Origin of the sequence: Rufibacter psychrotolerans (genome assembly GCF_016924645.1) — a bacterium.
Taxonomy (GTDB): domain Bacteria; phylum Bacteroidota; class Bacteroidia; order Cytophagales; family Hymenobacteraceae; genus Nibribacter; species Nibribacter psychrotolerans.
Genome location: NZ_JAFFJV010000002.1, coordinates 1 through 57,671, shown reverse-complemented (window position 1 = coordinate 57,671; position 57,671 = coordinate 1). Strand labels below are relative to the sequence as shown.

Below are 57,671 nucleotides of genomic sequence, written 5' to 3'. Positions count from 1 at the left end.
CGTTTGGGCAGGGAAGCGTGGCCATGTGGGCCGTGATTGCCGTTGGGCTGTTCAACTCCATCATGTTCCCCACCATCTTTGACCTGGCCATCAAGGGCCTGGGCGTGCATACCAGCCAGGGGTCGTCGCTCCTGGTCATGGCCATTGTGGGCGGGGCCGTGGTGCCGCCGCTGCAGGGCCTGCTGGCCGATGTGACCGGCAACGTGCAGCTGTCGTTCCTGGTGCCCCTGCTGTGCTACGTCTACATCATGTACTACGGTTTTGCGGGGTACCGGGTAAGGGCGGCCAGACCGCTGCGGAAGGATTCTTTTTAGGCCAGATTCCGGAAAACCTCCTTGAAACGCCTTTCCAAGGGTAGCCTTGGAGAGGCGTTATTTTTTTGCCGGCCCGCCTGGGCAGGAATTCATTTGCTTTGGCTATCTTCATCCGGACCTTAATGGACCGTTTTACCAGCGAGGGCGGTGGGCATGGAACCAGAACAGATTCAGAAATTTGACCTCATAGAGGAGCTACTGGCGTTTTTGCCGCGGCAGGAACGAACCCTGGTGGCGCAATTGCGCCAGATGGTGCTGGAATGTTTGCCCCAGTGCACCGAGAAGCTCTCCTACAACGTGCCTTTCTACGCGGGGCACACGCGGATCTGCTTTATCTGGCCCGCCTCCATTCCCTGGGGGAACGTGCCGCCCAAAGGGGTGCAGTTGGGCTTTTGCAACGGAAACCTGCTGCAGGACGGGGCCAATTACCTGGAGAAAGGTCAGCGCAAGCAGGTGTTCACCAAAACCTTCTTTCGCATGGAAGACCTGGAGTTTGATCACATCAAAGCGCTGCTTTATGAGGCGGGCGAAGTGGATGACCGGTTGTTTGCCCAAAAAAGGGAGAGAGCCCGGCTGCGCCGTAAAGCCTAAGCGGTACCTTTGGTTTTGGGCCTATATTCTTTGAAACTGCCCAGAAACAACCTTTATTCTCTTTAACAGATGCGCCTATGAACCGGGTAGACAGGCTTTTCGGGATTCTGACCCTGCTGCAGTCTAAAAAGTACGTGACCGCAGAGAAGATTGCCGAGGCATTTGCCATTAGCGTGCGCACCGTGTACCGCGATATCAAGGCGCTGGGCGAACAGGGCGTACCGGTGGGCTTTGAGCCGCACAAGGGCTATTTTGTGGTGCAGGGCTATTTCCTGCCGCCGGTCTCGTTCACCTCTGAGGAAGCCAACGCGCTGCTCCTGATGGAGGCCATGGTGTTCGGGTTCACCGATAAGTCCATCCACACGCACTACGCCTCGGCGCTGAACAAGGTGAAAGCCGTGCTGCGCACCACCCAGAAAGAACAACTGGATTTCCTGCACCACCACATCAAACTGCAGTTGCCCGCCTGCCTCAACAATGACTATGAGTACCTGGCGGTTATTCAGCAGGCTATTTCCAACAAGTGCATCCTGGAAATTGGGTACAAAAACAACAAGGCGGAAGTGAGCAAGCGGCGGGTAGAACCCATTGGGCTGATTTTCTACGCGTTCAGCTGGCACCTCATCGGGTGGTGCCACCACCGGCAAGACTACCGCGACTTCAGGGTCTCCCGCATCCTCACCCTCAAAAACACCGAGCTCCCCTTCCTCAAGCCCGACCACATGCCCGTAAGCGAGTACATGAAGCAGTTGCCAGTGGCGTATTAATGAAAACCTGCCCTATAAAACTGTTTTAAGGGCTTTTTTCAGAAACTAGGGCTAAAGCTCCAGGCACCCTTTTCAGCAATCAGGGCCGAAGCCCTCATCGCCCTCGTTGGTGTTATCACTTGCTCGCAATTCGCTTTACCTGCGTGAGCGTAAGTGTTACATCGCCCTTGTTGGTGTTATCACCAACAAGCTAAACGCCGGTTTTCCTGCAACTGGCAGGTGAACTCAGGTCCGTTCCCTTGGCCTGTCCCCTGACAGGCCAACCCGAGGGGGGCTGGTCTCCAATTCGCCATTTCGGTCAGTCAGGGGACAGACCGAGGAAGAAGCGATATGTTTCTGGCCTGTTTTCCTCAAAACACCCGAAAAGCAGAGTGGTTGAGCGACTTTTCGCCCCTAAGGTCAAGGGCTGAAAATTTTTTCTGATTTTTAAAAGTAGACTGCCATAGGGCTGTCAGTGGGGGGTGATTCCTTTGTAGCATCACTTAACCACTAACGCTATGTCAGAGATTCAAACCACCACCATCATCCTGGATTTACTCGCCAAAGAACTGGAGCAGGAAGCCGTGACCACCCGCAAAATGCTGTCCCGCATCCCTACGGATAAGTTTGATTGGCAACCCCATGAGAGAAGCATGACCATGCGCCAGCTGGCCACGCACATCGCTGAGCTGCCGTCTTGGGTGGGCATGACCCTGACCACCAGTGAACTTGATTTTGCGGTGAACCCGTACCAACCCGAAGTGCTGAACACCACCCAGGAAGTCCTGGACTACTTTGAACGGATGCTGGAAGACGCCAGAAAGCACTTCGCCGAAGGCGCTGATGACCAACTGGACGAAATGTGGACGCTGCGGAACGGCGACACCATATACGTGACCAGCTCTAAGTACGACGTGTTGCGCATGACCCTGAGCCAGATCATTCACCACCGGGCGCAACTGGGCGTGTTCCTGCGGTTGCTCAACATCCCCATTCCCGGCAGCTACGGCCCCAGCGCCGACGAAGCCTAGCCTTGGATAGCCGGAGGCGCCGGGCTTGTGCTTCATGTGCTTTTTCTAGAACATAAAGGCCTTGTTTCAGGGCTTTTTTGCGGGAAATAGGGCTAAAACAGGACCGGTCCTTTTCCATACCCAGACAAAAAAAGCGCCTGCTGAAGCTCAGCAGGCGCTTTCCTGTTTATGGTTCAACCCGGGTTACTGGCGGCTGATCTTGAAGGTGTGGGTCTGGGTGGGCGTTACCAGGCGCACGTAGAAGAACTTGCCGCCTAGGGTAGCGGTCTCCAGGCTGAAGCTGTAGGTCTGGCTGGCCTCGGCGGGGCCTTCGTACACCTGGGCTACTTTCTGGCCGTACAGGTCATACAGTTCCAAGCTTACTTTCTGCTCAGGAGTCGGCAGGGTGAAAGCCACGGTAAGCTGGTCCGCAAACGGGTTAGGGAAGGCCGTAAGCACCGGCGCAACCGCTGCACTGGCGCTGGCAAGACCTGGGGCGCAGGTACCCAGCGAACCTCCGTTGGCCAGCTGGGCAGCCACTGCAGCCGGAGCCACGCATACCTGGGTAGCAGGGTTGCTGGAACTGCCGGTGGCATGGCAAACCAGCACCTTGTCGCCTTTGTTGCCGCAGCGCACGTCTATCACCGCTACCGTTACCTGCGCCGTTTCCACGCAGCCAAACTCATTGACAGCCGAAACGGTGAAGGTGTAGGTGCCGGCCGCTGTTGGCGTGAACACCGCGGTGCCGTTTTCAGAGGCCTGCAAGCCGGGGGCCGGGGCCCAGGTAAAGGTGGTGTTTCCTGGCGCCGAGGTGCTGTTGGTAGGCGTAAGGATCAGGCTTTGGGCCCCGTAGCCTAACGCGATGGTGTTCTCAGGCAAACCGGTGTAGGTCTGGTCTGCCCTGCTTACCCCAATGGCCGGGGCCGGAATGGCGCCCAGAATGGTCACAGTAGCCGTCACCGAGGCTTCGTTGCCGGCCGCGTCCAGGGCGGTGAAGGTAACGGTGTTCTCGCCCAGGTCAGCGCAGGTGAAGGTGCTCTGCGAGAGGGCAAAGCTCGCCAGGTCAAGGGCGCAGTTGTCATACGAGCCATCGTTCAGGTCAGACGCCGCCACGGTTACCGTTCCGCCGCGCAGGGTACGGGTAATGTTCTTCACCGCCAATACCGGGGCGGTTGTGTCCAGGGCGTTGAGGGTAACGGTTCTCTCGGTGGTATTGCCGGCCTCATCTTTGGCGGTAACGGTGACCACGTGTTTCTGGCCGTGTCCGGAGGCCAGGATAGCACCAGCCTCGGGCGACTGCGTGAAGGTTACCGGTCCGCAGGCATCGGTGCCGGTTAGGCCGGTGATAAAGTCAGGCACCACCACCTCGCAGCTGGTTTGCAGCGAGACATTCTGGGCAACCGCCAGCAGGAAGGCCGGGGCGGTTACGTCCTGCTTCTGCACCAGGAACGAGCAGGAAGCGCTTTTGCCGGAGGCATCGGTAGCGGTGATGGTAAGGGTGAATTCACCGGTTCCGGTAACCACCGTGCCCGCGGCCGGACTCTGGGTGATGGTGAGGGCCTCGCCGCTGGAAACATCATCGGTCACCGTGACCAGGCTGCGGTAATCCGGCACCTGGGCCTGGCAGGATGCTGTAAGGGCCAGGGTTTGGTTGCCAACGCAGGCCAGCATCGGCGCGGTGTAGTCGGTTACGTTAGACGGGGCGCTTTCATTGTGCAGCCGGTCTACGGCCGTAACGGTGTAGAAGTAGGTTTTTGCCGGATCAGGAACCTGGTCGGTGAAAGAGTTGGTGGCGGTGGTGGTAATGGCGAGCAGGTGGTCGGTGTTGGTGATGTCTATCACCGGGCTTTCTGAGCGGTACACCACATAGCGGGTCACTTTGTCCAGCTCAGAGGCGGTCTCGGGGGCTTTGCTCCAGGTGAGGGACACCGTACCGGCCTCCTCTTTGGTGGCCACTAAGCCTGCCGGGGCGGCCGGCGGGGTGTTGTCGCGCCAGGGCATGCTGGGCTGCAGGGCGGGCTTGGCGTAGAAGTTGGTGCGCAGCGAGTCTCTGAACCCCAGTTTGGTAGTGCTGCGCAAGCTGTTGGTGTTGTAAATGGCCTGCCCCAGCACGTTGGGCAGCGAGCGGTTCAGCCGCACCTGGTTGGGAATCTGCGAAGGATTGGCCCAACTGGTGCCCATGGCCGGGTCATTCACTTTGTAACCAGCCAAGCCGATGTAGATATGGCGTCCGTAGGCGTTGTTGTTCCACCAGGGCACAATCACGCTGTAATTGGCGCCGCCCTGGCCAATGAACCAGTACACCTGGGGAGCCAGGTAATCTACCCAGCCTTCCTGCAGCCACTTGCGCGAGTCGGCGTACAGCGACACGTAGTGCTGCAGGCCGCTGGTATTGGTACCCAAGGCCGGATTAGTGCTGTTGCGGTAAATGCCCGATGGCGAGACCCCAAACTTCACCCAGGGCTTGAGGTGGTTGATGGTGTCGTTCACGCGCTTGATCAGCAGGTTCACGTTGTCGCGGCGCCAGTCGGCCCGGTCAGTGAAGCCGCGCGAGTGGGCGTTGAAAGTGGCGTCATCGTTGAAGACCGCGTTGGGGTAGAAGTAGTCGTCAAAGTGGATGCCGTCTACGTCATAACGCTGCACAATGTCGGCAATCACGGTCATGATGTGGTTGCGGACCTGCGGTAAGCCGGGGTCCAGCGTGCGCAGGTTGCCCGAGGCAATCAGCCACTCAGGATGCTGCCGGGCCACGTGGTTTTGGGCAAAGGTGGGAAGCTGGTTTACGTTGGCGATGGCCCGGTACGGATTGATCCAGGCGTGCAGCTCCATGCCCCGCTTGCGGCACTCCTCCAGGGCGAACTGCAGCGGGTCCCAGCCCGGGTTGCGGCCCTGTACGCCGGTCAGGTCAGAGGAAATAGGCTCAAGTGCACTTTGGTACAGGGCATCGCTCTGGCTCCTTACCTGCAGGAAGATGGCGTTGATGCCGGTGGCCTGGTGGTGGTTGAGGATGGAGATCAGGGCAGCCTGCTGCTGGGCCGGAGTCTGGTTGCGGTTGGGCCAGTCTATGCTGGCGTACGTGGCAATCCAGGCACCCCTGAACTCCCGCTTGGGAGCCTGGGCCAGGAGGGCAAAGGGAATGCAAAGAAGGAGAAGTAAGCTACGTAAGTTTTTTCTCATAGGGGGTACGTTAGAGGTGAACAAGAAAGCTTTAACTGTTTGAATATTAAATATTTTGATGAACTATCGCAAGCTTTTGTAAAAATATAAAGTTAACTGATTACCTAGTCCAATGGAAAGTCGAAAGGTTAACGGGTACTAAGGTGCCTACCACGACAGGTGTAGAAAAGCAGAGGATACCTGTTTTAAGCCTGTTTCAGGAAAAAGTGGTTGAAAACACCCGGGCAGGCAGAGCTTTGGACCAAACGTGGCAAGGACCGCCATCCGCCAGGTGCACACAAGATCAGAAGACGATTCTCAGGAGCACCTCATAGAGTGAACCCCGCTTATAGAATGCGAGAAGGTTCTACGGGGCCATTTCAGGGCTTGTATGGCCAAGTGGTGCCAAGGCCCGGAGAAGTGGAGTAAGCGCCGGGAAAAAGCGGCAGAAGCTTGCCGCAAAGATCAAGGCAACCGTGAAAGGGTACAGGGGTTTCTGGCCCTTCTCAGGCAAAACGGCCCTAAAACCGCGGGTTGCTCTGTGTTGAGTAAGTGGTGAGATGCCCCCAGGCCGCAGCGCCACCCTTAGAGAACATCCGGCAAGAGCCTGTGTAGCGATCAAACTTCGGTAGTATTGAGCAGTTACGCAATCCTGATCAGGCGCAGGTAGTCCAGCAGGGCGCGGTTTACCTCGCCGTTCATGTTTTCGTTGGCCGGTTCCAGGGCCAGCGTCAGTTCATGCTGGCCTTGCTCCAACTGTACCGGCACCGCGTTGGTGAACCCCCAGTCAGACCACTCGTTTGCCCCGCGCTGCGGAAACACAATGGCGCCCAGGAAACGACTGCCTAGCCTGAGGGTACGGAGGGCGCACTTGTTCCCGGTGTTGATGGGCCCTTCGCCGTTGGCATACCTGAAGTCTATGGCGTACACGCCAGACTCAGGCACGGCTACCTTGAACGTGAGCACAGGGTTCGCGCTCTTGCTGATCTCCACAAACCCGTGCGCAGGATTCTCTTCGGCAGGGAGGCTGGCCCCGGCTGCGGAGTGCCTGACCGAAACTACTTGCTGCCAGGGAGCGGGCGCCACTTCAAAGGGTTCTGAGGCGAAGGACTCCCATCCGTTTGCGTCCACGGCAATCACCTGGTACTCGGCAAAGCCAGGGGCCTGCACCCTGAGTTCTGTTTTGGGGGTGTTTTCCAATTTCTGGCCGTTTTTCAGCACCCAGTACTGCCGGGCGCCTTCCACCGGTTCCCAGGTCAGAACCCCGTTGGCGTAGGTGACCGTGGGGGCCGCCGGGGCGAACGCCACCGGTACCCGGTGCACCTTGCTTTCTGCCAAGGAGGTATTGGCCAACCTGATTTTCACGGTATGGTGCCCGGCAAGGGTAGCTGGTATCTCGGCGCTGGGCAAGGGCTGGTTGTCTAGCGTGATGGATTGGATCTGGTCGCCGTAGCCTTCCAGTTCAATGTCCAGCACCGCGTTGCGGTACCGGAAGTTGGTGAGGTGGTGCTTGCCGCCGAAGGCCTGCGGCACTACGGGTGTAAACACCAAACCTGTGGGTTGAAAGTCCATCCCGAAAATCACCTTGTAGGTCATGGCCAGGGTCCCGGACAGGCTCCAGAGCATGTTGCTGGAGTTGATCTGGGTGCCGGCAGGATCGCCGCTGGTGGCCACCATGTTTTCCTTGTTGGTTAAAAACAAGGCCGCGGGCCGGTAAATGGCGCTCATGCTCTCCACCAGGGCGACCTCGTTCCGGGCCTTGGCGGCTGCCAGCGACCAGTAGGCCTGCACAAAGGGCCAGATGCCGTTGTTGTGGTAGGGCGGAATGGCGGGAATCTGCGGATAGATACAAGGAATGCCGAACGGGGTCACGGGCGTGTTGGCCACAACCTGCTTTTGTTGTTCCAGATCGGCTACGCCGAACAGCACGCACAGGGCCTCGCCCAGCGCCTCGGCCTTGGGCGAAAGGCTCAGGTGGTGGCGGCCGTACAGGTATTGGCCGTAGTAGCCTTTGTCTTCCTGCCACAGGTGGTGGTTGATGCCCTGCTTTACCTGTTCGGCAATGGCCGTGTATTTGGCGGCGGTTTGCTCGTGGTGCAGCAGCGTAGCCATCTCTGCCAGGACCTGGCAGGCCCGGTAAAACACCGCGTTGGTGCCCAGGCTTTCCGAGGCGTAGATGTCGGCGGGTTGCATCCAGGCGGGATAGGTCTGTTCCCGCCAATCCAGGAAGGAAGACTCGCCCCGGAAAAGGCCGGTGTTGGGGTCGTACACGTTCTGCAGGTCGTCTTCCAGGGTGTTTCTGATGATCTGGTAAGCTTCCTTGAGCCACGCCTGGTCGCCGGTCACCTTGTACAGCTCCCAGGCGGCCACGGCCCACACGGTGCGGTCTGAGGAAACCGGGTAGGCCCCGCCCGTGCCGGTGTCCTGCACAATGCGGCCGTTCTTCACCTTGCGCAGGAGGCTGTTGCGGGAGACCTGGGGCTGCAACGCCGCCATTGACAGGAGGATGCTGTAGCTGATGTCGCGGGTCCAGACGCCGGCCCACTCTTTTCCGGTTCTAAAAGTGCCGTCCGGCTCCACCGCATTTCTCATTTCCTCAAGTGAAAGGGTATACAGGGCCTCCACCAGGGGATACTCTGAGCGGTACTGCGGGAAAGCGGCGGTATCCTTGCTCAGTTGCCAGGTAGAGGCGCCGTCAGCTTCGGCCTGAGGTGGGGCTAGCGCCAGATCCAGGGGGGCACTGTCTTGCGCCAGGCCCGGAAAATCGCGGACCATGCTCTGGTAGTTAGAGGTTATTTCTATGGCAGACAAGGCTTTCGCCTCAAACGGGCCCTGCACTACCCGGTCTGGGTAGAGGGCGTACTGGCCGGATTGGTAGAGGGGGGCATTATGTGTCACAGACATGGGGGTTGCGGTTGAACGACGCTCCCTGACCCTGGCTGCCGCCGAAAGCCGGAAGGGGAGGACTACACTTAGCTTTAAAGGTGGGTTGCGCGCTCCGAGGCTGCGGCAGTACGCCTGCCCCAAACCTTATGCGTGGGTTTACGCCAAAGCTGCCAGCCGGTTCCTTCGGGTCCCAAATACGCCAAGGCGGGAGGAGCGCAACAGACCTTATAGCCGAAAAGAGACAGGAAGGTTGTGGGTAGGATGAGGAGGAAAGTTAAATAGAAAAGCCTATCCAATTCGACAGGCTTTTCAAGGGCAGGTAAGGAAAGCGGGTTAGGCCGGCACCGGTTGGAAGAATGGCTCTGGAGACCGGCCACTGGTGCCCCTTTGGTAAGAGCGCCAGGCTAGGGTCTTTCAACTTCTGGTGCCGCTGTTGGCACAGGGGCAGGGCCGTAGTATTTTCTCCGGAACCAATACGCCAGGTTTACCAAGGCAATCAAGGCCGGAACTTCTATGAGCGGGCCTACCACGCCGGCAAACGCCTGCCCTGAGTTAAGCCCAAACACCCCAATGGCTACCGCAATGGCCAGTTCAAAATTGTTGCCCGTAGCCGTAAACGCCACCGAGGCATTCTGCGCGTAATTGGCGCCTAAGGCCTTGCCCAGGTAAATACTGGCCACAAACATCACCACAAAGTAAATGACCAGCGGCACAGCAATGCGTAGTACATCCAGCGGAATCTGCACCATCAGGTTTCCTTTCAGACTGAACATCACCATGATGGTGAACAGTAACGAGATGAGCGTGATGGGGCTAATGGCCGGGAGAAACGTTTGCGTGTACCAGACATCGCCTTTTATTCTGCGCAGGATGAACCTTGACATAAAGCCCAGCAGGAACGGCACGCCCAGGTAAATGAGCACGCTCTGGGCAATGGTGCCCATGCTGATGTTGACCACCTTGCCCTCCAGCCCAAACCACGGGGGCAGCACCGTGATGAAAATAAACGCAAACACGCTGTAGAACAGCACCTGGAAGATGCTGTTGAACGCAACCAGCCCGGCGGCGTACTCGCGGTCTCCTTCGGCCAGTTCGTTCCAGACCAGCACCATGGCAATGCAGCGGGCCAGCCCAATCAGGATAATGCCCACCATGTACTCGGGGTACTCCCGCAGAAAGATAATGGCCAGCAAAAACATAAGGACGGGGCCAATGATCCAGTTGAGCACCAGGGAAAGGGTAATCACCTTCACGTTCCCGAAAACCCGACCAAGCTGCTCGTATTTTACTTTCGCCAGGGGCGGGTACATCATCAAAATTAACCCAAGGGCAATGGGCACGTTCACGGTGCCGCTTTGAAAGGAATTGATGAAGGCCTCGGTACCGGGAAAAAGATAGCCCAGCAGCACTCCCGCTCCCATGGCCACGAAAATCCACACGGTAAGAAACCGGTCCAGCGTGGACAGCCTCTTTCGTTTTTCTATAGTACATTGACTCATTTGGGTACTAAGGTTTAACGGCCCAGGAACTTACCCCGGCCGTTTGTTGAGCGAAAACCTGTTTCTGGCCTGTTTCAAGTAAAACAGGCCAGAAACAGAACAAAGGGGAATTTGAAACTTCCGGAGGCAAAGCAACCCAGGCCTCTACTTTCCCAGGTGCTCGGCCACGAACCGCTGGCTGAACTGCCTGATCTGGTCCCGCACCTGCTGAAAAGCGGCCGTGATTTCTTCCTCCGTGCCAACAGCTTTGGCCGGGTCCGGGAAGTTGTGGTGGATGCGCGCCGCGTTGGTTGGGAAGAAGGGGCAGTTCTCCTGGGCATGGTCACACACAGTAATCACGTAATCAAACGCAATGCCACGGTACTCCTCCACGTGGTTAGAGGTATGGCCGGAAATGTCAATCCCGTCTGCCGCCATGGTTGCTACGGCCCTGGGGTTCACCCCGTGGGTTTCAATGCCAGCGCTGTAGACGTTGGCTTTTCCATTGGCGAAGTGGCGTAAGTAACCCTCGGCCAGTTGGCTGCGGCAAGAGTTTCCGGTGCAGAGAACGAGTATGTTTTTCATGGGGTAGGGGCGGTTGGAGTAGAAAGCGTAAGATTAAGTGGAATGAAGGTAACGTAACAACTTATGTATTGATGGTTGAATGAAATAAAAGTTTTTTCCTGTCAGCTTGCGGTTATGTTCTTGCTAAGAGCATCTTCAATGGAGGACCTTGATCTGAAATCTGTTAAACCTGCATTGATAGTTGATTTTATTTCCCTTGGTGCCCTAGGAAAAGGCGTTTGGCTAGGGCTTATTAGAACCAGGCTCAGAATGAGATAAGGATGGAGCAAAGATAGCTCTCTGCTGTTTACGGGGAAGAAGCATGTGTTCTGAGAATTCTATAATTAAATGCCTTTCTTTTTAACTGCTTGCTATGTAAATAAATTTACTTAGTTTGCCTCTTTGATGATTTGTTTTTAATAAGTGTTAATAAGATTGGTTTGAAAGATAAAATTAAGGAGTTGGCCGAAAGTATCTATCTAGAGGTAGTAGGCCATCGCCGTTTTCTGCATGCTCATCCTGAGCTTTCCTTTCAAGAATACAATACCGCTAGGTACATCAAAGATGCTTTGAGTGCATTAGGAGTGGAATGGGTTGCCATGGCCAATACAGGTGTAGTGGCTATTCTCAAAGGAGAAAGACCCTCCAGCCGGGTCATAGCTCTTCGGGCAGATATGGATGCCCTTCCTATCCAGGAGGCCAACAACCACCTCTATAAATCAAAGGTTGAAGGGGTGATGCATGCCTGCGGGCATGATGCCCACACTGCTTCCCTTCTAGGGGTAGCAAAGATTCTGCTGGAGCTTAGGCAAGAGTTTGGGGGCACCGTTAAGTTAATTTTTCAGCCAGCAGAAGAAAAGCTTCCTGGGGGAGCGCACCAAATGATAAAGGAAGGGGCCCTTGACAGTCCTAGGCCGCAGGTGGTTTTAGGTCAGCATGTAATGCCATCCCTCCCGGCGGGGTATGTAGGCGTGCGCCCTGGAATGTTCATGGCCTCCAATGATGAACTTTACCTGACCATTAAGGGAAAAGGAGGCCATGGGGCACAGCCACACCAAAATACGGATCCGGTGGTGATCGCATCGCATATTGTTCTGGCTTTACAGCAAATTGTAAGTAGGGTGGCTAACCCAAAATTCCCAACGGTGCTTACTATTGGGAAAATAATTGCAAATGGAGCCCCTAACATCACTCCAGACGAGGTGCACATGGAAGGTACTTTCCGGACAATGGATGAGGGGTGGCGTAGAGAAGCTCTGGAGCGGCTGAAGAAGATGGCTGAAGGGATAGCGGAAAGCCTGGGGGCTACCTGCGAATCCAAAGTGGTGGATGGCTACCCATTTTTGGTCAATGAGGAAAAACTTACGGCGTCATTTCGGGATATAGCTGAAGAATATCTAGGAGAAGAGAGAGTAGTAGAAACGGATATTTGGATGGCGGCAGAAGATTTTGCCTACTTCTCCCATGCTTCCGATGCCTGCTTTTACCTTTTAGGGGTGGGAAACCAACAGAGGGGGATCACTTCCTCCCTGCATACGCCCACTTTTGATCTGGATGAAGATGCCCTAAAGGTGAGTACTGGGTTGATGGCATATGCAGCGTACAAGCTTTTGGGAAACGGATAAGCATGGAACTCTGACAGATAAGCGAGAAAGCCCCTGGTTCACCAGGGGCTTTCTCGCATTAGGGGGCACTGATTTGGTTCTGCCGACGAGGATTCTATTCGGAGCGCACTTGCTGTATCATTGAATCTCCTTGTTCTGGTTTTGCTATGTAATTGGCGGTACTTTTCTCGGTATAGCGTGCTAAGGTGCTGGAGAAGAAAAGGGAAGGTGTGAGAAGCCCCCTTTTGCTGCGCCTGATGGTTAATGCATTCGCTGTAACAGGAAGGCGAAAAAAATAAAATTTATAGATTTTATGATATACGCTACCGTTTATTAAATAAATTAATATATTTAGGCAATAAAGGTATTTGTATTAGTAATAAGCGCTTGTTTATACACTTTCCAAACTATACTGGTCAAACATTATGAAAAAAAAGTTACTCTTCCTCTCTCTCTGTTTAAGTAGTCTGTTTGCTGCGGCACAGCCTTCGGTCTCCAATGGTACCGTGGCTTTTACTCCTGGCAACTTGGTGATATACCGTTTTGGAGATGAATCCACCAACAAAGCCGGTCTGTTGCCCGCCTTTATTGATGAATTCACCCCTTCAGGGGAGTTAGTAAGATCAATTCCCCTTCCTACTGTCCCCAATGGAGATAATCGCCGGTTCATGGGAGGATTGATGGGGCAGTTGAGAGGAGACCTGATCAGCTTATCTGCGGATGGCCGTTACCTGACAGTTATTGGGTTGGATGGGCCGCGTAATGGCACTGCTTATGCCAGCTATCCAAAAGTAATCGCCCGAATTTCTGGCAATGGTGAGGTGAATACCTCTACGTCTATTCCTACCGTAAGTATCGGGAACACAGGGCGGAACGTAGTCACTAAAGATGGTACCGGCTTCTATACTACAGGTGGTGCAGGTCAGGTGAGATATGTTCCGTTCGGCTTTAATGCAGGCGTGGCAGACGCTAACTTGGCCACCCCTCCTTTGGTAGGAGGAACAAATTCTGGCTTCGCCTTAAGCATCTTCAACGACAAGTTGTACTTTGCTGAGCATACTTCCGGAGCTTCCAGCAACCTGGCCGGGGTAATTGGAACCTTGGGCACAGAACTGCCCACTCCCACAGAGGACATGAACCCGGTAGCCGCATTTAATGCCCTGCCCTTGCCTAACCTAACCATGCCTAACCAGTTCGTTCTGTTAGACCGTGATGGTGACAAGGCTCCTGACTTGCTGTACGTGATTGAGATCCCCGCAGCCAACACGAATAGTGTCATTCGTAAGTATAGCTATGAAGGTGTGGATGGTGTTTTCGCTTGGCAGGATTTAGGTTCATTTTCTCACGCAAAGCTAAAGGATGGAAAAGGCATAACTGCCAGATTGTCTGGTCAAGACGCGCAGATCTTCGTAAATACTGCCCCTGCTGCCGGAAAGCCGACGATTGTCAGAATCAATGACCCTATCTACTCCATGATGGCGAATGATGCTTATACCGTGCATAATGAAGGAGATGATCCTGTTGACTTTAATACCTCAAGGCTGGTGAAGACAATATTGTATGCGTCTCTTCAATATAAATTCAACGAGGCTACAGATGGAAGTACAGTTAACTTCCGGGGAATTGCCCTTGCCCCAACCCCGTTCAGTTTGACTAGCGCTTCCAAAGAGACTGAGAAGAGCTCCTTCTCGGTTTACCTGCCTGAAAATAACCGTATGCAGCTTTCTGTACCATCAGAGGTTGCTAGCAATAATGCGCTTGTGCTGGTAAGAGACATGACGGGACGTGTATTGTTCCAGCAAGAGGTGAAATTAGCCAAAGGCGAGAACCTGCTCCAACTTCGTCCTTTCCACCTTATCAATGGGGTGTACATTGTGTCAGTAGTGACTGGTAAAGAGGTGCGTAGCCTTAAGATTGCCAAATAGCCACATTGCAAAAAAAAGATATTCTACTCATTGAAAATCCCAGGTGCAGTGCCTGGGATTTTTTTTTGTCTGGGTGGTTTGCTTCAGGAAGAATGCACACCCGCTGGATAGGCAAAGAATCGCGTATCTAAATATGGTTTTTATGAAACTAAAGCAACGATGTTTAAATGGAATATTAATTAAGCTTTAAATTTGAAAAACATATATTAAGTTTTTTGTAGTTTATAAATATAATTATTATTTTCATCCAAAATAAATAAGAGATGAAAGCAAGATTGATTCTTCTGCTGCTTTGTTGCATATCCCTGCTGACCCAGGCGGCAGTAAGCCCTAAACCAGCGGTTTTCTTTGTGGGTAGCCCGGAGAATGACTTGTATGTGCTGCTGGTGCAAGAAGGGATACCGGTGCAGAAGGTGTCTTCTCCCTTAAAGGCAATCGGGGCGGCGAAGAAGGGCGACGCGATATTTATTGTAGCGGATGGTTATCCTGCTTCAAAAACACATATAGAAACGGCTCTGTTGCAAAAAGCAAAAAAGAAGGGGGTGCGGATCTATATAGAATATGCGGCCGAAATACCAGGAGTGTCTATTGCTAGCGAGCCGCTCCATGCGGAATTGGAACGAGGCGTAGTTACTTCAGAAGTATTCGGCCAAGGGTTGAAACCCTTAAGCATTCTGGGCATGAATGATAGCTACGTGTTGCCTGCCAAGGTAGATAACCCCTTGCTGATTCTGGCCAAAGTAGTAGGGCTGGACAAAGCCGAATATGGGATTGATGATGTAGAAAAGCATCCGCTGTTGTTCCAGAAAGAGAATCTATGGGTGGCCACCACCAAACTTACCAACTTTGCCACGGGCCGCTATGGACCCAACGCCGCCTGGAAAGCTGTTTGGAGTCATATTTATGGCCAAATGACGGGGCAGCCCTCATTCAAGTTCACCCAGTGGCCGTCTTATGTGACGCCTATGTACTCCAGAACAGAGGCGCTTCCCGCTAATGCCAAGGTGAAGAGCGTGGAGAAAGGCGTTGACTGGTTCTACAACGCCCGCTTCTACATCCACCCCAGTTGGAAAGACATGTGGCTCAAGTACCAGGGTGACGGCGAGAAGCCCTTCGGCCCCGCCGTAGACCAGAAGCTGCCCAACGGGGACGGTACCTTGGGGCTGTTGGAGGGACATGCCTCCAAAATTTACCACAATGGTTCCCAACAGTACCGCTACTGGATCAGGGCAGACGTGCAGGGCGAAGCAGGCTTTGCCTTGGCAGCTGCCAGCAAATTGACCGGCTCGCCTAAATACAATGACCGGGCCACCAAAATCATTGACTATGTATTTAATAACTCCAATCTGCGCGCTGAAAGCCGAAACGATGTAAAGAGCCCCACCTATGGACTAATCGGCTGGGCAGTGACCCACCCCGGTGTGTATTACGGTGATGACAATGCCCGCGCCTTGCTGGGTATGCTGGGTGCCTCGGCCTACATGGGCACCAATAAGTGGGACAAGGAAATTGTAGAGGCCATCATGGCCAACTTCAGAACCACCGGCAGTCTGGGTTTCAGGGGGGAGCGGCAAGAAGAAGCCGATTTACAGAAACTGGGCTGGAAACACTACTGGGAACGGGACATCACGCACTATGCCCCGCACTTTGAGTCCTGGACCTGGGCCACTTACCTCTGGCTGTACAACCAGACTGGCTACAAGCCGCTTCTGGAGAAAACCAAGAACGGGATAAGAATGATGATGCAAGCTTACCCAGACAAATGGGTTTGGACCAACGGCATTCAGCAGGAACGCGCCCGCATGATTTTGCCGCTGGCCTGGCTGGTGCGCATAGAAGACACCCCGGAGCACCGCCAGTGGCTTGATCTCATGGTAGGCAAGATTCTGGAAAACCAGGTGGAGAGCGGCGCCATTCGGGAAGAGTTAGGAGCCGGTGACAAGGGCCGCTTTGGGCGTACCAAAACCAACGCCGAGTACGGTCTGCACGAGGCACCCCTCATCTATGAGAACGGTGACCCTATCGCTGACATGCTCTATACCAGCAATTTTGCATTCTTCGCCCTGAACGAGGCGGCCCACGCCACGGGGAATCCCAAATACAAGCAGGCGGTGGGTAAGCTCTCAGATTTCCTTACCAGAATCCAGGTGAAAAGTGACAAGCACAAAGACCTGGACGGTGCCTGGTTCAGGGGCTTTGAGTATGACCGCTGGGAGTACTGGGCCTCTAACGCAGACGCTGGCTGGGGGGCCTGGAACACCTTGACGGGTTGGACCCAAAGCTGGATTGTGGCCACCCAGGTATTAACCGCCCAGCAGCAGAGTTTCTGGGATTTGACCAAGAATTCCGGCGTGAAGCAGCACATGAAATCCACCACGGCGCTCATGTTTGAGCAGAAAGAATAACTACCTGTTTTTTTAAGAACTGCCCGCTATGCCGGGTTTGTTTTGGGCCTCAATTTTAGAAATGGGCCCCAAAACAGGAATCTTATTGCCTTTGAAATTCCCCTTGAACAAAAGAACACTTAGCATTAGATAGATGGAATTAGAAAAATTACGCAGTTACGCCAATCTGTACAAAGACAACCTGCTGGAAGATGTGGTGCCTTTCTGGATGAAGAACTCCCCAGACCCGGAGTTTGGGGGCTATTTCACCTGCCTTGACAGAGAAGGAAATGTGTATGATACAGATAAGTTTGTGTGGTTGCAGTGCCGGCAGGTTTGGTGTTTCTCCATGCTGTACAACCGGGTGGAGAGGCGCCAGGAGTGGCTGGACCTTGCCATACAGGGCGCCGAGTTCTTGAAAGCCTACGGCCGGGACAGTGAGGGCAACTGGTACTTCTCCCTCAGCCGCGAAGGCAAGCCCCTGGTGCAACCATACAACATCTTTTCAGACTGTTTCGCCACCATGGGTTTTGGCCAGTTGTACCAGGCCACCGGCAACAAGGAGTACGGAGAGATAGCCGTGGCTACCTTCCATAACATCCTACGCCGCCAAGATAACCCCAAAGGGAAATATGACAAGCTCTTTCCCGGCACACGGCCCATGCAAAGCTTCTCCTTGCCCATGATTCTGTCCAACTTGGTCATGGAGGTGCAGCATCTGCTCAAGCCCGAACTGGTGGAGGAGACCATTCAGAATGCCATCCATGCCGTGATGGATATTTTTTACCAGCCAGATCTGGGATTGATTCTGGAGAATGTTGACCCAGATGGTAACTTCGTGGATTCCTTTGAGGGAAGAATCACCAATCCGGGACACGGCCTGGAGTCCATGTGGTTCATCATGGACCTGGCCAAACGTTCCTCAGACCAGGCGCTTATCCAGAAAACCATTGACATCTCCTTGCAAACCCTGGAGTACAGTTGGGACCAGGAACACGGCGGTATCTTCTATTTCCTAGATGTGAAAGGCAACCCGCCGCAACAGCTGGAGTGGGATCAAAAGCTCTGGTGGGTACACGTGGAGACCATGATTACCCTGCTCAAGGGCTACCTGTACACCGGCGATCAGCGGTGCTGGGACTGGTACGAGAAAGTGCACGCCTACACCTGGGCCCATTTCCCAGACCCAGAACACGGCGAATGGTTTGGCTATCTCAACCGTGAGGGCAAGCCGCTGCTGACCCTCAAAGGCGGTAAATGGAAAGGCTGTTTCCATGTGCCGCGCGGCTTGTTCCAGTGCTGGAAAACGCTGGAGGCCATTGTAGAAAAGAAAAAAGTAGAAGCCTTACAAGAAGCATAGTTTATGGCCGTTTTACCCGCCCAACCCATTGCCGTAGAAGAAGAACTGCCCGGCACCAAGAGGTCTACCTATACCTCGGCGCTGGTCTCGCTGGCGGTGCTCTATTTCATGATGGGGTTCATCACTTGCCTCAATGACACGCTGGTGCCTTTCTTCAAGCAGGGTTTCACGCTCACGTATTCACAGTCGTCATTGGTGCAGTTCTATTTCTTCCTGACCTATGGCATCATGTCCATTCCGGCGGGCAAGGTGGTGGAGCTGGTAGGCTATAAAAAAGGCATGGTGCTGGGCTTTTCAGTGGCGGCCTTTGGGGCTTTGCTGTTCTTCCCGGCGGCGGTCATGCACCAATATTATGTGTTTCTGGCCGCGCTGTTTGTGGTGGCCATTGGCATAGTGCTGTTGCAGGTGGCGGCTAACCCGTACATCACGGCGTTGGGTCCGGCCAAGACAGCTTCTTCCCGGTTGACCTTGATCCAGGGCGTGGGTTCCATTGGGACCACAGTGGCTCCACTGTTTGGCGCGCATTTCATCTTGTCACGGCTGCAGGACGCCGGTGCCTCCAGTGATGCTGTCAAGTACCCATACATGGGCATTGCGCTGCTGTTGATTGTAATTGCCTTGGTAGTGTCACGCCTCAAGCTGCCGTCCATTAAAACCGCACAGCAGGCCATTGCCCCAGAAACCGGGAACGTCGGTATTTTCTCGTTCCGCAACCTCAAGTTTGGGGTGTGGGCCCTGTTTTTCTACGTAGGCGCCGAGGTGGCCATAGGCACGTTCCTGACCAATTACATTGCCGATACCTTAGCCGTAGCCGAGGAGCAAGCCAATACCTACGTGGCCTTTTACTGGGGCAGCATGTTGGTAGGCCGTCTGCTGGGGTCAGTGGTGTTGAAAACTGTTAGAGCTAATACCGTGCTGACCATTAGTTCCTTGGCGGCCATTGTGCTGATCCTGGTGTCGGTGCTGTCTTCGGGTAACCTGGCTGTCTGGACCATGATTGCCGTGGGCTTGTGCAACTCCATCATGTTCGCCATCATCTTCTCGCTTTCCGTGGAAGGCCTTGGTAAGTACACCACCAAGGCTTCTGGCATTTTGTCTACGGCCATTGCGGGCGGGGCCATCATCTCCTACTCGCAGGGCGTTTTGATTGACCATTATTCCTGGCTGATTTCCTTTATGCTGCCGCTGGTGTGCTACGTGTACATTCTGTTCTACGGCGTGAACGGTTACCGCGCCCGCAAAAGTGTGGTGTAGCCGGGAAGTGCCGATTTGTTTGTGACGATGACTCCCCCGCGGGAGGAAAAAATATACTATGAAACGCAGAAATTTTATTGGGCTCCTGAGCCTTAGCGGCGGTGCGCTGGCCACGGCTTCTTTGACTGGGTTACCCACCTCGGCCCTGGCCGAAGTAAAGAAAGTGACCCAACCCAACGGTAACCAGCAACTGACCGCCGATGTGGTCATTGCTGGGGCGGGCCTGGGTGGTTTTGCGGCGGCCATGGCCTCTTTGCGCAACGGCCAGACCGTTATCTTGACGGAGGAAACCGATTGGATAGGCGGACAACTCACCAGCCAGGGCGTACCACCCGATGAGCACGAATGGATTGAAACTCACGGCGGCACCAAACTGTACCGTGATTTCAGAACTGCCGTGCGTGAGTATTACAAGCGCACCTACCCCTTGACCGGCGAGGCCCGCAAACGCCCCCTGTTAAACCCCGGTGATGGCGTGGTGTCTAAATTATGCCATGAACCCCGTGTGGCCCTAGCCGTGATGAACGAGATGCTGGCTCCTTACCTGAGTGCCGGCAAACTGGCGCTGCTGCTGGAGCACCGTGTGACCGCCGCAGACGTAACCGGTTCAAAGGTAAACGCCCTTACTGCCAAAGATCTGCGCTCCGGTAAAACTAAAACGCTGGTAGCCCCCTACTTTGTAGACGCCACGGAGTTGGGTGACTTGTTGCCCCTTACCGGCACCGAGTTTGTCACCGGTACAGAGAGCAAGAAAGATACCAATGAACTGCATGCCCCCGCCAAAGGCAACCCCAAAGGGAACCAAGCCTTTACCGCCTGCTTTGCCATGGACTACGTGCCCGGCGGCAACCACGTGATTGAAAAACCGCGCGACTATGATTTCTGGATGAACCACGTGCCGGAATTAACTCCGTCTTGGCCCGGTAAATTGTTGGCATTGCATTACTCCAGCCCCTACACCCTGCAGCCAAAGGCCTTGGGCTTTCACCCAGAGAGCACTCCCACCGGTGATTTGCTGAACCTGATGAAATACCGCCGCATTATCAGCAAAGACAATTTTGCGCCTGGCGCTTATGCCGGTGACATCACTATTGTGAACTGGCCGCAGAATGACTACATGCTGGGTGATTTGGTAGGTGCTTCAGAAGAGGAATTCAACAAGCACGTTGACGGTGCCAAGCAATTGAGCCTTTCTTTGCTGTACTGGCTGCAGACTGAGGCCCCACGCCCAGACGGTGGCAAAGGATGGCCCGGACTGCGCCTGCGCAAAGACATCATGGGTACCGAGGATGGCCTGGCCAAATACCCGTACGTACGCGAAAGCCGCAGAATCAAAGCTGTCTTCACAGTGCTGGAGGAGCATGTAGGCGAGGAGCAGAGAGCCAAAGTGGCTAAGAAAGGAGAGCGTGGCCAGGCGGCCTATTTCTATGACAGCGTGGGGGTGGGCTATTACCGCATTGACCTTCACCCAACCTCAGATAAAGTCAACTACGTGGACTTTGGTTCGCTGCGGTTCCAGATTCCATTGGGCGCGCTGTTGCCGGTGCGGATGGATAACCTGTTGCCGGCCAACAAGAACATAGGTACCACGCACATTACCAACGGCTGCTACCGCCTGCACCCCGTGGAATGGAACATAGGCGAGTCAGTGGGTATGCTGGTGAAGTTTGCCTCGGCCAAAAACGTGAAACCCCGCGCCGTGCGCGAAAACAAAGCGCTGCTGGCAGAATTCCAGACTTTTATTAAGTCGCAGGGTATTGAAACGGAGTGGCCTAAGGAAGCATAGGAAGCTATGAATGGTCAAGGCCGATAGCACTTTGCCGGAGCAGTTGGCGCTTACTCTTCCAGCCTCTCCCAAAACAGCTGTTTTCCCTGCCCTTTGTTCATTAAAGAATCTTCCTCTAGGGAAAGGTTGGGTAACCAAAGACAGGTGGCAAACAGTCAATTTGCCTTGACTGAAAGTTTTTGTGCGACCATTCCTGAGGCCTTCTTTGAAGGGGAGCGGGCAATGTCAAGACAAGTGTAGCAACAGACAACAATAGCAATGAAAGAAAGGGAGAATGACACCAAGATAGTTGACTCTGCATAAGGAATCAGCTTAAGGTATCTTCTCCCAGACTCTCCCAAGCAGGCGCAGTCATATTCTTTGCAAGGCATAAGAGGGCCGAATGGTTTTGATGTTCATGACGTCCAAAGACATTTGGCCCATTATCCAACCCATGCGTTCCGGCAAGACAACCTGCACTTGTCCGTTTTAGGGCTCCATTCTTAAAATGAGGTCGAAAACAGACGAGGCACTAGAACTGCAATCCCTCTGCCCAGGCAGAAAAGCTAGAAAATCTTAACACACTTTATGAAATTAAGTACGGGCTGCTTCCTTTTATTCGCTTTTTTCCTGGTTGGGTGCGGGGCCGGAAACAATGCGGTTGCGCCAAAACATTATCCGGTGGAGACTACCCTAGAGTTGGACTCCACCATTCTGGGCGTGAGCGTGGTGGCCGAGGGCCTGAACGTGCCTTGGGATATTGTTTGGGGTTCAGACGGCCACCTGTGGGTAACCGAGCAGAGCGGCACCGTGAGCCGTATCAACGTGACCACCGGGGAGAAGAAGGTGCTCCTAAACATTAAAGAGGTATGGCGCAAGCGTACTTCGGGCCTGCTGGGCATGGCCCTGCACCCAGACCTGGAGCAGCACCCATACGTCTTCGTCAACTACACCACCAAAGTGGGGCCGGACAGTGTGATTGTCTCCAGGTTGGTGCGCTACACCTTCCAGAAAGACACGCTCGCCAATGCCAAGTTGCTTTTGCAGATAGACGGCGGTACCTCACACAACGGCTCAAGGATGGCCTTCACGCCCGACGGCAAGCTACTCTGGGCCACCGGCGATGTGCAGAAGAAAGGCTACGCGCAGGATTCCACGGTGTTGAACGGGAAGATCCTGCGGCTGAACATAGACGGCTCCATCCCCAAGGACAATCCCATTCCTAACAGCTACGTGGTGGCCTGGGGCTTCCGGAACATGCAGGGGCTGGCCGTTGCTCCCTCTGGCATGGTCTATACCTCAGAGCACGGCGAGGCCCTGGAAGACGAGGTGAACATCATCAAGCCGCTGCAAAATTACGGCTGGCCTGAGATTGAGGGCCGGCATGATACCCCAGTGGAGAAAGCCATCGCGGCCCGGCACCAGCGCACCCAGCCGCTCCGGTCCTGGACGCCCACCATCGCCCCGGCGGGGATAGACTTCTATGCCTCAGATTCTATTCCAGAGTGGACCAACTCCATTTTACTAAGCACGCTCAAGGGCAAGAGCCTGCGGGTACTGACCCTGAGCCATGACGGTACTATTGTGACCTCAGAGGAAGTTCACCTAGAAAACCAGTACGGCAGGCTGCGCGACATCTGCGTCTCACCCACCGGCGACATCTACGTCTCCACCAGCAACCGTGACTGGAACCCCTCGCCGGGTTTCCCGGTGGAAAGGGATGACCGCATCCTGCGCATCGGCAAAATCAAGACAGAGAAACGCCCCATTGGCTATGTGCGCAAACCGAAGCCCCAGCAACAGGATGCGGTGAGCGGCTCAGCCTTGTTTACGCAGCATTGCGCGGCATGCCACAAAGAAGACGGGCAGGGCGTGCCGGGCACGTTCCCACCCTTGCAGGGCGCCGAGCAGGTGACCGGCGACAAGAATCAGTTGGCTAAGATTATCCTGAAGGGGCTCTCTGGCCCTATCACGGTGAAAGGCCAGCGATATGACCAAGCCATGCCTTCCTTCGGTTTCCTGACAGACGCCGAGATTGCCAGCATTGCCACCTACGTGCGAAGCAGCTGGGGGAACGGAGCATCAGGGATAAGTGAGAATGAAATCAAATCCAACCGATAAAGATGAGCGCACCAGTTATTGAACCAACGCAAATCAAAAAGGAGACTACCCTCAAAAGGTGGCTGTATTCCTTGGGGCCAGGCATTATCACGGCCGCGCTGGTCTTTGGGCCCAGCAAAATGACCATCACCTCCAAGATGGGAGCAGATTACGGCTACTCCCTTATGTGGGTGGTGGCCGTGGCTATTTTCTTCATGGTTATTTTCACCAACATGGGCGCCCGCATAGGCACTGCCAGCAAGGTCTCGTTGCTGGCCTTGATACGGCAGCAGTGGGGCGGAGCGGTAGCCATAATTATTGGCGTGGGGGTCTTTCTGGTGACTACCTCGTTCCAGGCAGGTAACTCTATTGGCGTAGGCATTGCCATTGCTGAGGCCACTGGCACCAAGCCCGCGCTGTGGGTGATTGTGTTCAACGTGGTGGGAATAGGGCTCCTGTTTTTCAGGTCTTTCTACAAAATCCTGGAGAAACTGATGATTGCCCTGGTGGCCATCATGCTGTTCTCTTTTGTGACCACGCTGTTCATGGCTGACCCAGATGTGGCAGGGGTGGCAAAAGGCTTTGTGCCTTCTTTGCCAGATGGTTCCATTGGTTTAGTCATTGCTTTCACGGCGTCGTGCTTTTCTATAGTAGGAGCTTTTTACCAAGCCTATCTGGTGCAGGAACGCAGGAAATTACAGCCCGCAGATGCCGCCCCAGAGACTTACTCCAACAACAGTTCCGTGACCGGAATTCTGATTCTGGGCATTATGAGCGCCGTGGTGTTAATCTGCGCGGCGGCCGTCTTAAACCCGCAGGGCTTGAAAGTGACCAGCGCCTCAGAGATGGCGAAGGCCCTGGAGCCGCTCTTCGGTAATTATGCCTCTTCGCTGTTTCTGATTGGCTTGTTTGGGGCTTCTTTCTCCTCTTTGGTGGGCAATGCCTCCGTAGGCGGCACCCTGCTGGGCGATGCCCTGGGTTTTGGCAGCAACCTGAGCAACAACGTCGTGAAATACCTGATTGCCTTGGTCATGGTGGCTGGGGCCGTGATTGCCATCCTGTTTGGCAAGTTGCCGCTAGAGCTGATTGTCTTCGCACAGAGCGTTACCATCTTCCTGGTGCCATTCATTGGCGTGGCCATGTATTTCATTGCCAACAAAGCCTCTGTGATGGGCAACCTGAAGAATAACCTGGTCTCCAAGATTTTCGGGGCGCTGGGGCTTTTGCTGATTATAGGGTTGGCCATCAGCAACGCCATAGAACTATTTGGCTAGGCGGTTCCCGTTTTGGGCCTCGTTTCCAGAAAAGAGGCCCAAAAACAGGGCCAGAATTTAAAAGCATCTGAACACCCTTTACATAACATTCAGGAATGAAAGACTTACAAACCTTGGAGCAGGAACTGCTGAAACCCTCCCCTGACCTGCTGCAGGACATTGCAAAAATCAAGGGCGACATCATGCTGCTGGGCATTGGCGGCAAGATGGGCCCCAGCATGGGCAAACTGGCCAAGCAGGCCGTGGAGGCCGCCGGGCTTAACAAGAGAATCATAGGCGTTTCCAGGTTCTCAGACAAAAGCACCCGTGATGAAATTGAATCCTATGGCATTGAGACCATTGCCGCTGATTTATTGAACGAGACCGATTTGCAGAACCTGCCCGATGCGGAGAACATCCTCTACCTGGCCGGCAACAAGTTTGGGACCACGGGCAAAGAGGCTTTCACCTGGGCCATGAACGCGTACCTGCCAGGCCGAGTGGCCGAGCGCTACCGCGAGTCTAACATAGTGGCCTTCTCCACGGGCAACGTGTATCCGTTTGTGCCGGTCACCTCGGGCGGCCTGTCCGAGGAGTATCCGGCTGCGCCGGTAGGGGAGTACGGGCAGTCCTGCCTGGGTCGGGAGCGTATTTTCCAGTACTTCTCCCAGAAGAACAACACGCCTACCCTTATCTACCGCCTGAATTACGCCGTTGATTTCCGCTACGGTGTGCTGCTGGAGATTGCCAAAGCCGTGAACGAAGGCCGCGAGATTGACTTAAGAACCGGCAACGTGAACGTGATCTGGCAGGGCGACGCGAATGAAATCGCAATCCGTTCGCTGCTGCACTGTGAGTCACCGGCCAAGCTGTTAAACGTGACTGGCCCAGAGACCTTGTCAGTTCAGTGGGTGGCGGAGCAGTTCGGTAACATGTTCGGGAAGGAGCCCAGGTTCATCCATGAAGTGCAACCCACCGCGTTGCTCAGCAACGCCTCAGAGGCCCACCGCCTGTTCGGCTACCCCAAGGTGACCATCCGGGAGATATTGGACATCACCGCGCTCTGGATACAGGAAGGCGGCGACACCTTTGGCAAAGCAACCCATTTTCAGGAAAGAGAAGGCAAATTCTAATGAAACAACTACCTAACAACCTCCAAGAGTTTCTGCACCAGGGCACCGTTATTCCTGCGCACCCATTAGCTTTAAACGCCGACCGTGCCTTAGACGAACACATGCAGCGCCAGCTCACCCGCTACTATATGGCCAGTGGAGCCGGAGGCGTGGCTGTGGGCGTTCACTCTACTCAATTTGAAATACGTGACCCGGAGGTGAACTTGTATGAGACCGTGCTGCGGCTGGCCGCCGAGGAGGTGGCCAAGGCCGGCCTGGACCGCCCGTTCATCAAAGTGGCCGGAATCTGCGGGCCCACCGCCCAGGCAGAGAACGAAGCCCGGATTGCCCTGAAGCACGGCTACGACATTGGCTTGCTGAGCATGGGCGGCCTGCAGGGTTGGACCGAGGCGCAGATCCTGGACCGCGTGCGGGCCGTGGCCCAAATCATGCCGGTGTTCGGGTTTTACCTGCAACCCTCAGTGGGCGGGCGCATCTTCAGCTACGATTTCTGGTTACAGTTCGCCGAGATAGAGAACGTGATGGCTATTAAGGTCGCCTCGTTCAACCGCTACCAGACCCTGGACGTGATGCGGGCCGTGTGCCACTCCTCTCGCCGGGACCAGATTGCCATGTACACCGGTAACGACGACAACATCATCCCAGACCTGATGACCACCTACCGCTTCAGCATCAACGGACAGACAGTGGAGAAGGAGTTTGTGGGCGGCCTGCTTGGCCACTGGGCCGTCTGGACCCAGAAAGCGGTGGAGCTATTGGAGGAAATAAAGGAATACCGCCTGAATAAAACCGGTGAGGGAGCTGATGCTCTTTTGACCAAAGGCATTGAGGTGACCGATGTGAACGCCGCCCTCTTTGACCCGGCGCACGCCTTCCATGGCTGTATCCCGGGCATCCACGAGGTGCTGCGCCGTCAGGGCCTGCTGGAAGGCCGTTGGTGCCTCAATCCGCAGGAAGAATTATCTGAGGGGCAGATGGAGGAGATTGACCGCGTCTATCAAATGTATCCGCACCTGAACGACGATGCGTTTGTAAATGAGTTCTTGGCCACCGAAAATGCCCTAAGCCTATGATGCGTTCTCTGAAACCAAGTTTCCTGCTGCTCCTGTTTCTGGCCTGTTTTTCTAAAATCAGTGCCCAAACGGCCAGCGGTAAATTCACTAATTTAGGCCCACAGGTGTTCGCTTCCCTGATTCAGGGAAGTGTCTTTGCCGAAGATGCCGCCGGGAACAGTTACGCCTATACCGTAGTGAGAGGTAGGCCGGCGCACCTGATTGGATTTCGCCTGCACCCCACCAAGCAAGTGCTGGACGTGGAACTGGAAGGCACAGATGGCTCTTGGGATGTGGAAGTTTCCACAGATGGCGTTGTTTATATAGCGGCGGCTAACGGAGTTCTCTTCAAACACATGCCCGGCACCGATTCTGTAACCAGTCTGGGGAAGGTACTGCCCGGCGAGAAAGTAATCTGGGATTTAGTGGCGGGTAAAGACGGTGAAATCTTCGGGGGGACCTACCCCGGTGCACGGGTTTTCCGCTACCATCCCAAAGATGGTTTCAAAGACGTGGGTCAGGGGGCGTTGGTGAAAGACGAGAATTATGTCAGAAGCGTTACCTACCACAAAGCCACCGGCAAGATTTACGCCGGCATTGCCTCGCATTCTGCCTTGGTGGAGCTTGACCCTAAAACCGGAGCCAAGAAGCAGTTGTTAGCCGACAAAGACCGTGACCAGGAAGCCATTTACCACATCAACCTGGTGAACGGCCTCAAAGGTGGCGACCGCGTGTTCGGTTGGCTCACCGGACCTACAGAGCGGGTAACGGCCATCTACAACATCAAGACCAAAAAGTTTGAGGAGTACATGCCTACCCTTGATGTCAAATCGGTGATCAAGGCACCCAAAGGCTCTCATGTATATTATACTGCCGGAGGTAAACTTTTTGTGTTGGATTACGCTGCCAAGAAGCCGCAGCCCAAAGAATTGGCTCACCTGGGCGGCGAAACCAAAACCATCCGCTGGGGCAAAGACGGCCAACTCTATCTGCTTACGGGCAGCAAGCATTTCCATGTCTACAATCCTAAAACCGGAAAGCATATTACTGAAAAGTTGGAGGTGCCCGGGCAGCCCATTGATATCCAATCCATTGGAGTTGGGCCAGATGGGCTCATTTGGACCGGCGGTTATCTGGCAGGCGGGCACGCGACTTACAACCCAGAAACGGGAGAGAACGTGCAGTACCCCGGCCTGGACCAAACCGAAGGCATGGCCAACTTAGGCTCCAGCATCTACTTCGGTATTTACGCCAAAGCCCGGCTCTACGCCCATGACACCAAAAAGCCTTGGGATACAAAGCAAGGGAACCCAAAATTCCTGGGCCAGATAAAAGGCCAGGACCGTCCGTTTGCTGTGCTGGGGCTGGAGAAACAGAACAAGGTGTTGTTCGGCACCGTGCCGGGCTACGGCATTCTGGGTGGCGCGCTGGTAGACTATGACGTAGCCGCTGACAAGCTGGAAACTTTTGAGGGGCTTATTCCAGATCAATCCATCATCAGCCTGGTGCAGGCCGGAGAAGTTGTGCTAGGCGGAACCTCCATTTATGGCGGTCTGGGTGGCGTGCCTACCCAAAAAGAAGCCAAGATCTTTGGCTGGGACCCAGTGCAGAAAAAGAAAGTATTTGAGTTGATTCCGGTGCCGGGCGCCATGTCCGTGACCGGTCTGGCTCAAGTGCCGGGTGGAAACATCTGGGGCTTTGCTGACGGAGACTTGATTGTGTTTGACCCTACCAAGCGGGAAGTTGTTTCCAAGCATAAGTTCTTCACCATGAACAGCAATCCCACGCACATCTGGCGGAACGCGTTTCTGCAGGTGCACCCCAACGGGCTGGTGTACGTGGCGGTGAATGGCAAGCTTTACAGCGTTGACCCGGCCAACATGAAGGTCACTACCATTGAAGATAACGTTAGCTTGCTAGCCATGGACCAGAAAGGCAGGCTTTACTTCCGGCGGATGCTAGATTTATGGCGCTATGATCCAGCAACTGTGGTAGAATAGTTGCAAAAGCACGGTTTAGTAACTTTTCTGTTTTCAGCCTGCTTTTCTTAAAGTGGGCCGAAAACAGAAATCCCTTTGCTTGGAGCCCACCTGCGCTTCTCTTTACCAGAGTTCTGAGGAGGCCGAAACGCCCCCATTTCTTACCTCCAATTGAATAAATCCTTTTAGATGAAAAAGTTACTTTACAGCCTAGGTATAGCTTTTCTCTTGGTTTCCTGCAAGACAACGTCGGTGCAGGAGACTGCGCAGAAGGCCGCGCCTAAAATGGGCACGTTCACCAACCACGGCGTGCAGCTGACCTCGGCCAATCTGCAGGCTAGTTCCTTTGTGCAGGCTCCGGACGGAACCGAATTCGCTTACTCCATCGTGCGCGGCAAACCAGGCCATTTGACCGGCTACAACATGCAAACCAAGCAGGTGGTGGTAGACCTGGAAATAAAGACCGCCGAGGGCGCAATTGACATGGTGCCTTCCACAGACAATTGGCTCTATATTGGTGCGTCTAACGGGCATTTGTACCGCACCCGCCCCGGTAGCCAGGAAATGGAAGACTTGGGCGTGGCCCTTCCGGGCACCGCCGAGGTACTGAACCTGACGCCCGGCAAGGACGGCGAAATCTTCGGGGGAACCTACCCTACCGGCAAGATTTTCCGCTATCATCCCAAAGACGGTTTCACCGACGTGGCCGGACAGATTGTGGCAGGGGAGAGCTATGTGCGCAGCATGGCGTATCAGCATTCCACGGGCAAGTTGTACGCCGGTGTGGGCTCCCATGCGCATTTAATAGAGGTGGACCCCAAGGCGGGCACCAAGAAAGAGCTGCTGCCAGAAAAGTATTTCGGGCGGGAGTTTGTGTATTACCTAGGCATCGCCGAAGGCGTAGCGGGCGGTGACAGAATGCTGGGCTGGGTGACCGATGCCAAAGACCGCGAGACGCTGGTGTATAACCTGAGAACGGACAAGATTGAGCAGGTAATCCCGTCGCTGGATGCCAACACGCTTATTAAATCCAACACCACAGATGACGTGTACTATACAGCCAGCAACACGCTTTACCGGCACAACCTCACCAAAGTAGGGGAGAAACCCGTGGCCATCGCGCCCTGCGCCGAAGCCAAGCACATGCGCTGGGCCAAAGACGGCAAGCTGCACGTGATCAACCGCTACGGCGAAATCAAGAAATACGACCCCAGGACCGGTGACATCACCACGGAGAAAATTGAAGTGGCACCGCAGCCCTACGGCATCCAAACCCTGATTACCGGCCCCGACGGCCGTATCTGGTCCAGTGGATTTTTGCTGGGCGGAAACGCCGCCTTTGACCCCAAGACGCAGAAGTCTACCAGGTACCAGGGCATGGGCCAAGCCGAGGGCATGCTTGCGTTTGGCAACAACATCTATTTCGGGATCTACCCCAAGGCCAGAATCTACCACTATGACGCCGCCAAACCCTGGAACGCCAGCAAAGACAATCCGCGGCTCATTGGCAATGTGGAGGAACAGGACCGCCCCTTCGCCGCCACTGGCCTGGCAGATAAGAACAAGTTGTACTTCGGGACTATTCCTGGGTACGGCAAGTTGGGCGGTGCGCTGATTGAGTATGACGTAGCCACAGATAAACTACAGCCCTTTGCCAACGTGGTGCCGGACCAGGCCGTGGCCAGTTTGGTGTATCACAACGGATTGGTGTGGGGCGGAACCACCATCTTTGGAGGGCTTGGTGCAAAACCCACCCAAAAAGAAGGGAAAGTTTTTGCCTGGGACCCAGTGAAGAAGGAAAAAATAGCTGAATTCTCGCCGGTGCCCGGTACCCTGGCCATTACGTGCCTGGTTAACGGTCTGGATGGGAAAATCTGGGGATTCGCCGATGGTATCATCTTCGCCTTTGATCCTAAGACTCAAAAGGTGGAGAAAACCAAAAAACTGTTTCAAATCAGTGAGAATCCCACCCACATTTGGCGCCTGGGTTTTCTGGAGTTCCATCCATCGGGCCAGGTTTATGGTGCCGCGAACGGTGAATTCTTCCGCCTGGATCCTGCCACTATGGAGATTACCGTGCTTAAAAAAGGGGTGGGGCTGTTAGCCATGGACAAGAACGGTGTTCTCTATACCAGAGACTCCGAAAATCTGTGGAGTTATAGGCCATAACCTTACGGTAGCTTAATCTTCTGACATGCTCCCTGTTTTCAGCCTCTTTTTCCAAATCGGGCTGAAAACAGGGAGTTTTTTATTGCCTGGTTTTTAAGGGAAGCTCCTCCTCTTTGTCAAGCAGCAGTTCAATGGCAGTTGTACGGACAAAACAAGCCCTTTATGTCTATTTCTAAATAGGTAGGATTAGTAGTACATATTAATGTGATAACTGATAAAAACAGCTTACAAACTCCATGAGAACTTGGGATGCATGAGTTAATAATATTTTAAAATATATTTAACTAACTACCTCATTTATTAAATCGTTTTATTAAATTCATGGCAAATATTAAAATAAATTGCTTTGTTATGAAGAAGTACCATCTGCTGCTGCTATACGGTCTGCTTTCTCTAGGTAGCATCTCTTGTAAAGAAGATTCCTTAAAAGAGGAAGAAGAAAAAGAGGAGATAAGGGAGGGAATCTTTACTAACGTAGGCGCCCAACTGACGGCTACTACCCTTCAAGCGAGCGATTTTGTTCAAGATGCCAATGGAAATGAGTTTGCTTATACTGTTGTATCAGGCAAGCCGGGGCACTTGGTTGGCTATGACATGAAAGCCAGAAGAGTGGTGGCCGATCTAGAACTGGTAGGTGCTAATGGTTCTACGGCCATGACGGCTTCAACGGATCATTGGTTATACATTGGCGGCAATAATGCGCATCTATACCGCACAAGGCCTGGGAGTCAAACGGTAGAAGATTTGGGTTTGGTCCTCTCTGGCCAGACAACTATTTCTGATCTGGTGGCGGGTAAAGACGGGGAAGTGTTTGGCGGTACTTACCCTGGGGGGAAAGTGTTTCGTTACCATCCCTCAACCGGCTTCACAGATGTGGCCAATGGAGCAGTTGTTTCTGGGGAGAGTTATGCCCGTAGTTTGGTATACCATGCACCAACAAACAAACTGTTGATTGGAGTAGGAGCGCATGCCCGTTTGGTGGAGCTAAACTTGGCCACAAAAGCAAAGAAGCAGATCCTGCCTTCCCAGTACTTTGACCAGGAGTTTGTCTATTACATGGGGTTGGCCGCCGGCTACGCTGATGGCGACAGGTTGTTAGCATGGGTGACCAGCCCTAACCAGCGCAAGACTTTGGTATATAACTTAAGCACCGGGCTGGTAGAGCAAACGTTGGAGACAATAGACGCTCAATCGGTTGTGAAATCGCCTACAACCAACCTTACCTATTACACGGCCAATAATAAGCTATACTCCCATGATTTAAGCAAGCCTGGGCAAGCTCCAACTTTCATTGCTGATTGTTATGAAGCTAAAGACATGCGATGGGGCAAAGATGGCACGCTGCACATCTTGACAAAGTATTCTCAGGTGAGGTGGTATAATCCTGCATCAGGCAATATCACAACAGTAAAATTTGAAGTGCCTCCCCAGCCATATGACATCCAAACTATTGTAACCGGTCCAGATGGACGCATCTGGTCTAGCGGTTATCTAGCGGGGGGGAATGCTGCCTATGACCCCACCAACGATAAGGTGACCCAATACAGTGGGTTGGGTCAGGCTGAGGGGATGACTGTGCAAGGGGATAACATCTATTTTGGGATCTATTCTGGTGCGCAGTTCTATGTTTATGATACTAAACGCCCCTGGAACTCCAACAGTGGCAACCCAAAATCGCTTGGTAGGATAGAGGGTCAAGACCGGCCCTTTGCCGGAGTGAGTGTGGAGGGTGCCGGAAAACTCTATTTTGGTACGGTACCTGGTTACGGTAAGTTAGGAGGTGCCTTGGTGGAATATACCGCGAATACTAATCAATTAAAAAGCTATGTAGATGTTGTAAACAACCAATCAATAATCAGCTTAGTGAATGTAGGCGGGCTGGTAATTGGAGGGACTACCATATCAGGAGGGTTGGGGGTTAGCCCAGTGGCAGGAGAGGCAAAGCTGTTTGGTTGGGATGCGAGTGCCAACATCAAGACATTTGAGGCCGTGCCGGTGCCAGGTGCCTGGGCCATTACCGCCCTGGTAAATGGGCCCGACGGTAATATTTGGGGAATGGCAGATGGTACGCTGTTTGTGTTTGACCCGGTTCAAAAGAAAGTAGTAACTACACACAAGTACTACAACATTGCCGGAACGCCCACCCATATCTGGCGCAATGCCTTCCTGGTTTTTCATCCTAGTGGGTATTTATACGCCACATTTAATGGGAACTTTTACAGGATAGACCCCAAAACCATGAAGGAGACCTTGCTAAAATCTGGGGTTGGGTTACTGGCCATGGACAAACAAGGTCGTCTGTATACCCGGGACGAGCATGTGCTCTGGAGATACCGTCCTTAAATCCATCGGTTTTCAATCTGCAACCATTTGTTTTTTGATTTATTCACCCTGAAATCTCCCTTAGAAATGGTAAGAAAGACTCTTAGTGCCAGCTTGGTGTGCTTGTTCCTGGTGGCTGGGTACAGCGTGGCAAACCCTGAATTTGGCAATACCGCTCTGGCGCAAGGCAATAAACAGCCGGTTAAAAAGGCCGCCGCCAAACCCAATACTACCAAGCCCACTGCCGCAGAACTGGAGGCCGGTAAGCAGCTGATTGCCAAGTCAGATTGTATGGCCTGCCATAAAATAGATGCCAAGTCATTGGGGCCATCTTACAAAGACGTAGCTACCAAGTACCCAGCCACCGAGGCCAACTACGCAAGGTTGGCGCAGAAAATCATCAAAGGTGGAAGCGGTACCTGGGGGCAAATCCCCATGGCTCCCCATACCGCCTTGTCTGAGGCAGATGCCAAGAAAATGACCAAATACATCTTGTCTTTGAAGTAGATGATCTTTAAATTTTTACGAGTACCAGTGCTTTTAATGGGTCTGCTGTTTTCTTTGCCCTTCATGGCGGCGGCTCAGTCTTTGATTACCCTTGAAGGGGAAGTAACCGACCTGCAGGCGGCTCCTATAGGGGGCGCGAGCATCCGGCTGCTGAACACCAATATCCAGACCGTTACCCAGGCCAACGGCAGTTTTGTTCTGGAGAACGTGCCGGCGGGCGAGTACCAGTTCTTTGTAAGCGCCCTGGGGCACGCGGCGGTGAACCGAAAAATGACGGTAAAGGCAGATGCCGTGCTGCATTTTCAGTTGCCTGCCACCCTGCACCAACTGGAGGCCGTGGTCATCAGTGCCCAGAAGCAGGAGGAAGACCCCCAGGAGACGGCCTTGAGCATCAGTACGCTGTCTGCCCGGCAAATTCAGGAAGCCAGGATCTGGAACACCCGCGACCTGACGGGCATTATCCCTAACTTATTTAGCGGCCACTCCGGCGACAACCGCAACGTCACCTCTATCCGGGGCATTGCCACCACGTCCTACGACCCCACCGTGGCCACGTACATTGATGGCGTGAACCAGTTTAACCTGGATACCTATATCGCGCAGCTGCATGATATTGAACGGATTGAGGTGCTGCGCGGCCCGCAGGGCACGCTGTACGGCCGTAATTCCATGGGCGGGGTCATCAACATCATTACCCGCCAACCAGACAATACCACCCGCGGCTTTGCCGAGGTGAACGTGGGGAATTATAACCTGCAACGCTACAGCCTGGGAATAAGCACGCCGCTGGTACAAGACAAGTTATTTCTGGGCGTTTCCAGCCTGTTCCATACCCGGGAGGGCTATTATCAGAACACTTTCACCAATACCTCTTTTGACGATCAGCAGACCTGGGTCGGAAACGTGTCTTTGGTGTACAAGCCCAGCTCCAGGTTGTCTTTCCGGCTGAACGCCAAGAAGAACGTGGTCAGCAATGAGGGGGCGTTTCCGTTGGAATCCAGCGTAGAAGAGGCCTTGTCTAACCCGTTTGAACTGAGCCAGAACAGCACAGCCACCATGAAAGACAATACCTTTAACGGGTCATTGGTGGTGGACTACTTCGGCGATAAGGTCAATTTCACGTCCCAGACCTCTTACCAGAACAACCATCGGTTTTACAACCAGCCCCTGGATGGGGATTTCTCACCCGTTGATGCTGTCTCCATTTTCAATAACTACGGTGACCGCTGGAACAACGTGAAAGTGGGCATCCAGGAGTTCAGGTTTTCCACGCCGGCTTTGTCTTCTTCTAAACTGCAGTGGGTAGCCGGGGCCTACGGGTTTTGGCAGTATAATCCGGTAAAGCAAGGCACTTTCTTTGGGGAAGATGCGGGGCTGATGGGGGCTCCGGCCAACACCCAGAGCATTGCCACCAATACGTTGAGAAGCCACGGCGCAGCCTTGTTCGGGCAAGCCACCTACACGCTGGGTACGGCGTTTGATGTGGTGCTGGGCGCGCGTTATGACTATGAAAAGAAACGGCAGCGCGTGAAAGGAGAATTCCGCCCCGGTGAAGGGGAAGAACTGATTCTTACGCAAGAAGAGATGGCGGCCTCTGCATCCTTCAAAGCTTTCTCGCCCAAACTGGGGCTGGTGTTCAAGCCTTCTATAAATCAAAGTGCTTTTGTTTCCTACAGCAAAGGTTTTCGGGCGGGTGGGCTCAGCCAGTTGTCGTCGGACCCCTCGCAGCCCCCGCTTTTCGCTTACAAACCCGAGTTCAGTAACAACTTTGAGGTGGGTCTGAAGAATACGTTTCTGGACAACCGCGTGCGGGTGAACCTGGCCGCTTTTTATGTGTGGGTGAACAATGCCCAGGTGCCAACCCTGGTGTTGCCAGACGCCATCACGGTAACTAAAAACGCCGGGAAACTGGAAAGCAAAGGCGCCGAAGCAGAGGTATTCATCAAGGCCTTGAAAGGTTTGGACGTCATGTACAGTTTTGGATACACCTCGGCTACCTACAAAACCCTGGACGTGGCTTCCAACGGGTCTGAAGTGAATCTGAGCGGTAACCGGCAGATCTACACGCCCAACATTACCTCCTTGCTGGCGCTGCAGTACTGGCTGCCCATGCCGGGTTTGACTAACGCTAAAGTGGGCCTACGTGGGGAGTGGAACCACCTTGGCGAGCAGTATTTTGACCTGGCCAACCAAATCAGGCAAAACCCTTACCACAAATTTAATGCCCGCGTGGGGGTAGCCACACCTAGGTTTGAGGCCTTCCTGTGGGGTAACAACCTCTCTGATCAGCATTACCTGGACTATGCCTATGATTTTGGTGCCGCTCACCTTGGTGACCCCAGAACCTACGGCCTGTCATTACGCGCTAACTTTTAAGCCTCGCTAACCCTTATGACCATTTCTACCGCCCTTACAAGAACCTTTGCCTGGACGCTGCTTTGTCTGGGTGCGCTGCTGTGTATAAACCAGAATGCCCAGGCAATGGCAAAACCACCCAAAGTGTTGGTATTCAGCAAAACGGCCAAGTTCCGGCATGGCTCCATCAAGATAGGGAACCAGGCCATTCTGAAGCTGGGCGCCGAGAACAACTTCGCGGTAGACACCACCACCGATGCCACCAAGATCAACCCTCAAAATCTGAAACAGTACGCTGCCGTGGTTTTCCTGAGCACCACCGGCGACATCTTGAACGCAGAGCAGGAAAAGGCCTTTGAGCGGTATATCCAGAAAGGCGGCGGGTTTGTGGGGGTCCATGCGGCCACCGACTGCGAGTATGACTGGGAGTGGTACGGCAACCTGGTGGGTGCCTACTTCGGGGGCCACCCGCATGGGCAAACCGCCACGCTCAACATTGTAGACGCTAACCATATTTCTACCAAGCACCTGCCGGCGCAATGGAGCAGGAAAGATGAGTGGTACAACTTTAAGTGGATAAAGGAAGGCCTGAACGTGCTTATCACCATTGACGAGAAAAGCTACAAAGGCGGCACCAACGGAGATTTCCACCCCATGGCCTGGTACCATGACTTCGACGGTGGTCGGTCTTTCTACACCGAACTGGGTCACACCGACCAATCCTATACCGATCCCTTGTTCCTAAACCACTTGCTGGGTGGCATTAAGTACGCCATGGGCAAAAAGAAATAACCTCGTTCCGGTTGACTAGTCTGTGACCCGTTTTCCTGTTTCCGGCCTGTTTTTCAAAAAAGAGGCTAGAAACGGGAAAATGCCTTTGCCAGAGATAGCCAACCCATCACTGAAATATGAGTACGCCAGATCTTCCTGGCGCAGGAAGCAAGATGCACAGGCTTAGCTTCCGCCAATATAAAGAAGTTAACGCATGAAGAAGAGTTACATTAGTTCGTTGAGCGCGCTGGGGCTGCTGTTTTTGGCCATCACCTGCCAAATGCCCGAAGCTACCGTGCTCAGAGACGCCAAGGGGAAAATAATCGTTAAACAGGACCCTACTCCCGAGTTCCTGACCAAAAAGCAAAGCTTGGAGTCTATTTACCTGCCGCCCGGTTACCGCGCCGAGTTGGTGGCCAGCGAACCCATGGTCATTGAGCCCGTGGCCATTGCCTGGGACGGGAACGGCCGCATGTACGTGGCCGAGCTGCGCACCTACATGCAAGACATCAAAGGCACCGACCAGAATGAGCCCTACTCCACCATCAAACGGCTGGAAGATACCAATGGAGACGGCGTCATGGACAAATCCACGATTTATATAGACAGCCTGGTGTTGCCCCGCATGATCCTGCCGCTGGATGACCGCCTGTTGGTGAGCGAAACCTACACCCACCACATTTATAGCTACCGAGACACAGATCAAGACGGCGTGGCCGATGAGAGAGAAATGGTTTTCCAGGATGATTCTGTGAGCCAGGCCAACCTGGAGCACCAGCGCAGTGGCCTTATCTGGAACCTGGATAACAAGATCTACGTGTCGGTGGAGAGCCGGCGGTACGTGTACAAAGACGGGAAGCTCTTGACCGAGCTGTACGGAGAGCGCCCTGGTGGGCAGTGGGGCTTGGCTAATGACAACTATGGTCGCTTGTTCCTTTCCTCGGCTGGGGCCGAAACGCCTGCCCTTAATTTTCAGCAGAACCCATTTTATGGCCGCCTGGACATCAGTAACCAGTATGACGCCGAGTTCAAGGCGGTTTGGCCTATTGTGGCCACGCCAGACGTGCAGGGTGGCCAGCGCCGCCTGCGCCCCGACAGCACGTTGAATCACTTTACCGGTGGTGGCGGCCAAACCATCTTCCGGGGAGACAAGCTGCCCCAGGATTTACAGGGCGACTTGATTATCTGCGAACCGGTGGGCCGTTTGGTGCGCCGTGCCAAAGTGCACAACCAAGACGGGAAGATCACGCTTACCAATGCCTACAACCAAGAAGAATTTCTGGCCTCTACGGACATGAACTTCCGCCCGGTGAACAGCGCCACGGGCCCAGACGGTCACCTGTACATTGTGGACATGCACCGCGGCATCATCCAGGAAAGCAACTGGTCCAAGCCGGGCACCTACCTGGGCAACCAGATCCTCCGGAAAAACCTTGACAAGAACATTGGGCGGGGCCGCATCTACCGGATTGTGTATGATGGCATCAAACCCACCAAAGAGCGGCCCAACATGCTCCATGAAACCTCGGTGCAGCTGGCAGAGCACTTAAAGCATCCTAACGGCTGGTGGCGCGAGAACGCCCAGAAACTGCTGGTGCTGCGCAAAGATACCTCAGCAGTGCCTGCGCTCAGAGCCCTGACTACCCACGCGAACCACCTCACCAGAATGCACGCCCTCTGGACTTTGAACGGGATGGGCAGGTTGTCTGAGGAAGAGTTGTTCAAGGCCTTCAAAGACCCAGACCCACGGGTTAGGAAGACGGCCGTCTGGATGAGTGAGAACTACATGATTTCTTCCAACGAGGCCGTTTTGACCCAACTGAACGCCCTGAAGGATGACCCAGACGCCGAGGTGCGGTTCCAACTGGCCCTGTCCTTGCGGTTCAACTCTGCGGAGAAAGCCAAAGGGATGCTTGTTCACCTGTTGAAAACCTACCCTAATCAAGAAGTGCTGGTCGCCTCCCAGAAAAAATACGAGACGGTGCTCAAGGCCGTGGCCGAGTCAGAGAAGAAAGCCCTGGCCATGAAAGAGAGCGAGCGCTTTCTGGTGGCCCAGGGGGCCATTACCTTCAACAGCGTGTGCGGTACCTGTCACGGCGGGGACGGCAAGGGAATCGCTATTGGCGGAAAAGAAATGCCCGCGCCGCCTTTGGCTGGCTCCAAAAACGTGCTAGGCAAACCAGACCGCTTAATCAGGATCTTGCTGCACGGCCTCAAAGGACCGATTGACGGAGAAGAGTACGCCGATGTGATGCCTGGTTTTGGGTTCTATGAAGACCAGAACGTGGCAGCTGTGCTCAGTTATATTAGGAACAACTTTGGCAATAAAGCCTCGGTGATTACGCCCGCCCAAGTGAAGAAAGTGCGAGATGAAACCAAAGGAAGGACTGAACTTTGGACTATGAAGGAGTTGGGTGCGCTGCAATAGAAGGCCGGGGCCTCAGGTAGTCTCGGCAGTTTTCGTTAAGCGCTGATAGGGACTCCCCGCTTTCATGAATTGTTCTTACCGCCTTTACCTTGGAGCTTCCCCCGTTAGTGGAATACTCTCTTCTAATAGGCAACATCTCAAGGCAGACCCTCTACGCCATAAGAGTAGAGGAGGCTGCTTTGGGAACCTGTATAGCTATGATTTAGCCCTTCTTTCGCTCACTTGCTTGCTGAGTTCGCAACAAATGACACTTAAACCGCTTAATCTTTTTTATTTTTTTTCATAAGTTATATTTTTATTTGTTTTTATTTAAATATCATATATATTTAAAGCTATTAACGTGGAGTTACATTATTTAATTTCTAAATAAAACCGCTTCAGGGATTATATAATTTTAAATGCTTTTTTAATTAAGCTTTACATTTTTCTACACTACCTGTTTATATGAAAAAAATCTACTTTCGGGGTACTGTTGTTCTTGCCGCCCTTGTTGCGTCTTCCATCTTCCCGGAATTGGTGCGGGGGCAGGACAAAGCCATATCTGGTCAGGTGAGATCCGCCGCGTACCATCTCCCCCTGAAGAATGCCCAAGTCATGTCGCAGAAAGGGAAAGTGGTAGTCTTAACGGATGCACAAGGCAGATTTGCCCTTAGGGTAGAGGAGGGGGATAAGTTGCGTGTTGCGCTTCCCGGATATGGGCCCGCGGTGGTATCGGCAAAACCTGGAGAGGAAGTGGAGGTTTTTTTGCTTGACAATCCTTTAGGAGCAGATACCACGTACCAGACGTTGTTTGGAGCGCCTCAGAAAAGGCACTTATCTACCGCCGCCGTAAGTGAGATTTACGGAGAAGAACTAGAGAAGACTGCTTCCAGAACTACAGCAGGATTAGTGGTGGGAAGGGTTCCCGGTTTGTACGGCAGCCAATCCTCGGGAGAGCCAGGAGGGGACAATGTGTCCTTGAGCTTACGAGGAGGAGCGCCCTTTGTCATGGTAGATGGAACGCCGCAAAGCTTTGGTGCTATCAACCCAGAGCAAATAGAGTCAATTACTTTTCTGAAAGATGCCCTTTCAACCGTGATGTTGGGAAACAGGTCCTCTAATGGTGTTATGTACATTACCACTAAAAAGGGTGGAGGAAAGGGCCAGAGTATCTCTTTTAGGACTTTGGTAGGTGTTCAGGAGCCCATTAGGCTACCCAAGCCTCTAGACGCCTATTCATATGCTACCCTGTATAACGAAGCTTTTAGCAACGATGGAAACACGGGGCCGCTCCCTTACTCTCAGGAAGCGTTAGCTTCTTACCAAGACCGATCAGATCCCTATTCTTTTCCTGATGTGAACTGGTATGATGCCGTACTAAAAAAACGATCTTCCTTTAGCAGGTATGATGTGGCAGTTTCTGGTGGTGGCGAGCGCACGAGGTACTTTGTTAATCTGGATTACCTGAATCAAGGTGGTCTGTTTAAGACCTCAGACCTGAATACGTATAATACCAATGCGGACTTTAAGCGGTATGGCTTCCGATCTAATTTAGGGGTTGACCTAAGCAAGGCTTTGACGGCTAACCTTAACCTTGCAGCACAAATACAGAATGGGAATGAGCCCGGGGCCACAGTGCCGTCCATTTTCTCCACCATGCTGTCTACGCCAAACAATGCCCATCCAGTGCTGAATCCGAATGGGTCTTTGGCGGGTACGGACAACTACACCAACAACCCTTGGGGGCAAACCCTTTATTCTGGGTACCGGCTCTATAATCAAACGGAATTTAAGACAGACCTGGCTTTAAAAGCAGATTTAGGGTTTATTATCCCAGGCCTTTGGGCTCGGGGAACAGGCGCATATAAAAATTATCTCTTAGAAAACATCAATCGGTCAAAGAGAACAGAAGTGTTTGAAATGGCTGTGAATGCCGCCGGTGACACATCCTATACCCGCCGTGGACCAGTTGCCTCCGTCATGGAGAATGCGGGTTCCGTAAATTCCCGCTACCAAATGCTTTATACTGAGCTAGCGATTGGCCTGGATAGAAAATTTGGCGCCCATGGGCTCAGTGTTTTGTTGAATGCTAGCAATGACAACATCCAGAATGGGGACAACTTGGATGAGAACTTCAGAGGGCTAGCGGGAAGAGCCTCCTATCATTTCAATGAAAGGTATCTGGCTGAGTTCGCCTTTGGGTACAATGGAGTAGAGCGCTTTGCCAAAGGTAGGCGATACGGCTTTTTCCCTGCGTTTGGTTTAGGATGGAATATTGGAGAAGAGGATTTCCTGCAACCCATCGCTTGGTTAGATCAGCTTAAACTGCGTGGCTCCTATGGCATGACCGGCAATGTGAATGCTGGGTACTTTGCTTATAACCAGTATTATGTTTCCGGAACAGGATACAACATTGGAGAGACGCCCACCGGGGCGAACGGCATTGCTCAAGGGGCAAACAATACACCTGCCAATCCATTTATCACCTGGGAAAAGGCAAGAAAGCTGAATTTAGGGGTTGATGCCTCCCTGTTTGGGGGGAGGGTAGCCTTGACAGCGGAGTATTTCAAGCATAACTTTTTTGATCTGGTAAGAACTCCTTCCGGAAGTGCCTCCGGCATTTTTGGCGGGACTTACCCAAGCCTCAATTTAGGTAAACTGGACAGGACTGGGACAGAGTTCCAAGTCACTTATCAGGATAATATCGGAGGGCTAAACTTCTTCTTACAGCCTAACGTGAGTTTCGTGCAATCTGTGAATGTTTTCATTGATGAACTGGAGCCAGAGTATCCTTGGTTGCGGCAAACCGGACTGCCGGGCGGGCAGCCTTTCGGGTATGTGGCCGAAGGATTGTTCCAGACGGATGAGGAGGCAAGGACCAGCCCTGTGGTGGAGGGATATACCCGAGCCCAGGCCGGGGATATCAAGTACAGAGACTTGAACCAGGACGGGGTCATCAATGGCTATGATAGAACTGCGATAGGGCACCAAAAGCCATTGGCCTATTACGGAGTAGCCTTGGGAGCGAGTTTTGCAGGCTTTGATGTAAATGCCTTGCTCCAAGGGGTGGAGAACCGTCAAGTCTTATACACTGGTTCAGCTGTTTGGGAATTTCAGAACAACGGGAGAGCCCAATCCTTCGCGCATCACTTGGATAGATGGACCCCGGAGAATGCAGCCAATGCCACCTATCCACGGCTTTCAATTGGTACCAATATAAACAATCATGTAAGTTCCTCTTACTGGCTTAGGTCCGGCGACTATTGGAGGCTCAAGAACCTTGAGATTGGTTACACCCTACCCGCGGGATTGACCCAAAAGGTGAAACTGGCCACGGTGCGAGTTTTCTTCAATGGAACCAACCTGTTGACAAAGGCTGAATTTGATGAGGTGGATCCAGAAGTATCAGCTGGGGGGTATCCACTGGTCCGGACTGTTTCCGGTGGTTTAAACGTGAAATTTTAAATAATAAGGTAAAAAGCCTCCCTTATCTCTTACGCACATGAAGAAGATTCTGCATATAGCGCTCTTGCTCGGTTTATTATTTGCCTTCAGTTGTATTGAGGACCCTGAAATTGAGCCTTTAGAGGAGTATACCGAAGACTATATTTTCGATCCGAATGATCCTAAAGGTACATTGGCCTCCCAGTTCCTAAATAATATTTATACCCATCTTCCAAACGGATTTAACCGGATAGGGGGAGATATGCTGGATGCCGCGACGGATGATGCTCTTCCTTCTAGGGAGAACCCCACCATTGATATACTGAGGACAGGCAGGTTGAATAGTATTGTATCCAATCCGGACGGAGCTTGGAATGATAACTACCTGGGTATCCGAAAAGCCAACATCTTCTTGTCCAAAATTGATGTTGTGCCAGTCCCGGAAGGAATGAGCAGAAACTGGAAAGCTGATGCCCGGTTTTTGAGAGCCATGTTCTATTTTGAATTGCTCAAAAGGTATGGGGGCATTCCCTTAGTTGGGGATACGGTATTCAACGTTTCTGATAAAATAGACCTGAAAAGGAATACCTTCGAAGAGTGTGTCAACTACATTGTGAGCGAGTGTGATGCCATCAAGGACATGGCCCGCCCCGACCCTGTTCCCGCAACGGAATACGGGCGTATCTCCAAAGGGATTGTGCTCACCTTGAAAGCAAAAGTGCTAAACTATGCGGCAAGCCCCTTGTACAACGGGGGGAACATTGCCTTAAACAGTGCGAGCAAAGAAGTAGCGGCCTTGCAGGGGTATTTGGAGTATGACGCTTCCCGATGGGTGAAGGCTGCTCAGGCGGCCAAGGACGTGATTGACCTTGGAGTTTATGCTCTTGAGAGCAACAATAACCTCTTTATCCAGAGACGAAACAAGGAAGTGATTTTTTCTTATTTAAGGCCCGTAACTAGGGATGTTCCCTTGCAAAATGGGCCTATCGGCTTTAACTCCTCCACTACTAAGGGCCAAGGCCTTACAAGCCCCACCCAAGAATTGGTAGATGCATTTCCCTTGTTAAATGGAAAACCTATTTCTGACCCGAGTTATGATCCCGGAAACCCTTACGCAAACCGTGATCCGCGTTTACAGCGTGCTGTTTTGTACAATGGCCTTAATTGGTTAGGGCGGCCAGTGCAGACCTTTGAAGGTGGGTTGGATAAGCCCAACCGCATAGGAATTGTGCAGACGAAGACGGGCTATTATACGCGGAAGTTCATGGCTAACTTCAACAACTCCTCAGAGTATAGCCTGCAGCATCTCAATTTCAATATTTTCAGGTACGCCGATGTGTTATTGATGTATGCGGAAGCGCTCAATGAGGCAAACTCCGGTCCTACGCCAGAAGTGTACACTGTCCTCCAGGATATTAGAAAGCGGGCGGGCATCCAGCAGAACCCCCATAATTATGGAATACCCACCTCTATGTCTCAGGCGGAGGCCAGGGAGTTCATCAGGCAGGAGCGGCGGCTGGAGTTTTTCCTGGAGGAGCAACGCTACTGGGATGCCCGAAGGTGGAAAATAGCGGAGGAGGTGTTCAACAGAGATCTCTCCGGGATGCGAATAACCCAAGATGGGGCGGGCTTCACCTACGAAAGATTTACGGCTGGAAGTATCAAGTTTGATAACCCACGCATGTACATGTACCCAATACCCAACACGGAGATCCTTAGAAACCGAAATCTGGTTCAGAATGCTGGCTGGTAAAAAAATGAAAAGCGCAAACATGAAAAAGTATTTACTCTCACTAACGCTTTATGCCTTGGCCGTGGTTTTGGCAATGGGCCAAGGGAAAACCATCAGCGGAACTGTATCAGATAAAACAGGGCCTTTGCCGGGAGCATCTATCGTAGAAAAGGGCCAGCCCACCAATGGGGCGATGACAGATATAGAGGGCAGGTTTAAGCTTGTGTTGAAGGGAAACAGCCAGACAGTAGTGGTGAGCATGATTGGGTACCTGACCAAGGAAGTGAGTTTTGCCTCCAAGGCTTCCGTTGCTATTGAACTGAAGGAAGATGCCGCTGCCCTCGAGGAAGTGGTAGTAGTAGGGTATGGAACCCAGAAAAGGGCTAATGTGACGGGGGCCGTGGCCCAAATCTCCGGTGCTGAAATCAGACAGAACCCTTCCGCCAGTGTGCAGAATACTCTAATGGGCCGTTTGCCAGGCTTTACTAGTCAGCAGCGTTCAGGCCAGCCCGGCAGTGACGCCGCTACCTTTAATATCCGCGGGGCCAACAGCTACACCGGCACCGTGAATCCCTTGGTGATTGTGGATGACATGGAGTATCCCTTTGCCTTAAGTGAATTGGACGCCGACCAGATTGAAAGCATCACTATCTTGAAGGATGCCGCCACGACCGCTATCTATGGACTAAAGGGGGCTGATGGGGTAGTGCTGATTACCACTAGAAGAGGCAAGGCAGGGAAGCCCCAGATAAGCTTCCGTACGGAGACGGGCTTCCAGTCCCCGACTGTTCCCTTTGATTTCCTGAATTCCTACCAGGTGGCCACCCTCCGGAACCAAGCCTTGGCGAACGACGGGAAACCGGCTCGTTATTCGCAGGAGGACCTGGATCATTTCAAGAACGGTACTGACCCTTATGGCCATCCGGATGTCAATTGGGCAGAGACGATTCTACGGGATTATTCCATCCAGACACGGAACAACCTCAACATTTCAGGCGGTACTGAGAAAGCAAAGTACTTCGTTTCAGTAGGTCATTTATTTCAGAATGGCATTATGAAGGACTTCAGCACCAAAGCGTCTGACTTCAACTCAAATTATTATTACCAGCGGTACAACTTCAGGTCGAACATTGATATAAAGGCCACAAAGAACCTGTCACTGGGGTTGGACCTTTCTGGTTATTTCGGCGAGCAGAACAACCCGTGGTTGAGGGGAACCGCTAACAACCCGTTTTATGAACTGTATGACTATATGCGGCTCCCGCCTATGGGATACCCGGTCTATAACCCTGATGGATCCTTTGGAGGGAATAACAGCGGGGAGTTGGCCCGTTTGGCCTATAACATGGTAGGTCGCATGACCCACTTGGGCTATCGCCGCAATTATGAAACTGGCATCTGGACCAACGTAACCGTGAAGCAAGACCTGGCTTCCATCACCAAGGGGCTTTCCGCTCGGGCGGTATTCGGGTATAACGTGGCCAATAATTTTACCAGGAACATGGAGCGGGACGCCTTTCCTTCTTTCGTCTATAATTCCTCTGATGGAAGTTATTCCTTGTTTGACCCTGCTACCGAAAGATTGCCTATCATGAAGCTTGCCTATAGCACAGGTCCCATGAACAGAAGAATTACTTTTCAGGCCAACCTTAGCTATGATCGGACTTTCAACCAAACGCACCATGTTTATGCATTGGCTCTTTCAAACATGTACACCAGAACTCCTGGGGCAGGACTCCCGGAGAACTTCAGGGGGTATACTTTCCGTGTAGGATACGATTATAAAGGAAGGTACCTGGCAGAGGTTAATGCGGGTTACAACGGCTCTGATAAATTTGTGACTCAGGAGCGGTACACCTTGTTCCCCGCAGCCTCCATTGGGTGGAATATTGCCGAAGAGCCATTTTTCAAGGATAAAATTGGGGGCATCAGCCTGCTTAAGATCAGGGCTTCCCATGGGTTGGTGGGGAAAGACCCTCAAACCGACAAGTATATTTTTGAACAAGTGTACAATGAAGTAGCCGGGGTTTATTCCTTCGGGGAAGTGGCCAGTAGTACAGGTAACAATGCCTCAGGAGTCAGGGAGGGAGAGCTGGAGAACCTGAACGTGCGGTGGGAATTGGAGCAGTCAAGCAACATAGGTTTGGATATTGATGCCTTCAACGGAAAACTAAAGGCTTCGGCAGATTTCTTCCGGCGGTATAGATATGATATCCTTAGGGTTAGGCAAAGCATTCCTGCCTATGCCGGGGTGGCCTTTCCAATTGCCAATTACGCCAGTATCAAAACCAGAGGCTTTGAGGTGGATGTCACCCACCGGCATAATATTGGGGAGTTCAGCTATTCTGTGAATGCGAACGTTTCCGTAGCCCGCAGCATTATTGTGGAAGCTGATGAGGCTGTTCCAGAGATGGCGTATCAAGCACAGACGGGAGGTTACTTAGGAAGAGTGCTCGGGTATGTGTCTGATGGGTTCTATACCGCAGAAAATATAGATTCCAGTCCAAAGCCAAGCGGCAAAGCGGTAGGACCAGGGGATTTGAGGTATAAGGATTTAGACGGCGACGGGGTAATTACCCCCAAGGACAGGACCCGTCTAGACTACCCTAACCTGCCCAACACAATCTATGGTTTGAATCTTGGCGTGGCGTACAAAGGCTTTAGCATGTCGGCTAATTTCCAGGCGGCCACCAATTTCACCCTTCGGGCCATCTCTACCCAGATCGTGCCTTTTGTCAGCAATTTGCGGCAGATTCACCTGGATACCTGGACCCCGGAGAACCCCAATGCCTCCCTGCCGCGCATCCTCCCCAACTGGATAGGTACCGTGAATGACCCCAATACCTATGTGTCTGATTTCTGGAACAGGCGCGGAGACTATCTGCGGTTAAGAACCGCGGAGTTCGCCTATGCCTTGCCTTCCCATATTGTGACGAGGTTGCACTTGCAGGGAATCAGGGTATATGCCAACGGCTCTAACCTGTTTACCTGGATGCTGGTTGACAAGAACATCTACAACCTGGACCCCGAAAGCGCCTCCGGATCCGGGATTGCTACGTACCCGCAGCAGAAAATCTGGAACTTCGGCCTCCACCTTACTTTTTGATATAGAGATGAGAAAAATTACAATACTTTTTTCAATGGCGGTTCTGCTGACAGGTGGTGTCAGCTGTGAGGTAGGCAAAGATCTGCTGGATAAGACCGAAATCACTGACCTGAACCGGGAAAGAACCTTCAGTGACAGCACGCTTACATTTGCTTTTCTTAGTAGTGCATACGGGGATGTGGCTTTCAACTGGGAATACCGAAAGTACTCCAGCACCCGGAACGGAACTACTGATGCGACAGATGATGCGATCAGCGCAGTCTCCAACAACGGTGCCATCCATCCTATGGTAGACGGCACCTTGTCGGCAATGAGCAACAGCCCCTATAAATTTGAATGGGAGACCAGTTATAAGAACATTAGGCATTTGAATGTTTTTCTGGCCAATGTTGATAGAGCTCCACTCTCCGTGGCAAAAAAGGAAAGACTCAAAGCGGAAGCTAGGTTCCTTAGAGCATGGTATTACTCTATTCTGATTAAATATTTTGGAGGGGTGCAAATCATGGGCGATATCATCATTGACGCCGAACACATGTTTGAGGAAAAAAGAAACACCTACGCCGAAACAGTTGATTACATCGTTCAGGAGCTGAATGCCGCCGCCGCTGCTCTTCCCGCTTCCTATACCGGCAATGACTTTGGTCGTGCTACCCAAGGAGCCGCTTTGGCTTTGAAGGCCCGGGTATTGCTCTATGCCGCAAGTCCGCTGTTCAATGGGGGGAATATTGGACTGGAACTAAGCGCTAGCCCTGAAAGAACTGCAGTGGCCGGTTACCTGAACTATGACGTTAACCGTTGGCGATTGGCCCAGAGTGCCGCGCTGGAAATAATGAACATGAACCGGTACGCCTTGTACGAAGACCCAGCCGCCGACTCAAACCCGCCGGGGTACAGCTTCAGCAGGGTATTCCTGAAACGGGTTAACAGTGAATATATCTTCCAGTACAACTTACCATTGAACAGGGATTTGGAGGCTGATTTTTTTGCACCGAGCCGGAATTCCGCCACCCGTTCCCTGCCTACCCACAACCTGGCAAAGGAATTTGGGATGATCAACGGGAAAAGAACCAGCGAGCCAGGCTCAGGGTATGACCCGGCCAATCCATTCGCCAACCGTGATCCGCGCTTCAATTATACCATCGCCTTCAATGGAACCATATGGCACAATGGCAATACCAATACCAAGACGCCGGTATACACCTATTTTGGCGCCCCTGTAGATGGTTTTCACACCAAACCCTTCCATACGGGCTACTATTGGCGCAAGATGCAAGATGAGAACACGGCCTGGAATGGGGGAAGCCACACCGAAAGGTGCCTGCCTATCATAAGGTACGCCGAGATTCTGCTGGCTTATGCCGAGGCGAGCAATGAGGTGGACGAGAGAGATAAGGCATATGATCAGCTCAAACTGATCCGCAAGCGGGCCGGCATCCTTCCAGGAGATGATGGTCTGTATGGATTGAAAGCCGGAATGACGAAAGAGGAAATGCGAGCTGCTATTCAGCATGAAAGGAGAGTAGAGTTGGCCTTTGAGGAGCATAGGTTCTGGGACTTGCGCCGTTGGAAAGTGGCGGAAAGCCAGCTCAACGGGTTGCAACTGGAGGCGATGAAGGTCACGCGTCTGGCACCTAACCAATACACCTACGAGGTACTTCCAATCAACCATGCCAATAGCAAACTAGTGTTCCTGAAACCCAACTACCTGTTCCCTATAAGCCAGTTAGAGAGAGACAAGAACCCTAACCTGGTGCAGAACCCTGGTTACTAGAAAGTGCCTCGTGCCGGTAACACAATATTCTGGGCGATGCTCTAGTTCAAGGCTGTTTTTTTAAAAAACAGCCTTGAAACAGGAAAGGCTTCCCTTGAGTGAGGACAGGCCGGGTTCCTCAGGTAAAAGCAATCAATCTTAGCAGTACAACAGAAAAACACCTCTCTGTTGTACTGCTTTTTCATAGTTGGTCTGCTTTTAGGGGTTTTGTAACTATCCAACGCATGTTGCCAGCTTAGGTGTTTCCGGCCCCTTTTCTAGAAAACAGGCTCCAACTAAGAAGTAGTAACACAGGTTGCCCTATCGTTCTGGGTTCCCATTTTTTTGATGATATGCAAAACAGAATCCCTTTTCGTTTCTTTTCCCGCACGCCATCTATAAGGATCTCTGTTTTGCTGGTGGTTGGGTTGCTGCTTTTCGCCTCTTCTGGGAAGGCCCAGCAGCCCCATCGCTACCCCATCATTCCCCGGCCCGCTAAACTGACAGAGAAACCCGGTACGTTTTTCATTACGCCCAATACCAAGGTGTATGTGAAAGGCGGTGGGCCGGAGATAGAAAAAGTAGCCGATAACTTTAAAACCCAACTCAGGGAAACCACCGGCTTTAGTTTGCAAGCGACTTCTGCACCGGGCAAGAATGCTATTGCTTTTATAGTAGATGCTTCTATCCAAGAGCGGGAAGGGTATCGTCTTTCTATCACCAATAAGAATATCACCCTAGCGTTTAAAACCGCTCCCGGCGCTTTTTTGGGAGTACAGACCATTCGGCAACTGCTGCCGGCCAGCCCTACCGGTAAAAAAGTACCCTTGCCGGCCGTAGAGATAGAAGATGCGCCGCAGTTTGGGTACCGGGGATTCATGCTGGATGTAGCCCGCCATTTCCAGCCCCTTGATTTTCTTAAGCGCTATGTAGATCTGCTGGCTTTCTACAAAGTCAACACGTTCCACCTGCACTTAACTGATGACCAGGGCTGGCGCATGGAGATCAAAAAGTACCCCAAGCTGCAGGAGATTTCGGCCTGGCGCAAAGAGACCCGTGTGGGCCACCGCCGCGACGAGCAGGTTCTGTTTGACGGCAAACCCCACGGCGGTTACTATACCCAGGAGCAACTGAAGGAACTGGTGGCTTACGCCCAGGAGCGGTTCATCACCATTATCCCCGAGATTGACATGCCCGGCCATTCGCAGGCGGTGCTGGCCGCTTACCCAGAACTGGGCTGCAAAGACACCACCTACCAGGTGTCTACCAGCTGGGGCGTACACAAAGACGTCTATTGCCCCAACCCGGCCACGTTTCAATTTCTGGAAGACGTGCTCACCGAGGTCATCGCTATTTTCCCGAGCAAGTACATCCACATCGGCGGAGACGAGGTGCCCAAAGACCGGTGGAAGGAATCTGCCTACGCGCAGTCGCTCATCAAAGAACATAACCTCAAAGACGAGAACGGCCTGCAAAGCTACTTCATGCGCCGGATGGAGGATTTTATGATTTCCAAAGGCCGTTCTATTATTGGCTGGGACGAGATCATGGAAGGCGGCGTCTCCAAAACCGCCACGGTCATGTCCTGGCACATGGGGCAAGTGGGCGCGGCGGCGCGGGGCGGCAATGATGAGATCATGGTGGCCAACGCGCATCTGTACTTTGATTACTACCAAACCAAAGAAGGCCGCAAGCGGGAGCCCGTGGCCATAGGGAATTTCCTGCCGCTGGAAAAAGTATACGCCTTCAACCCCATTCCCCAGGACCTGGATGCCGCTGCTGCCAAACGCGTGCTGGGTGTGCAAGCCAACCTCTGGACTGAGTACGTGCCCACCGCCGCCCACGCTGAACAAATGACCTTCCCGCGCCTGTGCGCCCTTGCGGAGATTGCCTGGGCCGCGCCGGAGCGGAAAAACTACGCAGATTTCATCCAGCGGCTGGGCCAGAACCTGAAACACCTGGACAAGCTGAAGGTGAACTACGCTAAATATTATCTGGAGCAATTGCCCACGGCCCCGGAAACCAAACAACCTAACTGATTTTAACTATGCAGGCGAACCGTCGGGATTTCGTGAAATCGATCACCTTGGCCGGGTTAGGGCTAGGGTTGGGCCTTTCGGCGTTACCTACTTGGGCCCAGGTAGGCAAACCGGAGAAAGGCAAACGGGTAGGCATCATCGGGTTGGATTCCTCACACAGCCTGGCATTTACCAAGGTCCTCAATGCCCCCAACGCCGGGCCAGAATTTGGTGGTTACCGCGTGGTGGCCGCCTACCCGTACGGCAGCAAGGAATTGGAACTGAGTATCAAGCGCATTCCGCAGTACATAGAGGAAATAAAGAAATATGAGGTGGCGGTGGTAGATTCTATCCAGAAGCTGCTGAAGCAGGTAGACGTGGTGCTCCTAGAAACCAATGATGGCCGCCTGCACCTGGAGCAGGCCCTGCCGGTGCTCAAAGCCCGCAAAATGCTGTTCATTGACAAGCCCATTGCCGCTTCCCTGGCAGATGCCCAGGAAATCTATAAAGCCGCCGAGCAGTATGGTACGCCCGTTTTCTCCTCCTCATCGCTGCGCTTCATGGCCAACGTGCAGGAAGTAGCGAGCGGCAAACATGGTGCGGTGACGGGCGCCGAGACCTACAGCCCGGCCACCCTGGAGAAAACACACCCAGATCTGTACTGGTACGGCATCCATGGGGTAGAGACCCTCTTTGCGGTCATGGGGCCGGGCTGCGAGCGCGTAGTGCGCCATTACACCCCCGAGACCGATGTGGTCATAGGCACCTGGAAAGACGGCCGCATTGGCACCTTCAGGGGCCTGAGAACTGGCAAGCAGGACTTCGGCGGCACATGTTTTACCCAGAAAGGAATCATTCAGTTGGGGCCATACACCGGCTACAACCCGCTGCTGAAGGAAATTGTCACCTTCTTCCAGACCGGCAAGGCACCTGTAGCCCCAAAAGAGACGCTGGAGATTCTCGCGTTTATGGATGCCGCCGATGAAAGTAAAAAACAAAACGGTAGCCCGGTCACGTTGGCCGAGATGTTTGAAAGAGCCCGAAGCTAAAGATTGCCCACACAGCCGCATTGACTGTTTCCAGCCTGTTTTTTCAAAAACTGGCCTGTAATAGCCGGTGGTTCACCAGAGAAAAAGTAAATAGTAAGAAAAGCAGCCCGCTGCTTTTGAAGACCGCTTTCATGAGAATTCCCCATCCCCTTGTCACCAGAATTGCCAGCGTGTTCCTGCTGGTTTTCTTCTTTACCACCACTACCTGGGCTCAGCAACTTGATGCGCGTAAACTGGCGCTTTCCTGGGAAGTGCTGCAAACCAATTACCAAGGCAAAAACCAGATTCTGGCTGCCCTTACTATCACCAACCAGGCCGCGCAACCCTTGCCCACCACCGGCTGGAAAATCTACTTCAACTCCGGGAGGCAGGCCTCTGAGGTGAAAGGCAACGTGACCATCAACTTCCTGAACGGCGATTTAAACGTGTTGGCACCAGCCACTGGGTTTACCGCCTTAGCGCCGGGCGCTGCTCTTAAAATAGAATACGTGGCCAACGGAAAGGCCCTGATGCGCTCAGATGTGCCGTCGGGTTTCTATTTGGTTTGGGACCACGCTCCCAACCAAGGGGTGGCGCTGCCGCTGGTAACCGTCAACCCTTTGAGCCCTGAGAACCTTGACGGCCACATCACGCCCCAGGACATCTTCGCCAAAAACGCATTGATTCAACCGGTACAGGAACAGGACCTGGCACCGGTTTTCCCCAGCCCGGTCAGCTACCAGAAAAGCTCCGGTAAATTTCTGCTTACCGGCAACGTAACTATTTATGCTGCGCAGGATTTTACCCAGGAAGCCCAACACCTCGCTCAGGAGATAAGCACGGTCTTAGGGAAAAAACCAAGCCTGAAAACCGGAACGGGCTCTAAGGGGATCATCCTGAAAAAAGCCGAAGGCCTGGGCCAGGGAGGGTATCTGCTGCAGGTAACACCCGCTGCCGTTACTATCAGTGCCACAGAGCCGGCCGGTATTTTCTATGGCATCCAGTCCCTGAAAACCATGTGGCCGCCCCAGGCCTGGGCTAAAAAGCAGAAGTCAATTTCCATAGCTGCGGTAGAGGTGTCAGATACGCCAAGGTTCAGTTACCGGGCCTTTATGCTAGACGTGGCCCGCAATTTCCAACCCAAAGACCAGGTGAAAAAGGTGCTGGACCTGATGGCGCTCTACAAACTGAACGTGCTACACTTCCACCTGAACGACGATGAAGGCTGGCGGCTGGAGATTCCGTCTTTGCCTGAACTCACCCAGGTAGGGGCCCAAAGAGCCCACTCTCTGGACAGCAAAACGTTTTTGCCTGCCTCCTACGGGTCGGGGCCAGATGCCTCCAGCCCGTTGGGGACAGGTTTTTACACCAAGGCCGATTTTATTGAGCTGTTGAAGTACGCCAAAGACCGGCATATACGGGTTATTCCGGAGGTGGAAACGCCGGGCCACGCGCGGGCGGCAGTAAAAGCCATGGATGCGCGCTATGAGCGGTTTATGAAAGCCGGTCAGAAAGACCTGGCTCAGCAGTACCTGCTCCGCGACCTGAATGATTCCTCCGCGTACCGCTCGGTGCAAAAGTGGAATGATAACGTGATGAACGTGGCGCTGCCATCAACCTACGCCTTTATTGAAAAAGTAATAGACGAGATCAGGGAGATGTACCAAGAAGCCGGCGCACCGCTGCAAACCATCCATCTGGGCGGTGATGAGGTACCGGCCGGGGTCTGGGAAAAGTCACCGGCGGTGGCCGCGCTCATGAAAAAACACCCCGAGATCAAGTCCGTGGACGATGTGTGGTATTACTACTTTGGCAAAGTGAACCAGATCCTGAAGGCGCGCAACCTGTACCTTTCTGGGTGGGAGGAAGTGGCCATGCGCAAAACCAAGCTTGACGGCAAGACGCGCTACGTGCCCAATCCTACCTTCGCGAACGAGAATTTCCATGCCTATGTCTGGAACAACGTGTGGGGCTGGGGCAACGAAGACCTGGCGTACCGCTTGGCCAATGCGGGGTACAAGACCATACTAGCCCCAGCTACCAATTTCTACCTGGACATGGCCTACCAGAAAGGCTTTGACGAGCACGGCACTTATTGGGCAAGTATCAGCGACCTGGACGCCCCCTTCAACCTCATCCCGTTTGACTACTACCGCAACGCCCGCAACAGCGATGACAAGCCCGTGAACCCCTCGGTTTTCAAGGGCAAAGAACGGCTTACAGATTTCGGGAAGGCCAATATTGTGGGCTTGCAGGCCCTGGTCTGGTCAGAAACGGTTAGGAGCAAAGAGCAATTAGAATCGTTGCTGGCGCCCAGAATCCTGGCCTTCGCAGAGAGGGCTTGGGCCAAGGAGCCGGCCTGGGCTATGGAAAAAGACAGTACCCAGGCAGGCGCCCTGTACCGCACCGCCTGGAGCCAGTTTGTGCACACGCTTGCCAAACGGGAACTCCCCAGGTTAGATCACTACGCCAGGGGCTTCCATTACCGCATTCCGGCGGCGGGCGCTACGGTGAAAGATGGGGCCGTGCATGTCAACTCACAGCTGCCCGGTTTTAGAGTGTATTATACCACTAACGGAACCGAGCCCACCCTGAAAAGCAAGTTGTACACCGCGCCCATCCGGGAGAAAGGAACCCTCAAACTTCGGGTTTTCAACGCCGCTGGTAGGGGCGGGAACACCGTCAGTATCCAACATCAATAAAAATCAAAACCAGCGCTATGGTCCGTGGACTTTCCCTTTTCTTCTGGTTCCTGTGGCTTTGTCCCCTGCTGACGGTTGGTCAGCGTGTGGTCCTGAACAAGGGCATAGGCGGTAACAACACCCATGACTTGCTCAGGCGGCTGCAGAAAGACGTGCTGGCGGAAAAGCCAGACCTGGTGATTCTGATGGTAGGCACCAATGACATGCTCAACTCCCAAAAGCTGGTGCCGTACGCCCAGTTCCAGGAAAACTATCAGGCAATCCTTGGTCAGCTGAAGGCCCAGAACATACGGGTAATGGTGATGGCCCCGCCGCCCGTAGACACGGGCTATGTGCTCAGCCGGCATGACCGCCGCGCGTTCACCGAGGACCTGAATGCCAAGCTTGACTCGGCGGGAGGCATTGTGCGGGCGTTGGCCGCGGAGCACCGCCTCCCTTTCCTTGACCTCAATGAACGATTCAAGGCCTGGGGCTCACCTAGCCGCGAGGCGCATTCGCTCATTATCAACCAGGCCAATATGGGCAAGGAAGACGGCATCCACCCCACCAAGGAAGGCTACGCGCGCATTGGCCAGGAAGTGTACCGCTACCTGAAAAAGAAACGGCTGCTGAAAAAGAACCAAAAGATTGTCTGTTTCGGGGACAGCATGACCTATGGCAGTTACATGGACGGCGCCGGCACCGCCCACGGCGATACGTACCCCGCCGTGCTGCAAAGGCTATTGCAAAAGAAAAACTGAAGTTCCTGTTTCAGGCCTCTTTTTTCAAAAACCGGCCTGAAGTAGGCCTGGAATGGCCGCTGTTGGAAAGTTCTATCTCTGGCCCCGCTCTTTAAAATCTGATCACTTTTTACCGCTTACTGATTATACCATGAAACATTCCCTGTCCTTTGTTGCTCTGCTGGTTAGCCTGTTGTTTTCATCGCCTGCCTGGGCGCAGAGCCCGGCTAACCCTACGCGCTGGGAGAAAGCAATTCAGAAGTTTGAGGCCACTGATAGCCTGCACATGCCCGCGCCCGGCGGTATTGTGTTCACGGGCAGCTCGTCTATTGTGGGCTGGAAAACCTTGCCCAAGACATTCCCGGCTTATAATATCATCATGCGCGGCTTTGGCGGCTCCGGTATTCCAGATGCTACCCATTACTTTGACCGTATTGTGGCCAAGTACCAGCCTAAGCAAGTGTTCCTCTATTCCGGCGACAATGACGTGGCGGGCGGGCAGTCTGCTGAGGCTACGTTTGAGTTGTTCAAGGCTTTCGCGGCGAAGATGAAGACCCAGTTGCCTCAGGCCCAATTGGTGTTTCTGTCCATTAAGCCCAGCATCTCGCGCTGGGACAAATACCCCACCATGGAAGCTGCCAACAAAAAAATAAAACGCTACGCTTTCTGGCACCGCAACGTGAAGTTTTTGGACGTGAGTAACCCCATGCTGGGCCCCGATGGGAAGCCCCGGCCCGAGCTCTTCCTGAAAGACAATCTGCACATGACCCCCGCCGGCTACGCGCTCTGGGACCAAATCATACAACCCCACCTGAAAAAGTAGCGAATAGAAAGCTTCCTGTTTCAGGCCTCTTTTTTGAAAAACAGGCCTGAAACAGGAAATGCGTAGAAGTACCAGTATTCGCCTTGCGTTGGTTCTCTTTTTAGGAATTTCCCTAGAAGTCAGAAGCTTGGCTTCCTCTACTTGTTTACCAGTTCTGAAATCTAATCATATGCTTCTTGCCTGTCGTACTTTCTGGGTAGCCTTTGGTGCTAGTATTTTGATGGCGCTTTCGGGCAGTGCCCAGTCTGGAATCACGCTCACCAATTTCACTTTCACGCCGCAGCGATTGGTGGTGGGCAAAGTGGTGCGGGTAGTTCAGGAAGAAAGCACGCCGACGGTGAAGTTGTCTAAGGAAAGCAAGAAGCTTTTTACCCTTGGCCAGGACAACTCCTTAGCCATCAAAAAGAAAGCCGCGAACCAAAAAGATGCTTTCTGGCATGACGTGGTGCTGGAGTGGGGCGAAGGCCAACGTGATACGTTCCGGATTGTCAGGGACGAGTTTCTGAAAAATCCTGTGGTTGCTCACCGCGGGGCCTGGAAGAATACAAAAGCCCCAGAGAATTCCCTGGCTGCCTTGCAGCAGGCCATTAGGCTGGGTTGCGCCGCCAGCGAGTTTGACGTGCACCTATCCGCCGATTCGGTGGTGTTTGTGAACCATAATCCTACCTTTAAAGGCATCCATCTGGAGAAAAGCCCCGCCTCTAGTATTGCCCAGCTTACCTTGAAAAACGGGGAGGCCATGCCTACGCTGCAGACTTATCTGGCAGCCGGTCTCGGGCAAAACAAAACCAGGCTCATCCTGGAGATGAAGCCCTCGGTGATCAGCAAAGAACGGGGGAGGGCCCTAGCCCAGAAAGTGGTAGAACTGGTGCGCCAGCATAAGGCCCAGGCCTGGGTAGACTACATCAGCTTTGACTATGATATTCTCCAGAAAGTACTGGAACTGGACCCTTACGCGCGGGTGGCTTTTTTAGGTGGGCACAAACCGCCCGCTGAGCTGGCCAAAGACCGTTTGTACGGCTCAGACTATCATTTCAGTTTCCTGAAGAAGTTTCCCGAGTGGATAGGAGAGTCGCACCGTCTGGGCCTGACTGTAAACACCTGGACCATTGACAAACCCGAGGACATGGACTGGCTACTGGAGCGTAACGTGGACTTTATCACCACCAATCAACCAGAGCTTCTATTGCAGAAACTGGCGGCCAAGAAGCAGTAAAGCATTAAAAGGGAGCGCCTGTTTGCGGCCTGTTTTTTGAAAAACAGG

At 53.2% G+C, this 57,671-nt stretch carries 35 protein-coding genes (1 of these 35 running past the window's edge); 31 read left to right on the top strand and 4 right to left on the bottom strand.

What is annotated here, in order from left to right; all coding sequences use genetic code 11:
• The 4 genes from JT718_RS02425 to JT718_RS02410 form a co-directional block, all read left to right on the top strand.
• On the top strand, nt 1-314 hold the end of the coding sequence (locus tag JT718_RS02425; RefSeq protein WP_205500095.1) for a sugar MFS transporter. 1,135 nt of this gene lie to the left of the window's left edge; the window shows 314 of its 1,449 coding nt (coding positions 1,136-1,449); its start codon lies beyond the left edge, outside the window; the stop codon is at nt 312-314.
• 153 nt (nt 315-467) lie between these two features.
• The gene (locus tag JT718_RS02420; RefSeq protein ID WP_205500094.1) at nt 468-905 is read left to right on the top strand and encodes a DUF1801 domain-containing protein; all 438 of its coding nucleotides are present in this window, start codon (nt 468-470) and stop codon (nt 903-905) included.
• 77 nt (nt 906-982) lie between these two features.
• Nucleotides 983-1,672 carry a helix-turn-helix transcriptional regulator gene (locus JT718_RS02415; protein WP_205500093.1) on the top strand — a complete coding sequence of 230 codons (690 nt, stop codon included), beginning with the start codon at nt 983-985 and terminating at the stop codon, nt 1,670-1,672.
• A gap of 497 nt (nt 1,673-2,169) precedes the next feature.
• Nucleotides 2,170-2,682, top strand: a complete 513-nt coding sequence (locus JT718_RS02410; RefSeq protein ID WP_205500092.1) for a DinB family protein — start codon at nt 2,170-2,172, stop codon at nt 2,680-2,682.
• A gap of 183 nt (nt 2,683-2,865) precedes the next feature.
• On the opposite strand, the gene JT718_RS02405 is transcribed toward JT718_RS02410, so the two are convergent.
• The 4 genes from JT718_RS02405 to JT718_RS02390 all read right to left on the bottom strand — a co-directional run bounded on the left by JT718_RS02405 (nt 2,866) and on the right by JT718_RS02390 (nt 10,766).
• The gene (locus tag JT718_RS02405; protein WP_205500091.1) at nt 2,866-5,838 is read right to left on the bottom strand and encodes a family 10 glycosylhydrolase; all 2,973 of its coding nucleotides are present in this window, start codon (nt 5,836-5,838) and stop codon (nt 2,866-2,868) included.
• A gap of 621 nt (nt 5,839-6,459) precedes the next feature.
• Nucleotides 6,460-8,721 (bottom strand): alpha-L-rhamnosidase-related protein, encoded by a 2,262-nt coding sequence (locus tag JT718_RS02400; RefSeq protein ID WP_205500090.1) that lies wholly within the window; start codon nt 8,719-8,721, stop codon nt 6,460-6,462.
• A gap of 386 nt (nt 8,722-9,107) precedes the next feature.
• Nucleotides 9,108-10,202, bottom strand: coding sequence for an ACR3 family arsenite efflux transporter (gene arsB, locus JT718_RS02395; protein WP_205500089.1), 1,095 nt, complete (start codon nt 10,200-10,202; stop codon nt 9,108-9,110).
• A 144-nt stretch (nt 10,203-10,346) separates the two neighbouring features.
• Nucleotides 10,347-10,766, bottom strand: coding sequence for an arsenate reductase ArsC (locus JT718_RS02390; RefSeq protein WP_205500088.1), 420 nt, complete (start codon nt 10,764-10,766; stop codon nt 10,347-10,349).
• A 413-nt stretch (nt 10,767-11,179) separates the two neighbouring features.
• Here JT718_RS02390 and JT718_RS02385 point away from each other — a divergent pair, with 413 nt between their 5' ends.
• The 27 genes from JT718_RS02385 to JT718_RS02255 all read left to right on the top strand — a co-directional run bounded on the left by JT718_RS02385 (nt 11,180) and on the right by JT718_RS02255 (nt 57,623).
• On the top strand, nt 11,180-12,370 hold the full coding sequence (locus JT718_RS02385) for a M20 metallopeptidase family protein (protein ID WP_205500193.1): 1,191 nt from the start codon (nt 11,180-11,182) through the stop codon (nt 12,368-12,370).
• Nucleotides 12,371-12,774: 404 nt separating this feature from the next.
• A complete protein-coding gene (locus JT718_RS02380; protein ID WP_205500087.1) occupies nt 12,775-14,274 on the top strand; it encodes a T9SS type A sorting domain-containing protein in 1,500 nt (499 codons plus the stop codon).
• A gap of 680 nt (nt 14,275-14,954) precedes the next feature.
• A complete protein-coding gene (locus JT718_RS02375; protein WP_205500086.1) occupies nt 14,955-16,679 on the top strand; it encodes a hypothetical protein in 1,725 nt (574 codons plus the stop codon).
• Nucleotides 16,680-16,812: 133 nt separating this feature from the next.
• Complete coding sequence (locus tag JT718_RS02370; RefSeq protein ID WP_205500085.1) at nt 16,813-18,018, top strand: n-acyl-d-glucosamine 2-epimerase; 1,206 nt, start codon at nt 16,813-16,815, stop codon at nt 18,016-18,018.
• Nucleotides 18,019-18,021: 3 nt separating this feature from the next.
• On the top strand, nt 18,022-19,272 hold the full coding sequence (locus tag JT718_RS02365) for a sugar MFS transporter (protein ID WP_205500084.1): 1,251 nt from the start codon (nt 18,022-18,024) through the stop codon (nt 19,270-19,272).
• Between the two features lie 58 nt (nt 19,273-19,330).
• Entirely contained in the window at nt 19,331-21,058 is a 1,728-nt protein-coding gene (locus JT718_RS02360; protein ID WP_205500083.1) for an FAD-dependent oxidoreductase, read from the top strand.
• 660 nt (nt 21,059-21,718) lie between these two features.
• Complete coding sequence (locus JT718_RS02355; protein ID WP_205500082.1) at nt 21,719-23,158, top strand: PQQ-dependent sugar dehydrogenase; 1,440 nt, start codon at nt 21,719-21,721, stop codon at nt 23,156-23,158.
• 2 nt (nt 23,159-23,160) lie between these two features.
• Nucleotides 23,161-24,411 carry an Nramp family divalent metal transporter gene (locus tag JT718_RS02350; RefSeq protein ID WP_205500081.1) on the top strand — a complete coding sequence of 417 codons (1,251 nt, stop codon included), beginning with the start codon at nt 23,161-23,163 and terminating at the stop codon, nt 24,409-24,411.
• 95 nt (nt 24,412-24,506) lie between these two features.
• The gene (locus JT718_RS02345; RefSeq protein ID WP_205500080.1) at nt 24,507-25,523 is read left to right on the top strand and encodes an NAD-dependent epimerase/dehydratase family protein; all 1,017 of its coding nucleotides are present in this window, start codon (nt 24,507-24,509) and stop codon (nt 25,521-25,523) included.
• The gene (locus JT718_RS02340) at nt 25,523-26,596 is read left to right on the top strand and encodes a dihydrodipicolinate synthase family protein (protein WP_205500079.1); all 1,074 of its coding nucleotides are present in this window, start codon (nt 25,523-25,525) and stop codon (nt 26,594-26,596) included. Before JT718_RS02345 ends, JT718_RS02340 begins: the two co-directional genes overlap by 1 nt.
• The gene (locus tag JT718_RS02335; RefSeq protein WP_205500078.1) at nt 26,593-28,575 is read left to right on the top strand and encodes a ligand-binding sensor domain-containing protein; all 1,983 of its coding nucleotides are present in this window, start codon (nt 26,593-26,595) and stop codon (nt 28,573-28,575) included. The genes JT718_RS02340 and JT718_RS02335 overlap by 4 nt, the downstream gene beginning before the upstream one ends.
• A gap of 168 nt (nt 28,576-28,743) precedes the next feature.
• Nucleotides 28,744-30,723, top strand: coding sequence for an NHL repeat-containing protein (locus tag JT718_RS02330; protein ID WP_205500077.1), 1,980 nt, complete (start codon nt 28,744-28,746; stop codon nt 30,721-30,723).
• A gap of 321 nt (nt 30,724-31,044) precedes the next feature.
• Nucleotides 31,045-33,066, top strand: coding sequence for a hypothetical protein (locus JT718_RS02325; RefSeq protein WP_205500076.1), 2,022 nt, complete (start codon nt 31,045-31,047; stop codon nt 33,064-33,066).
• Between the two features lie 66 nt (nt 33,067-33,132).
• Complete coding sequence (locus JT718_RS02320) at nt 33,133-33,552, top strand: c-type cytochrome (protein WP_205500075.1); 420 nt, start codon at nt 33,133-33,135, stop codon at nt 33,550-33,552.
• Between the two features lie 36 nt (nt 33,553-33,588).
• The gene (locus tag JT718_RS02315; protein WP_205500074.1) at nt 33,589-35,928 is read left to right on the top strand and encodes a TonB-dependent receptor; all 2,340 of its coding nucleotides are present in this window, start codon (nt 33,589-33,591) and stop codon (nt 35,926-35,928) included.
• 15 nt (nt 35,929-35,943) lie between these two features.
• A complete protein-coding gene (locus JT718_RS02310) occupies nt 35,944-36,699 on the top strand; it encodes a ThuA domain-containing protein (RefSeq protein ID WP_205500073.1) in 756 nt (251 codons plus the stop codon).
• A 193-nt stretch (nt 36,700-36,892) separates the two neighbouring features.
• Nucleotides 36,893-39,106, top strand: a complete 2,214-nt coding sequence (locus JT718_RS02305; protein ID WP_205500072.1) for a DUF7133 domain-containing protein — start codon at nt 36,893-36,895, stop codon at nt 39,104-39,106.
• 444 nt (nt 39,107-39,550) lie between these two features.
• Nucleotides 39,551-42,550, top strand: a complete 3,000-nt coding sequence (locus JT718_RS02300) for a SusC/RagA family TonB-linked outer membrane protein (protein WP_205500071.1) — start codon at nt 39,551-39,553, stop codon at nt 42,548-42,550.
• Nucleotides 42,551-42,587: 37 nt separating this feature from the next.
• Entirely contained in the window at nt 42,588-44,282 is a 1,695-nt protein-coding gene (locus tag JT718_RS02295; protein WP_205500070.1) for a RagB/SusD family nutrient uptake outer membrane protein, read from the top strand.
• The gene (locus tag JT718_RS02290; RefSeq protein WP_317195463.1) at nt 44,269-47,367 is read left to right on the top strand and encodes a SusC/RagA family TonB-linked outer membrane protein; all 3,099 of its coding nucleotides are present in this window, start codon (nt 44,269-44,271) and stop codon (nt 47,365-47,367) included. The genes JT718_RS02295 and JT718_RS02290 overlap by 14 nt, the downstream gene beginning before the upstream one ends.
• A gap of 7 nt (nt 47,368-47,374) precedes the next feature.
• Nucleotides 47,375-49,138: a RagB/SusD family nutrient uptake outer membrane protein gene (locus tag JT718_RS02285; protein WP_205500068.1), complete on the top strand. Its 1,764-nt coding sequence runs from the start codon at nt 47,375-47,377 to the stop codon at nt 49,136-49,138.
• 332 nt (nt 49,139-49,470) lie between these two features.
• Nucleotides 49,471-51,156, top strand: coding sequence for a beta-N-acetylhexosaminidase (locus tag JT718_RS02280; protein ID WP_205500067.1), 1,686 nt, complete (start codon nt 49,471-49,473; stop codon nt 51,154-51,156).
• Between the two features lie 8 nt (nt 51,157-51,164).
• Nucleotides 51,165-52,184, top strand: a complete 1,020-nt coding sequence (locus tag JT718_RS02275) for a Gfo/Idh/MocA family protein (RefSeq protein ID WP_205500066.1) — start codon at nt 51,165-51,167, stop codon at nt 52,182-52,184.
• A 131-nt stretch (nt 52,185-52,315) separates the two neighbouring features.
• A complete protein-coding gene (locus JT718_RS02270; RefSeq protein WP_205500065.1) occupies nt 52,316-54,865 on the top strand; it encodes a family 20 glycosylhydrolase in 2,550 nt (849 codons plus the stop codon).
• Between the two features lie 17 nt (nt 54,866-54,882).
• Complete coding sequence (locus tag JT718_RS02265; RefSeq protein ID WP_205500064.1) at nt 54,883-55,605, top strand: SGNH/GDSL hydrolase family protein; 723 nt, start codon at nt 54,883-54,885, stop codon at nt 55,603-55,605.
• 130 nt (nt 55,606-55,735) lie between these two features.
• Nucleotides 55,736-56,407, top strand: coding sequence for a GDSL-type esterase/lipase family protein (locus JT718_RS02260; RefSeq protein WP_205500063.1), 672 nt, complete (start codon nt 55,736-55,738; stop codon nt 56,405-56,407).
• A gap of 169 nt (nt 56,408-56,576) precedes the next feature.
• Nucleotides 56,577-57,623 carry a glycerophosphodiester phosphodiesterase gene (locus tag JT718_RS02255; protein ID WP_205500062.1) on the top strand — a complete coding sequence of 349 codons (1,047 nt, stop codon included), beginning with the start codon at nt 56,577-56,579 and terminating at the stop codon, nt 57,621-57,623.
• The last annotated feature ends 48 nt before the right edge of the window (nt 57,624-57,671 follow it).

Coding starts and splice junctions, on each gene's coding strand:
- JT718_RS02420 (WP_205500094.1), top strand. CDS start 468: ATGGAACCAGAACAGATTCAGAAATTTGACCTCATAGAGGAGCTACTG.
- JT718_RS02415 (WP_205500093.1), top strand. CDS start 983: ATGAACCGGGTAGACAGGCTTTTCGGGATTCTGACCCTGCTGCAGTCT.
- JT718_RS02410 (WP_205500092.1), top strand. CDS start 2,170: ATGTCAGAGATTCAAACCACCACCATCATCCTGGATTTACTCGCCAAA.
- JT718_RS02405 (WP_205500091.1), bottom strand. CDS start 5,838: ATGAGAAAAAACTTACGTAGCTTACTTCTCCTTCTTTGCATTCCCTTT.
- JT718_RS02400 (WP_205500090.1), bottom strand. CDS start 8,721: ATGTCTGTGACACATAATGCCCCCCTCTACCAATCCGGCCAGTACGCC.
- arsB (WP_205500089.1), bottom strand. CDS start 10,202: ATGAGTCAATGTACTATAGAAAAACGAAAGAGGCTGTCCACGCTGGAC.
- JT718_RS02390 (WP_205500088.1), bottom strand. CDS start 10,766: ATGAAAAACATACTCGTTCTCTGCACCGGAAACTCTTGCCGCAGCCAA.
- JT718_RS02380 (WP_205500087.1), top strand. CDS start 12,775: ATGAAAAAAAAGTTACTCTTCCTCTCTCTCTGTTTAAGTAGTCTGTTT.
- JT718_RS02375 (WP_205500086.1), top strand. CDS start 14,955: ATGAATGATAGCTACGTGTTGCCTGCCAAGGTAGATAACCCCTTGCTG.
- JT718_RS02370 (WP_205500085.1), top strand. CDS start 16,813: ATGGAATTAGAAAAATTACGCAGTTACGCCAATCTGTACAAAGACAAC.
- JT718_RS02365 (WP_205500084.1), top strand. CDS start 18,022: ATGGCCGTTTTACCCGCCCAACCCATTGCCGTAGAAGAAGAACTGCCC.
- JT718_RS02360 (WP_205500083.1), top strand. CDS start 19,331: ATGAAACGCAGAAATTTTATTGGGCTCCTGAGCCTTAGCGGCGGTGCG.
- JT718_RS02350 (WP_205500081.1), top strand. CDS start 23,161: ATGAGCGCACCAGTTATTGAACCAACGCAAATCAAAAAGGAGACTACC.
- JT718_RS02345 (WP_205500080.1), top strand. CDS start 24,507: ATGAAAGACTTACAAACCTTGGAGCAGGAACTGCTGAAACCCTCCCCT.
- JT718_RS02340 (WP_205500079.1), top strand. CDS start 25,523: ATGAAACAACTACCTAACAACCTCCAAGAGTTTCTGCACCAGGGCACC.
- JT718_RS02335 (WP_205500078.1), top strand. CDS start 26,593: ATGATGCGTTCTCTGAAACCAAGTTTCCTGCTGCTCCTGTTTCTGGCC.
- JT718_RS02330 (WP_205500077.1), top strand. CDS start 28,744: ATGAAAAAGTTACTTTACAGCCTAGGTATAGCTTTTCTCTTGGTTTCC.
- JT718_RS02325 (WP_205500076.1), top strand. CDS start 31,045: ATGGCAAATATTAAAATAAATTGCTTTGTTATGAAGAAGTACCATCTG.
- JT718_RS02320 (WP_205500075.1), top strand. CDS start 33,133: ATGGTAAGAAAGACTCTTAGTGCCAGCTTGGTGTGCTTGTTCCTGGTG.
- JT718_RS02315 (WP_205500074.1), top strand. CDS start 33,589: ATGGGTCTGCTGTTTTCTTTGCCCTTCATGGCGGCGGCTCAGTCTTTG.
- JT718_RS02310 (WP_205500073.1), top strand. CDS start 35,944: ATGACCATTTCTACCGCCCTTACAAGAACCTTTGCCTGGACGCTGCTT.
- JT718_RS02305 (WP_205500072.1), top strand. CDS start 36,893: ATGAAGAAGAGTTACATTAGTTCGTTGAGCGCGCTGGGGCTGCTGTTT.
- JT718_RS02300 (WP_205500071.1), top strand. CDS start 39,551: ATGAAAAAAATCTACTTTCGGGGTACTGTTGTTCTTGCCGCCCTTGTT.
- JT718_RS02295 (WP_205500070.1), top strand. CDS start 42,588: ATGAAGAAGATTCTGCATATAGCGCTCTTGCTCGGTTTATTATTTGCC.
- JT718_RS02290 (WP_317195463.1), top strand. CDS start 44,269: ATGCTGGCTGGTAAAAAAATGAAAAGCGCAAACATGAAAAAGTATTTA.
- JT718_RS02285 (WP_205500068.1), top strand. CDS start 47,375: ATGAGAAAAATTACAATACTTTTTTCAATGGCGGTTCTGCTGACAGGT.
- JT718_RS02280 (WP_205500067.1), top strand. CDS start 49,471: ATGCAAAACAGAATCCCTTTTCGTTTCTTTTCCCGCACGCCATCTATA.
- JT718_RS02275 (WP_205500066.1), top strand. CDS start 51,165: ATGCAGGCGAACCGTCGGGATTTCGTGAAATCGATCACCTTGGCCGGG.
- JT718_RS02270 (WP_205500065.1), top strand. CDS start 52,316: ATGAGAATTCCCCATCCCCTTGTCACCAGAATTGCCAGCGTGTTCCTG.
- JT718_RS02265 (WP_205500064.1), top strand. CDS start 54,883: ATGGTCCGTGGACTTTCCCTTTTCTTCTGGTTCCTGTGGCTTTGTCCC.
- JT718_RS02260 (WP_205500063.1), top strand. CDS start 55,736: ATGAAACATTCCCTGTCCTTTGTTGCTCTGCTGGTTAGCCTGTTGTTT.
- JT718_RS02255 (WP_205500062.1), top strand. CDS start 56,577: ATGCTTCTTGCCTGTCGTACTTTCTGGGTAGCCTTTGGTGCTAGTATT.